We start from the raw sequence: 56691 nt of genomic DNA on the forward strand, positions 1-56691 counted from the left end.
TGCGCCAGATTCGCCAGCCAGTTCATAGCGGAGACGACGTCTCAGCTTGAGATCATCTTGACTGATCTCTATGAGCAGGTTCGCCAACCGCGTAATGCCCAACATCTCCAGATTGGCCGATGTCACACTCTTTTTAGTCACTACACCTTTCTATCATTTTCTATCCCTGAGCGCGCGTTCTTACACCGGCGAGGAACAAGCAGAATGATCTCATCTCGCCCCGCATGGACGTCTCCACAGTAGCTGCCAACAAAGGAAGCACCGGCGAAACGTTCCTGATCGTCTTAGGGACACCGTTGTAGGGCTGAAGCGGAGTAGCGGGCCGTCGACCCAAGTGACAAACGCAGACTTCAGGTGATGACAGAGGATACGGGCGCACTCTATTTCGCCCTCGTGATCGCGCCACATAGCGGTGAAGAAAGCCCGCCACTTAGCTCTGAAGATCACAGAGTTGCTTGTTGCTTTATCGTACAGGTAATGACGAAGGTCAAAGAGCCTATTCGGACACGTCGGCCCGTGCGAACGCGCAAGCCGCCCAAAGGCCAACAGGTCGGCTACCTGCGCGTCAGCTCCCTTGATCAAAACGAGGTTCGCCAGCTCGAAGGGCTGGCCCTGGACAAAACCTTCACGGACAAGGCCTCCGGCAACGATGCGAAGCGACCCCAACTGGGGGCCATGCAGAGCTTCGTCCGGGAGGGAGACACGGTGTTCTGTCACTCGATGGATCGGCTGGCCCGCAACCTCGACGATCTGCGGAAGATCGCTGGGCCTTACTGAGCGGGGCATCCATATCGTCTTTGTGAAGGAAAACCTGACCTTCACCGGCGAGGATTCGCCCATGTCGAATCTGTTGCTGAGTGTCATGGGGGCGTTTGCTCAGTTCGAAAGAGAATTGATCCGGGAGCGCCAGCGTGAGGGAATTGCGATCGCAAAGAGGGAAGGGAAGTACAGCGGCAGGAAGCCATCTCTGACACCCGCGCGGGCGGCCGAGTTGCGGCGGCGAGTTGCCCAGGGCGGCTCGAAGGCTGCGCTTGCTCGTGAGTTCAGCATCAGCCGGGATACGCTATATCGGTACGCGCCGGTCAAAAAGCGCCGGGCCGGGAAGCTTGCAAAATGAATCGTGAGCAGGGAAGGGAAACAGGATGCGGAGGGCACATGCTGAATCCAGAGAACAACGCGAGTAGGAATTTTGTGAGTCCTGAGCTGAAGGAATGGGTTCCTGCTGAGTATGAAGCCGGCTACGCAGTCGGACGGGTTATCCCGTACTCCCGGCAAAGCACGCTCAGAGACTCCGACGACTCACCCGAACCACAAACTCCACTCGCTGATCCAGCACACCAACTCAATTGCGGCCAATCGGAACCCTCAGACGCCGAACTGTCGTAGGTGATGGTCGACATGTTTGTACATGAGAACGGCCCACTGCTGCGGTTTGAGCGGCCCAAAGAAGGGATGTGGGTGCTGGGAGCACCGAGCCGAACCCTTAGTGACAAAACTATCGATCGTTGCGATGAGCTGGGTCCGTTCGTGTTCGAAGTCGCACTGTGTGGGGTCCACTGAGAAGAGTTCCGGTGCGGAGGGTGAGTTGCGGCGCATGGGCTTGTCGTCGCGGAAAACAAGCGGCTTGATAACCAGGCCAATGACGTTAGCGGGAAAGGATGCACGCTTGGGGTAGATGACGCCAGTCGCCATCTGTATGCCAGACGTACAGTGAGCCAAGGTCTGGGCAAGCGTCATGTTGCCCCACCGCCGCGCACACTCAGGATGGAGGCGCATGACTCGCTGCTTTATGTCATCTGCCAGAGTGGGGTCAAAGAGATCTTTCATCGTAGCTGCTCTCCGTCTTTGGCTGGATGATCTGCTACTGTTTTGCGCGCGCGGCCTCGATCGCGGCGATGTCGATCTTTCGCATCGTCATCATCGCGTTCATCGCGCGCTTGGCTGCAGCGCGATCCGGGTCTGTCGTAGCCGCCAGCAGCGCGCGCGGAGTGGATCTGCCATGAAAAGCCCCAGCGATCCTTGCACCAGCCGCACATGCTTTCCTGGCCGCCGTTGCTGACGATGGCGTTCCACAGTCGATCCGTCTCAGCCTGATCGTCGGTAAGAATCACAAAGCTTACCGTTTCGTTGGGGACGAATTTCGGCCCGCCGTTGAGGCCCATGAAATTGCGGCCACAGACGGTGAACTCAACGATGAGTTCCTGGCCTTCGGGACCGGATGGCGTATCTATGGGCGAGGCGCTTATCTTCCCGACGTGGCTGTCGGGAAAGGTAACGGCATAGAATTCGGCTGCTTCGCGTGCTTTCCCGTGATCGAACCACAGGCAGGTGACCATCTTCTCGGACATATTGCTCTCTCCTGTCAGTTTTTCAAGACTCACCGTAAGTTCGACAGCGGTTCTCCTGTGAGCGAAGAGCGGCTGCACCGGGCATGAAGTACATCGCGGTTACGATTTTGGTCCCTGCATCAAAGCAAAATGGCCGTTCTGGTCGTCTGTGGCTTGCAGGATGCGTGAGCCTCCGGGTACGTCCATCGGAGGCAGAAGCACTTTACCGCAAGCCTCGATCACACGCTTCTGCGCAGATTCGATGTCGTCGACCGTGAAATAGTACTGCCAGTGCGGCGGAATACCTTCGGGCATGCCGGGACCCTTACGAGCCATCATTCCGCCGGTATAGAGGGGCTTGTCGGTCCGGAAGGTTTGGTAGATGCCCATGGCTCCCATGTCGTGCGCATGATCTTTCTCCCAGCCGTAGTGCCTGGAATAGTAATCAAAGGCTTTTGCAGGATCATCGGTGAGCAGTTCGTGCCAGCCCACATTGGCGACTGCCATTTGATCCAGACGTGGCGGAACATCTTGCTTGCCGGGTTCGAAGAGCAGGTATTTCACCTTTTGAGGGTCCAGTACGACAGCGAAACGGCCGACGCCGGGTATGTCCTGAGCGGGCTTTATGATAGTGCCGCCATCGGCTGTCACGGCCTTCAGCTCTTCATCAAGCTTTGCTGAGTGGATATGTCCCATCCACTCAGGAGGGAGCTCAGGCATGCCTGCGCCAGCCCAGGTCATCATGCCGCCGACGTCTTTGCCGTCTTTACCAAAGATCATGTAGGTGAAGCCAGGCATACCGGCGTCTTTGACATCCCACCCGACTACCTTCTTGTAGAAGTTGACTGCCTTGTCCATGTCGTTGGTTACGAGTTCGTACCAGATGAATCCGTCTGCCATGTTGCACCTCCCTTTTAGAGATGTGTCGCTATGAAGTAAACATCGTCCACATAATCTATCATCGAAAAGTGGATGCTGTCCACAATCATCCCTCTCCACGGTACACTCTACTTTGAACAAACAATGAAAAAGAACGTCTCTATTGAGAAGCGCAAGACCTTTCGCCACGGTGATCTGCGCAACGCGCTCGTGACGGCCGGCCTCGAGATGGCCCGTGCTGGAGGACCCAATGCAGTCATTCTGCGGGAGGCAACACGGCAGGCGGGTGTCTCTCCGAATGCGGCATACAGGCACTTTGCTGGCCAGGCTGAGCTACTGGATGCGGTGCGGTCGGCATGCCTGTCGCGGGTCGCCGCGTCAATTGAAGATGAGATGAAGAAGCACAAGGCGGGGCGCGATCCGCAAGCATTTGCGCGAAAGAGTCTGCGCGCGGTGGGCATGGGCTATCTGGGATTCGCGGTGAGGGAGCCGGGGATGTTTCGCACGGCCTTCTCGGTTCCACCGCCGGTTCATTCTCCTGACCCGGCGAATACGGCTTCTATGGGCCTAAACCCGTTTCAGCTGCTTTCGCTAGCACTCGATCGAATGCTGGATAGCGGCCTGCTGGGCAAGAAGGATCGCCAAGACGCGGAGTATCTTGCATGGTCGACCGTTCACGGGCTGGCACTTCTGGCATTAGAAGGACCGCTGCATAAAATGCCACGAGAGATGGTGCTGGCTCTGGGCGAGCGGCTAGTCGTGATGGTGGAACGCGGTCTGGGCTAACCCAACCGCTATCGCCGCGTGCCCGATTCGTTAGCCAAGTCAACAGAAGCTACTCCTTCTACATGGTTGGGGTGCTACCGCCGTTGATCGTGTAGTTGACCCTGCTAACGAATCGGGCACGCGGCGATGCTCCAGGAGCCCGGCTACTTCTTTGGTTAGTACCGACAATCGCGCTTAGCGGAAGTAATCAGCTTCCGTTTCCCGGCTCGATGAGTGCATTTGCCTGTGGGTGTTGAAAAACTCATCCTCTGAGAACTCGCGGAAAATTCATCGCGTCAGGATGCCCTACAAGCCGCTGTCTCGGACCGGATAGACATTTTCTATCCCCGAATTTGAGGCCGTTTGTGCAGAAAACGAGTTTTTCAACACCCACGCCTGTTCTCAACAGTTGAGTCAACTTCCGGAAAGCCAGTGACACGGGAGTTAGCGACTGTCTGCTTCGTTGTTACCGGGTTGCCCCTAACGTGACCACCTCAGCGATTCCAAGCACAAGCGCATATGTAGCAAATAGAAAAGCGCCGTAGCGGCCGCCCGATGAGGCGTGAATCCTTGGCATGAATGTCGATAGATGAGAGAGAACGACTGCTTCTCCAATCATCCCAGGAATAGCGAGCAAGAGCATTCCGGACGCCCAGGTGGTGGGTGGGACCTGACGCAGTTTAAGAATAGTGATGCAGAGGACCGCGCTCACAAGAGGCGAGACGCAGAAGCTGATCCAGTAACGCAGGCTCGTAGTCTCGAGAACGGAAGGGCCGCGATACGCGTAGTAGACCGAACCAAGAATCCAAATGATAAAGCCGAGGATGAACAGGAAGATAGAGTCTGGCGTTTTCACGGCTGGCCTTTTCCAGATAGGATTAGATGTACCACACGGTACATCTGTACAGAATGTACCACATGGTACATCGGGGAGATCAAGTGTCGAACAGAGAGACCACTGACCTTACCGACCTTGCCGAGAGCTGTCTCGGCGCTTTCGTTCGGTCTGGAACGCTCGACCTGAGCATGGATCAGTTGGCGAGAGAAGTTGGAATTAGCAAGCGCATGTTGGTTCACTACTTCGGGGGACGAGACGCCATCGAAGAGCGAGCGATGACGCTTTTGGAGAACAGACTTCGTGCGCAGTTCGCTCCTGAGAATTTCCCGGCTGGAGTCGGCATACAGGTGGTCATCCATGCGCTGTGGGATCGTACGACGAATTCTCAGTCCAAGGGAGTTCTGTTGCTGGTGATGGATGTCTCACGACGAGCATGGAACGGGTCTCCGAGGGCAACGTCGTTCTACCGGGAGCAACAGCGGCTATGGGTCGAACTCCTCTTGAGGTATCTACCGGATAAGAACACCGTCGAAGATGTGCTTCAGTCCTTCCAGGGAGCAGTTCTCGCTTATCTCATAACCGGCGACCCAGAGCCGGGGAAAGGGATGCTCAACCGGCTATGCGCGAAGCTAGAGACACGCGGGAAGTCCAGTAGAGAGATAAAACGCCGTCGGACAAGCTGAAGGGGACTCTCATTCCGGCTTGTCGGCTGTTCGGAAGTAATCGCTATTCTGACTCAGTCCATGCCAAATCTCTAGAGCGTGTTTCATAAATAGATTCGGCCTCAAGCCGGGGACTTCTGGATGAGGCGGGTGGTTTGTTTAGCTTTTTGAATGAGCAAGAAGCGTTTTGAGTTGTTGAGCGAGAGGCAGTGGGAGCTGATTGCGCCTCTTCTGCCTGAACCGAAGCAGCGCAAGGACAGACGGGGCCGTCCGTGGGCATCGAACCGGGCCTGCCTCGAAGGCATCCTGTGGGTGCTGCAAACGGGTGCGGCGTGGAGATTCTTACCCGACAAGTATCCCTCTCCCGCGACCTGCTGGCGGCGGTTGAAGCAGTGGGAAGAGCAGGATGTGTGGCTCGATGCCTGGCGAGCGCTGTTGGGTGCGCTCGATGGCGAAGGTCTGTTGAAGTGGGAAGAGACGTTCCTGGACGGCAGCTTCGCTCCGGCCAAAAAGGGGGCTCCGCAGTCGGTAAAACCAAGCGCGGCAAGGGCACGAAGTGGATGGTACTGGTCGACGGTGGCGGTCTTCCGCTGGGAGTTCGGCTGTAAAGTGCCTCTCCGGGAGAAGTTACGCTTGCGGAAGCCACGCTCGCCGAAGTCAAAGTCCCTCGCCCCAAAGGCAGGCCGCGGCAGAAGCCGAAACGGGTGATCGCCGACCGCGCCTACGACTCCGACCCGCTGCGTGAACGGCTGGCAAAACGAGGCATCGACCTCATCGTTCCGTATCGCGAAAACAACAAGAAGAGAAAACATGAAGATGGCAGAAAGCTCAGGCGCTACAAACGCCGATGGATCATCGAACGCACCAACGCCTGGCTTGGTCAGTTCCGCAGACTCCTCGTTCGCCATGAGCACCTCCTCTCGACCTACAGAGCCTTCTTCTATCTCGCTTGCCTCTGGATCACACTGCGCAGGTGTTTATGAAACACGCTCTAGTGCCGTATCGCAGTCAAATATCGGAAAACGATTGATTACAAAGGGCCGCCATTCCCTGATTTCAGTGCAGTCCGACAACCGACTGTGCGAGTTCTTCATGCGCTCAAGTTTGGCGGAGACTATCGTCGGCTGACGCCGAAGACCGGCTATCGGCCATGTGATTTCAGCTAGGACTTCACGAACGTAGAAACGCTGGTGAACGCGCAGATTCCTGTCTACGCCGGCGTGGACAATGCCGAGACCGCCCAGCTTCGGCCAAACTGGCATCTAAATTGCGATGACGTACCCAAACCCTTCCTGATCACGCGGAATCCTAAGGGCCTGGAGACTTGGATGACTCTACTTTTGATGCAGATGACGGTCGTATTGCTGGTTGCGTTGCTGTGCGGCTGGGTGGCCAGGAAGCTGGGGCAGGCGCGGGTGATCGGCGAGATTGTTGTCACGCTGCGACGCGTTGTTCTTCGGGTATTGTGACTATGAAAGAAAAGCTCAACTTTTCAATCCGAGGCACGCGCGAGTTGCGGCTGATATTGCCCTTTATAGCAATTCTTCTTGCGCTGGTGCTAGTTAGCGCCTTCAGCATAGATATACTCTCTGCTGCGCGCGCCTACGTGGGCGGCGAAAGCCTGTGGAGCAAAAGGCAGAAAGATGCCGTAATCCACCTTATGCGCTACGCTGACGGCTATGGCGAGGAAGAATTCAGCGCCTACGAGCGCGCCATCGCTGTGCCTTTGAGCGACCGCAAAGCGAGGCTCGAGTTGACAAGCGCGCGGCCTGATTATGGCAAGGCAGCGGCTGGCCTGCCTGCTGGCGGCAATCATCCGGACGATATTCCCGGGATGATCCGGCTAGTCCGTTATTTCGGGCGCTTACCGGCCGTCGAGCGCGCAGTCGGAATCTGGGCGCGTGCCGATGACGAAGTGGCAACTCTGAACGAGCTCGCAGAGCGACTGCATGTCGCTGTGAGGGATAGCAAAGGTGGTGCCGATAGCGTTGCGCTATTGTTGCATCGCATACAGGACACAAATGCACGGGTTACGCCGCTGGAGGAAGCCTTCTCTTCCTCGCTAGGCCAAATCTCGCGGCAGTTAAGAAGTTTCTTGATACCTGGCATTGGTATCGTGGCGGCCTTGCTGTTCTTCCCTGGAGTTGCGATATCGCTCCGCGATGTACAGCGTGAACGCAGACATACTCTTCACCTGACCCACCAGGCAAGCCACGACGCGCTGACGGGCCTGTTCAATCGCATCGAATTCGAACGCTGTTTGTCCAATGCCATCGACGAGGTGCATGAGGATGGCTCCGCACATGCTCTGATGTACCTCGATCTGGATCAATTCAAACTGGTTAACGACACTTGCGGCCACGCCGGCGGCGACGAGTTGCTTCGCCAGATAGCCGACCTCATGCGGGCGCAACTGCGCCAGACCGATATCATTGCCCGCCTGGGCGGGGACGAATTTGGTATATTGCTCGTGCACTGCGATGCTGACGATGGCTTACGCGTAGCCGAAGCGATCCGCGAAGGGATCTCTCAATACCGATTCGTGTGTAGTCAACGCACCTTTACAGTGGGCGTGAGCATTGGTGTGCTCGATCTGGACCAGAAAGTGTCCCAGCTCGTGGAGGCGCTCAGCGCTGCCGACGCCGCCTGTTATCAGGCAAAACAAAGCGGGCGCAATTGCGTACAGGTCTACCAATAAGAAGCCGATGCAATACGACGGCCTTCGATATCGAGCCGGGTTCCCAGGGCTTACAAGGGTATGGCAACGATTCGAGACAAACTGGGCAGATCGCCTAGTCAACTCTCCAAATCGTCCGTTTTCTCCTTAGTCATCGCCATACCCGAGAAGCATGAGTCGATCCTTCCGGATTCCGTACGGTTATCTGTTCAGCACCAAGCAAGCTGGATTGCAGCAAAGCGCTACAAAGAAAGCTGAGGAAAGATGCGGGGGCAACGCGCGCTGGACAGAGTCTCATTAGCGTTTGATGCTGATTAGAGACGAGAGAGCAATCGGGTGGCTGAGTCCCCAAAAGTCGCCCTTGACGCTGCCGCACTTCTGCAAAAGCTGGCCTGGGGCCTTTGGCGATTTCTGCTCACATTAGCTTCTCTGAAAGGATTTTCCCTTGCCATAGCGCTTATCGAGGCCCCCGAACTATTGAGTCATGCCCAAGAAGGCCAAGGCCGTCGATAGGAGGACAACACGAGAAGTGGCGCTCTGACAGCCGCTCAAGAGCTTCTTTCTTCCTGTTCCACTTGAGATAGCCTGTTGACGTTAACGGGCTGCCTTGTTTCTTGTAACGAGGTGGGCAAGGATTGTTACGATCCATTTGGAGGCTCTCCTTGAGGCCGCCACGCCAAGTAAAGGGTCGGTAGTGGTGCAGCTTCAAATTCCTCTGGGTTGCGATACATTTTGGGGCGGCGTAGTCTCGGAATATGGCAAGTCACCATGAACCCGTAGTGGTTGACAGGATTGAGTGGCGGATCACGGAAGCCGCGTGCTCGTGCGGAGCGAAGCTGGAACTTGGAAAGACTCAGGTTCTCCCAAGAAACAAGCCGAGCAGTTGGCAGCAGCCTTCCAAAAGCATAAGAAAGATAGGTCAATAGGACGAAAGAAGCCTATGCAGGCAATGAGACCCAAGCCTAAAAGGAAAGCGCGTGAAGACCTCAATCTGGCAGCCGCTCGGACCATTTAGGAAGCTACCGAGGGGTAGTTGGCAGCTTTTGGTTGTTTCATTACTTGCCGGATCTGGGGTCTGGGGAGCAATGGAACAGTGAACCCCACACCCCGGATACACCACGGATGCGTTCGTACTTCACGGTGTCGACGAGAACGCGCCATTGTTGCAAAAGCCGTTTTCAGTAGAACAACTGGCAAATAAAGTTCGCGAAGTCCTTGATCAAGGCGACCCAGCGGCAGCAATAGAGCTAGAGGAAGACGTCCACGACGTATATCACTTGGCTAGCCGGACATCGCTAGACCAAGCTCCATCCTGTCATTCCTTCGAAAGCTGTCTTGGTTCAGAAGGGCCTTGAGCCGGCACGTGTTCCAGGCCGCCTAAGCCACACTATTTATTAAATGGCAAAAGCCCGTCACCGGACCCAATGCGGACAACTCAAAGGAAATGGCAGCGGGCTTTTTGGTGTTCATTGTGGAAGCTGTTGTGTTCTCACTCCAACAGTCTACGATTGGGCCCAAGAATTTCCCATCCACCCGAAGTTGCATGATCAATGCCACATTTGACGTCCGGCCACGCGCCTTGTGAATCAGCCCGCCGCCACCGTCGCTCTCATACCGCGCCAGAAGCCGGTACGCCTGGCGCTCGCTGACAGCGAGTACGGCTGCTGCCGCAGCCACAGTACGCCGTCCAGCCCGCACGTCGCTCGACACTTCGATCCGTTTTAAATCTCGTTCGCTCATCGATATCCAACCCATCCTTAGACCCTGACACTTCTAATGGGGGTCGCGTCACTGGAGTCGCAACTCCATAGCTGAGAAGTCGAGAGTGAAGGATTGAGCTTGCTTCAGCAGGTCCATCCCGAGATTTCCCGATGCCCAGGTGCCGTTACCCTGTTCCGTGAAGACATGTGCAGGCTTTAGAACAACGTCCTTACCGCCTAGTTTGAAGGTGACGGACGGAAGAGAGATGGAGGCGTTCTCAACTTTGCCCCCCAGTCCTTCAAGCGACCTTTTTTCTGGCACCCCGTTTTTCATGATGTCAGGGAGGCTCTTTGCAAACTGTGGGTTCAAATCGGTGTCCACGGCACCAGTGTCCAGCGTGAAATCCAGATGCTTATCAGCAACAGAAACGTCGATCACAGGGTTCGAGTTGTGAAAAAGCATATTGCATTCATTTGCCTTGAAAGGCTGCGGAGTAAAGTCGAACTCAAAGGAACCCGTCGGCCTCCAGCGGAGTGTATGCATCGCAAGTAGCACCGGCAGGCCAATTATCCCGTGTTCTGTCTTCGGAGCGTGAATCCAAGGCTCGCCCGAGTCGGCTATTACCAAAAAAGGCACATTGCGGAGGTGGAGCCCACCGATCCGTAGATCCTCTACCATCGCGAGCTGGAGCCCCGACACGCCTTGTCCGCTGGCATCTCCCATCGTTCCTTCCACAGGTTTGGTAATAATGCCCAGCTCTTTGGCTTCAGATTCTCCGATGACTGAGATCCCGGCCCCTGTATCGAAGAAGAACTTCAAGTCATGGCCATTTGCTTTCAATGGCAGTGAGATCGTGCCACGCTCAATCGGAATTACGCTCGGTTCTACCTTGACAGTCATCATTCTTGGTAGTGCATTCAGAGCAGTGAAAATAGAGAGCATGCTCCTGGGGTCTGCAGCATTTGGCCGCGCCTGTAATGCTGCCACGATTTCAGCGTGTCCCTCGCGGTACATCCCATTCCGGAAGTACATGTTTCCAAGGAGATCATGGGCTTCGTAAGCTTCGTCTGAATTTGGGGAATGGCGGATGACAGACCGCAGCTCCGTTTCTGCGGCTCGCACCCTGTTGAAAGATGCATTCACAGCTCCCTTGTAAAAAGCGGAAGCGTTTGAGTCTAAAACCGCGTCCCTAAGCCGGAAGACTTGATTCTTCTCGTAGATAGGTTTCAGAGGGTCGGAAAGCTGAGCCTTCCCTGGCGGTGAAATCAGGAGCGTCATCGTTAAAGCGAACAGATGTTCGAATCGCATTTAGCCACCTCGTTTGGAGCAGTCGTGTCTTGACAGCCACGATACTAGGTTAGCCTTGCCCCGTTCCTTGGAATGCGTCGCGTTCGGGTATACGTCAAAGATACGGGTGAACAGGCTCCGAAAAGCGTCGCAATAGGTTCATTTCTGCATTTCACGACGCTCCCAGAAGAGGGTCTAGACTCTAACGCGACATCTGCTGCCGTCACAGTCTCAAGTAGGGTCCTGTCGGAGAGCACTTAAGGTTCGTCGAACGGTTCAGGGGCTGACCGCATCCAAGCTGTCGGAGCCGAAGAATGAATCGAAGACAATTTGGCGTGGCGATGGCGGGCCTGGGTCTAGGATCAAGTGCTCTCGGAGAACGAACGCCTGAGATCGAGAAACTGCTGCTGTCTCGAAACGGCTGGATGCCGAACAACGAACGCTTGCCGGTGTTGGTTTATCGCCGAGCATTCAGCGGTGACGCGCTCGCGGATCGGATGGAAGAAGGTTTCCAGCGCAATCTTTGGCCGGCTCAGTGGAGAAATGGCGTTTACACCTTCCATCACTACCATTCCACTGCTCATGAAGTGCTCGGCTTCGCCGCCGGAAGCGCACGGTTGACCCTTGGTGGCGAGGGTGGCCATGATGTGACGGTCAGTGCCGGAGACGTCCTTGTGCTGCCCGCTGGAACGGGGCATTACCTTGTTCACGCGGACCCTGGCTTTCTCGTCGTGGGGGCCTATCCCGTGGGGCAACACTGGGATATCTGCCGGTCCGCTCCGGACGTGGCAACGACCGAAAGGATGTTGAGTCTTCCGTTCCCGGCAAGTGATCCGATCACAGGAAAGGGAGGAGATATCGTTCGCGTCTGGTCGCCCTCTTAGCGAGCGGAACACTGAAAGACAGCTAGCGATACCCCGAATGCTCCCTTGAGTGAACTATCCTTTTTCTTCGCAATCCGGTATTACGATGAGTGTCATATGCTTCTCCGCGTATCGATTGTGAGTTCGGTCTTACTGCTTGCCTTGGTGTTGACCGCCTCTGCGCAGGAGCACGGACATGCTTCCGACGATGCCGCACAGAGCACAATCGCCGTGCGTTCGGACCTTGTGCTCGTACCAGCTTTCGTGAAGACCCGCCACGGAGAGTTAGTGTTTTCGCTGACCGCAGAGGATTTTGCGCTTACTGATAATGGGGTGCCGCAGAGGCTCCACTTGGAGCCCGACACGGATTCGCAACCCCTCGCCTTGGCGGTAGTCGTGCAGACAGGCGGCTTGGGCGCGTCTCATCTTGGCGACTATCGTGGGCTGGAGGCAGCGCTGGAAGCGCTCATCGGAGCCGTCCCGCATCGTGTCTCAGTTATAAGTTTCGATCGCCGCGCACATCTGGAACAAGCGTTCGATCCCGATACTGACAAAGCCGCTGGGGTGATCTCAGGATTGGAGCCTGGGGACAAAGGAGCCGCAATCCTTGACGGATTAGTCTTCGCAACAGCCCAGTTAGCAAAGCAACCCGCGCGGTACAGGCGTGCCTTAATTCTGTTTAGCGAAACAATTGATTCGGGAAGCCAGGCAAGCCTCGACGAAGCATTGCGAGCGATCGATGACACCAACACAGCCATTTACAGCTTTGCTCTTTCCAGTACAAAGGCAGCCTTGAAGCAGGAAGGGGCCAAACTTCCCAACCCCGTATCCCGAACGAAGTATTCGGCCACGCCATACAAATCGGGCGGCTGCATGAGTCGGGAGCCCGACGCAGATCCAGATTCGCACGGGGACCGGACTGTACAGGCACTGGACTGCGCAAATGATCTTCTGCCGCCATTGCGCATAGCACGATTGGCTTACATTGCAGCCGTGGATGGCATGCAGAAGAATGTTCCAGAGACTGTTGCCAAACTCACTGGCGGGGAGTATTTCGGCTTCAAAGATTCCAGGAGCCTGAGGCAGAGTCTCTCAGCAATTTCAAACGACCTGCCCAACCGTTACGTTTTGAGTTTTCAGCCAAGCTCGCCACATCCGGGACTCCACGCGCTCTCATTGAGCTTGAAAGACCGGCAGGAGTTCGTAATTAAAGCGAGAGGTGCATATTGGTTGGACGCCAGCCGATAGCCTTGAAGTTCTATGTCCTTCGTCCTGGGTAGGCGGCTTGCGTTGCGGCGAGCAACGTATAACCTCTCATTGCGGTAAAATCTCGTTCGTCGTGCCGTTTCCTCGCGCTTCGTTAATTCAATAAGATCTTGCCTGCTTGAACGAACTTGTTGCGCATTAGCTCCTACATCTGCGATTCTTGGTGGAAATTGATCGTGGGGTTTCTCTCTTGGCCGCTATCTTATTTGACAGGCAAGACTTCCTCTACTCCCTCCGCTCCGCCCGTCGCACTCCTCTGCTGACGGGCATCGCTGTCCTTGCGCTATCCGTTGGCATCGGCCTCAACACCGCCGTCTTCACCATCGTCAACATGCTATTGCTGGCACCTCCCGTACGAGAAAATCCCTCAACTTTCGCGCAGATTTATCCTCACTATGAGGGTTGGTACACAGGCTCGTCGCTCTCAAATGATCTCAACAGCGATGACCTGGACGCGGTCCGCTCCCACACCCAGGCACTCAGCGAAGTCGCGGCATGGCAACTCATCGCCGTGACCCAGGAAGAGACGCGCAGGAAAAGCGCCATGCAGCTCGTCACCTGCAACTACCTGCAAGTCATCGATGTGGGCCGTCCATTGATGGGCCGTTTCTTCGACGCTTCAGAATGTGTTCCCGGTTCCAGCGCACGCGTCGTTGTCCTTGGCGAGATCCAGTGGAAGTCCCAGCTAAACTCCGACCCCAACATCGTCGGCAAAACGATCCACTTGAGCGGCCAGACCCTCACCGTCATCGGCGTAGCCTCAGCCGATCACACCAATCATCTGCCGGCCGGCATCTGGGCTCCCTACACGCTGCAGCCGCTCTTCAATCACGGTAACAGTGCCTTCAAAGAACCATGGCCCTGGCTCACCACCATCGGCCGCCTCGGGCACGGCTACACCCGTTCACAGGCCGCGGTTGAAATCCAAACCATCCTGCAAAGCAGAGACGCCCTTTACCGCGGCAATCAATCCAACTTGAACTCCCGCAAGACCTCCGTCATTGCCACCAACGGATCCTTTATCGCGGTTCCCTCGCGGCAGTCGATTGTCTTCGGGTTAATCTTCCTCATACTCGGCCCACTGTCGCTCGTACTTCTCCTTGCCTGCACAAACATCACCATGCTCTTTCTATCGCGCGTGCTGATGCGTCGCGGCGAGCTCGCCGTGCGCCTCGCCCTCGGCGCAGGCCGCGCCCGACTCATGCGTATGCTCGCGCTTGAGAGCGTCCTTGTCGCCACCACATCCGGCCTCATCAGCATCGTTCTCGCTGCCCGCCTGCCCGGAATCATCCTCAAAATCATGGACCCGCTCGAAGCCTCAGACATGCCCGCCGTCCATCCCGACTGGCGCGTCTTCACCTACCTCGGCTTGCTGGTTGTCGTCGCCACCGTAGCCTCGGCCATCGCGCCTCTCGCCGAATCCTTCCGCCTGGATCTTGTCACAGCTCTCAAGGGCCGCGAGGGTGCCGTCACCGCCCGCTCGCGAAGTACCAGCATCCTCATCTTCGCCCAGATAGCCATGAGCTTCGTACTCCTCGCCGCCGCCGTGCTCTTCGTGCGTCTGCCTTCGTCCATCGCCAATGTCGACACTGGCTTCGACATGCGGAGCCTTATCACCGTCCCTCTGCAAGTGGAGCTGCCGCCCTACACCCAAGCTTCTGCGCAGGAGTTCTATCGCGATCTCGAAGCACGCATCGAGCGAATCCCGGGCGTCCGATCCATCGCTTACGCCAGCGTGCCCATCTTCAGCACGCCCGCACAGCAGGAGCTGCGTATGCCCCAGCAGCCCAAAGGGCAGGGCCTCCAGGCCGGTGTCGACGAGGTCTCCTCAGCTTTTTTCATGACCTACGGCATCCCACTGCTCCGCGGCCGTACTTTTGCCTCCTCTGACCTCCCCGCCACCGGAGACACCACCGTCGCCATCGTCACCCGCGCCTTTGCGCGAGAGCTCTTTGGCGACACCGATCCAATTGGCAAGCTTGTTGTGACCAACGATAACCGCACCCTCACCATCGTCGGTGTCGTTCAGGATGTTCGCTCTGAGCACTTCGGCTCCCTCGACGGCCCGCGCCTCTACACCCTGCGCAACGCGAACTCCATTCAGGGCGGCCTCTATGTCCGCTTCGCCGGCGACCCCACGCCCATCATCGAGTCCATCCGTCAGACAGTCCGCAACCTCGATCCCACCCAGCCCGACATCCCCATATCCATCAAGAAGTCTCTTGAAGAAGACGCCTCGCAGATGGCTGCCGTGGCCAACATCATCGTCGGAATGGCGACCGTTGCCGTCATCCTGGCGATGACTGGTCTCTTCGCTGTTCTGAACTTCGTCGTCCAGCGGCGCACACGCGAGTTCGGGATCCAGATGGTGCTGGGTGCCAGCCGAGGAGTCATCTTCCGCGGCGTTCTCCACCGTGGAATCCTTCAGATCGCCGCAGGCCTCGTCGGCGGACTCGTTCTCGCCGCCCCCGCTGCCTGGTGGTTCGGCCGCATGACTCAGCGCTCGCTGATACCGGTACACCCTATGGACGCAACCATCTACGTCATCTCCGCGCTCCTGCTCACCGCGGTCTCACTCTGCGCCATGAGTCTCCCCGCCCTGCGCGCCACCCGCGTTGATCCTATGCAGTCGCTGCGCAACGAGTAGCATCAGCGTCAAAGCCTCGATTGCCTGGTCTGCCGTATCATTGGCACCAATGGCTCCGAGGACATCATCCCTGAAGGTTTGTTTTGCTGCCGTCCTGATGCTCCCCGCCACGCTTTATGCGCAGCAAGCACCGTCACCCACACTCAACGAGATCCTCCAACGCTTGGAAGCAAACCTGAATCGTTTCGACACTCGGGTGCCCAGCTTATTCTGCGATGAACATGTCGTTTCATCTCAGATGGCACCCAAGACACCCCCGCAAAACACGGTGACGGACTCCGTATTTCGGCTTAGCCGAACGCAAAGTCCTGAGAACACGAAGACTCTCGTTGAATCCCGTGAGGTCAAGACAGTTAACGGCAAGCCAGCCACCTCGGAAGATGTGGACGGTCCCACAGTATTGAGCGGATTGTTTGAAGGGGCCCTTGCCGTGGTATCTCTTGATCAGGCAGCCTGCACGAACTACACCTTGCAGAAGATCAACTCCAAACGTCCCGGCGATTCCTACTCCATTCACTTCGCCACGGTCCTCACGCCGAAGAACGCCGACGCCTGCTTCCTTCAAGAGGAGAGTAGTGGACGAGCCGTGATCGATTCCGCAACCATGCAACTCAAGCATTTGGAGATCACGACGCCACATCACATCATCACGGACGGTGATTCTTCCACGCTCCGCCTCGTTGGAAAACGGAAACTCACTATCGAGTATGCACCCGTCCTCCTCGGAGGAGAGAGCTTCTGGATGCCCTCCTTGATCACCATGCTCAATACCGGCGGCTCGGGCTTCCACACCACTTCATGGTCGTTCCGGGCCACCTATCGCAACTACCATCGGCGAGAAGTCACCTCGCGGCTCCTTCCGGCCGACGCTGCCCCCAAACCGTAACCCAACATCACGGCTCGAAGGTGGCAAGCCATTCATCTCCTCTAAAATGCCTGTATGTTCGTTCGTGCCACGCTGACGTCCCTTGGCATACTTCTGTCCGTGCCGCTAGCGGCGCAGACGCCCCAGCCACCCTTCTCACTATCTGTAACGGTGAACGAAGTGACTCTGGAGTTCCACGCCTCCGACGGCCACGGGCTTCCTCTCAACGACCTTAAACTGGCCGATCTCCATATCCTTGACAACGGCCTTTCCCCGGTGCGGGTCTCACAGTTCCAGATACTTCGCGACGTCCCCCTTCGGGTCGCATTCCTATTCGACACCAGCAACTCGATGGCGGGTTCTCTCACTCACAACCGGGAGATTGCCCTGCAATTTATACAGAACATACTGCGGCAGAGCAGCGATCAAGCTTTCATCGCCAACTTCGGCAGCATCGCGAAGCCGGTTCAACTCTGGACCAACAACGAGAAGGCCCTAGAGACGCGTCTGCGCCACCCAACCGTGTACGGAGAACGCGCACGCCCCGGAACCGCTCTCTACGACGCCGTACACCAGACCTGCCAATACCAGTTCGCCGCTCCGGACAAGGCATCTACCAGCAACCTCATCCTGCTCTTCTCTGATGGCGACGATAACGCAAGCCGTTTCGACCTCTCTGATACTGTTCAGGCCTGCCAACACGCCCACACAGCCATCTACGCCTTCCGCACGGATAGCTCAGGCGGCGCATCGGCTCTCGCTGAGCTAAGTGAGAAGACCGGTGGCCGAGTCTTCTACGATCCCTCAGACTCTCCAACATCGAAGTCAGATAGCTTCGATGATCTAAGTCAGATCGAGGCCACCCAGCGGAACCTGTATCAGCTAACGTATGTTTCCGCCGAGATGCGACACGACGGACGGTTTCATCATGTCGAGCTCAACGCGAACGATCTTCAGGATCACATTGAAGTGCGCTCCGGATACTATGCGCCGCCGCGCTGAGCCAAAAAGCTATTCACAGCCACTGTCTATTTTTCGGATCTTGCAGCGGGCAGGTGTGGTTTCTTGAAGGCAGTTGTTAGATCTGCCCAGCACAGGCTGCCTTGGAGATTAGAAGGCTCATCGCTCATCTGGATGGATCGCAATATGGTCTAAGCTGTCCTGCGCTTGGGCGCTTCCAAAACGACAGATTTTTAACCGGCCAGAGAGCTCTTGGAGCGAATCTGAAAAATAGTCGAGCGGATTCGGAAGTGCCACGTCTATCTGTTTAGAGGCCGACTTTGAGGCTCCCCTGCCAGATCGGGTCTCGCTAATCGAATCAAGCGTAACGACAAGAGTGCGCCGTTCTAAGTAACGGTCAAGGATCAGACAAGGGCGATGGACAGGGACACTACAGAACGATTGCTATCTATGGACAGACACTGCATAGAGCCTCAATCAAAGCCTCCCACCATCCGAATTGGGGACGTGGGATCGGCGCCTACGTACCCGACCTATGCGGGAGCCTTCAGGTGTATCGGCGCTAGCTGTGAAGATGATTGCTGCCATACCTGGACCATACCGCTGGATAAAAACACTTACCGCCTGTATCAAAATTTTCCCGCTGAAAAGCTGGGATCGGTAGTAGCAGAATATGTGTCCGTCAAGACCGCTGAGACCCATGACAATCTCTTCGCTCAGATCACGCGTAATGACTCTGGGGCCTGCCCGTTCTATACTTCCGGCCGCTTGTGCGGCATCCAGGAGGAATATGGCCCGCAGCTCCTGTCGTCAACTTGTTCGATCTACCCTCGCGTGTTGAATCTGGTCGACAGCAGGCTGGAAGGTTCACTTTCGCTTTCTTGCCCGCAAGCGGCTCGTGACGTTTTGCTCTTCCCAAACTCAACGCAAGTCGTATCTGATCTACTATCTGGCGCTTTTCGAACAGACAACTACTTCACTCTGGCAAGCAATGGGGCTGGCCACGTTCACAAGCTTTACGCAGCGTTCCACGATGTGCGCCGGTGCATGATCGCGCTTGTGACAGATCGCTCACGCCCCGTATGGGAACGGCTCTTGCTCATCGGCTCTCTTTGCAAGCAACTCGACGAAATCCCCACCGACGGAGCCATCTCAAAAGTTTTCGCGATTCTGTTGGACTATCACGGTGTTGTCGGAACCGAGCGGGGGCGGTCGGAAATGGAGAACCTGCCGACAGATCTTGCTCTCAAGTTACGGGTTCTATTCAAGTTCGTGTCCGAGCGCGCTCAGGACAAAACATGTGGCACTCGGTTCCTCGACACCTACTGGGACTTTGTTGCAGGCATTGGATCGTCAGAGGGTGCCACCCCAAGTGAAGACGTCGAGCGGATGCGTAGCGCAGAAGAGTTCTACCACCGCCCCTTCTTCGAGGAACGTCCTTACATCTTTGAGAATTACCTCTTGAACTACATGTTTAGAACGCTGTTCCCATTCGGACGTGCAAGGAATGCAGATTTTGTTCCCCGCTCGATCTTCGACGAATACATTCTCATGGCGACTCAGTTCGCGATCATCAATGGCTTGCTTATTGGGGTCGCCGGACACTTCAAAGAAGGGTTCTCAGAGGAGCATGTCGTCAAGACCATCCAGTCGTTCGCAAGAGAGCTTGACCATGACCCGATGGCACTGGACTCGATGGTCGAGTTCATGCAGAAAACCAATCTCGGGAATCTCTTCGGAATATCAATCTTGCTGAAGAACTGACCGCTCTATGACCGGAGACCGAAGTGATCCGAAGATGTCAGGAAGCCGTACTACAAGCCGTCGATGCACAGATAGAGTCTTTGCTTGTCTTTCTGAAGAATGTCCCCATCCCTCATGGAATGAATGAACGAGTGATAGCGCACTGTCAACGCAAGCATCAGTTGTCTCTTCACGCTTTTGGGCTCCGCTTTTCACTACGGCGCTTCATTAATCTTGGCCGCTAAGGAAGCAAATTATCCACTCGATGCTAGACCCTGTTTTTCGTGAGACGACCGAACTGTTGGTTTGAATGATGGAGTTATGAGCAAAAACAAACATCTTTGCCCCTGTGGCAGCGGAAAGCGCGCGAAACTTTGCTGCCGCCCTAATACCACGCTGGTAAAATTTGGCTTTAGCAGTAGCGAAAAGCTGGAGTTGCGTCTGGCTGCGGAAGCGCTCGCTGCCAAGGGCAAGCATCAAGAGGCCAGTGAGATATTGGAACGTCTCGTGAAGATTAGTCCGCATAATCCATTGATATGGAATGATCTCGGTATTCAGTACGAAGCGGCGGGAAGAACGGAAGAGGCGTTCACCGCATTGAGACGAGGACATCACGCGGATTCCACCTATCCCCCCATTTGGTATAACCTCGGCAAGTTCACCCTGGACCGCTTCATCCGGCTCTACCAGAGCGGAGAATTGACCGAAGACCATGCGGAAGAGTTATTGACGAGGGCCATCCAATTTCTCAACGGCAATCTTGACCGAGATCCGGAGAACGCTGACGCTCACTACAACCTCGCGATCGCTTACGCCTTCTGCAAAGATGAGCATCGCGCGAAAGCGCATATGGAGGTGGCGGTCCGGCTGGGAAGTGAATATGAAGCCCCCAGAGGCTGGCTAAATTCCCCGGGACTATAAGGGCCGCTCTGAGCTCCGAGCATCTGCTATTCGAGACGTAGGGCTGTCATCGGATCCACTTTCGTGGCGCGGATGGCCGGAATCCATGTGGCCGCCAACGCAACGACGCCGAGCAATAGCGGCGTAAGGATAAAGGGGTCACCACACCAAGCGTCACAAATCGTACGGTAAGGCCTGTTGCGCATACCTATCGCCACTGACAAGACAATCGCAATAGGCTTTTGCAACCCAGAAATGACGATATTTGGCCACGCGACGCAGGCTTGCGCAAACGTTCGTTTGTGCAAGCCGGATGGGGACCTAAACTCGAATCATGACCTTTGGCATGCGAGGCAAGATGTCGGCGTGGTTTCGGATTGTCTACGTCCTTTGCCTTGCAGCAGGTACCTACACTCACGCATCGATCTTGGTTCGTCATGGATGGCGGTGGGACTATGGAGGCAAACCCATTTCCACGGTCCTGTTTTGGTCGGCGTTAACTCTTCTTGATCCGCTGGTTGCTGTCCTTCTCTTCGTCAGGCCTAGGATAGGGTTCACGTCACTAATGCTGCTCATGTTGAGCGATGTCATTCATAACACTTGGGTCATCCACGTTTACGGCGGCATCGTATGGATGGTCGCGGACCAGTGGTTGTTCTTGATCTTCGTTTTCGCAACGGCGCGAACTTTTTGGAAAGGTGCTCAAAAGCAGACCCAGCCCAGAACTCCTTAGCGTACGATTTGTGGCGTTTGGTGTAGTGACCCCTATATTCATCTGAAACGGTGGGTTCAGACGAGTACAGACTCGAGCATTGAAAGCTCGAATGTTTAAAAAGTGCACGCTTGTGGTCTGCTAAAACGTTTCGCACCAGTTCAGGACATAGTGACGGTAGAGTTCCAGCGGATTGGCTTCCATTGGCCTTCGATAAGGCGGAAGGTATTCCACCTCCACTGGCCACAAAGCCCTCCGCACCAGACGCCAGCATAAACAAGGGCTACGGTGTGGCGGGCGTTGAAGTAGACCTCGGAAAAAGTGTAGAGGCCAGGGGCACCTTTGTACTTTTCGGTTAGGACTTTGTTCTCGGGATCATTGGGGTTTGAGCCGAAGCGAGATCTCTGAAACTCGCCCTGCTGATCCTTATTGAGGAGGTGGATGGGGGCTCTAAACGGCGCGGATAGGGCCCAGGCTGAGGGGTCGAGTTGGGCGCGGTCGTGGCAGTGCTTGTCAAAGTCAGCGAGGATCTCGTTGTAGTCTTCGCGGTCGCCATCTGGAGGGGTCACTGCGTCGTGTGGGTTGAGCATGTTAGTGTAGTCGCGCTTACCGTTGGGATGGTCGGGGATGCAAGGCTTGTCGGAGGGGACCATCTGAACGGTGGTGTCCTCGACGAGGAACTGGCCATGCGGCCACCCCTCGTTAGCAGACTCACCTACAGGGATAAGGCGGGAGTAGAACTGATAGGTATCGATTTTGTCCGGAGGCATCGGAATGGCGGGAGATGGTGTTGCCGCCACAGTCTGGGCACCGACGGTGACAATCTGAGAGCTGACTGCGATGAGACCAATTAGAACGGGTGTGATCTTCAACATGGCCCTCCGAGCAAAGCTGTAGAAGCAATTAAACCATAGCCAAGCGGCGTGAATTCGCCACCAGTGTCAATGTTGGGTTTACCCCAAGGGGAAGGGCAGAGGGAAGTGAAGAAGATCCGGACAGGCGTTCAGCGGGCACTCCATTGCCGCTGCGGACGGTGTAAAGTTCTCGCACTAGGCATGTGCGCTACCTGCTACACGCTCAAGCGGCAAGACGAGGAATATTTTGGCGGTCTCCGTGAACAGGTACTTGCACGAGACGGCTATTGCTGCCGAGTCTGCGGAGCCTCCGGACGCGGGAAACGCTCGATCGTAGTGCATCACCGGATACCAGGCGTTTCGAAGATGGCTCTGATGATCTCACTCTGCCCCGCTTGCCACGCGATCGTGAGCCGAACCCAGGTCATGCGCCGGCCCATGCCGCCGTTGCTCCTGGAGCTCTGGCGAGAACAGCACCCGAGTGGCCATGAACAGACGATCCTGTGCTTTGAGAAGCCTGGTCCGGTGGCCATCGCAGTGCCGCTTTTCACGGACTAAACTTTCTCAAAATCGACTCGAAACCACCCACGTTTACGCATGACAAAGGACATTGTTCTGAGAATAGATAGCTCCTACTCGACCGCAAACGTGTTGTATCCGAGCTTCTTCAAGCAGCGTATGTGGTGCCGGGCGCGTTCGACATTCCTGTCGTCCAGAGTGATCAGAGGTTCTTCTCGGTAGGGCATCTTCGCTGAAAGAACTGCGTGGATTGTCTTGAGCAGCATGTGCCCGAGCGCCACGATGGCGCGTTTGTTTCCACAGCGCGATCTCAGTGCATGGTAACGCGACTGCAGCCGCGATCCCTTTCGGTTGGTGGCTGCCCATGCGCTCTGCGTCAGCGTTGTTTTGAGCCAGACGTTTCCCCGGTTCGTACGGACGCTCTTCTTGACGCCAGCGCTTTCGTGGTTCGCTGGGCACAGGCCAGCCCAGGAACTGAGTTGCGCTGCTGTTGGGAACTGTTCCATGTCCACGCCTATCTCGGCCAGGATGCTGGCGGCGGATTCTTCCTTGATCCCCGGAATGCTCTGCAGCAGATGGAACGCTTCGGCAAGTGCCGAGTCCGCCAGGTGCCGTCGGATCTCGGTGTTGAGCGCTTCTACCTGTTCATCCAGGAACTCAAGATGACGAAGAGCATGTCGGATGAGAAAGCGCTGATGGTCGCTCAAGCGATGATCGGCAACGGAAGCCGCGAGTTGTGGGATCTTTTCTCGGGCCTTCTTCTTGGCCAAATCAGCGATCTGCTCTGCGGTCATTCGGCCGTCGAGAAGCGCTGCCAGCATCAACTTGCCCGACACACAGAAGACGTCTGACAACACGTCACCGAGCTTAATGTTCGCGTCTTCAAGCACCTTCTGAATCCGGTTCCGTTCCCTCGAGTTCTCCCCGATTAGCTGCCTGCGACGACGCGTGAGGTCTCGTAGTTCACGAATCGCCAACGGAGGAATGAAGCTTGGCCGGATCATGCCGTGGCGAAGGAGATGAGCTAGCCAGCGGCTATCGTTTGGATCGGTCTTATGTCCGCGCCTGTTCTGCACGTCCGCAGCGTTCGCCAGGATCACACGGACGTGCGCCTCAAGCAGGTTGAAGACCGGCTTCCAGTAGCTGCCGGTACTCTCCATCACGGCGTGAGTGCAACCTTTCGGCGACCAGCCATTCGGCAAGCCGTTGAAGCTCGCTGACAATCGTGCCGAACTTCTTGATCTGCGTGTGGGGTTCGTCTCTTGCGCCACCGGTCATGACGCAGACCACGACGAACTTCTTGCCAACATCGATGCCGGCGCATCGTTCAAGGATAGCTTCGATCATCTACTTCTCCAGTGCGGACAAGCAGCCGACGGCGGGTTGGGCATATTGTTCTACGGGCTCAGAAGAGGCACCAGTCAGGTGTACGTGAGCCGCCGGCGGGCCAGATTATCATTCGGGGTCGAACCACCAATAAGTCCGCGACCCTTTACCTGTTCGCCCCTGAAGTCTCCACCACCCCACGCTTTAGGTCAACGGAAACCCTTCTCATCCTCAGGTGCGGCCGCATCGCGGCCATCGCTGATTATCATGCGTGAAAACAAGAGCCTACGAGTTAGCAGAATTCGCCGAGTGCCTTGACGATTCAGCGCTCAGGGAGCTCGGAATCCGACGGGAGACCGCCGATGAAGTTGGCAATTTCCCGCAAGACTTCGTTTTCGTTGGAGAGAAAGACCCCGTGATTAGCGTTCGGGATGATGACGACTTTAGCTGAGGGAACTCCTGCCTGGAAAGCATCCGCCTGTTCTTGATTTTGCATGGTCTCTCGATTCACCAGCGCGGTACCCAAGGATGGCGGCAGGCGATCCAGCTGCGTGCCATGCGTTCGGGGAATGGTAAAGAAGGCGAGGATAGGAACTTGCAGCTTAGAAAAGCGTTCTTCTCCCGAAATTATTCCCTGGAACACGGCTGGTCCAGCCTTCATACGGCCAACACCGCCATCTGGCCTCAATAAGTGCTGTTGACGTAACTCCGACTCCGGGATATCTATCCCGTCGAATTTTTTGCTGAACTGGTGAAAGGCATCGAAACTTGCCAGATCAGCGGGTGTGGGACCTAACGATTGAGTGATTTTGGAGGCCAATGCAAGATCGTCCTCTTGCACTCGTAAATCACGCTGAAATCTAGGCAACTCGACCTGGAGGAGATCATCGATGGCATGGACGTCCCCAGAATGTATTTGCAGTTGCTGTAGCGTTCCGAGCAACGCATTGAGATCGACTTGATAGTCGCCACGCTCAGGGTTCAAGTATGCGTACTCATGCGCGGCATCCAGATAAACAAGGCCGGCGATTCGTTTGGGAAAGCGCGTTGCAACGGAGCTCAGTTCTTCACCGGCCATGGAGTGTCCAATGAGCACCGGATGATTGATCTTGAGCGCATCGAGAACGGCAAGAATGTCATCGGCCAAGCGGTCGGCACTGTATCCGACGGCGGGTGCACTGGACGCGCCAAACCCTCTACGAGTAATGCCGTAAACGTGGAAGGATGGCGTAAGCTTGAGAGCAAAATCATCGAAGACATGAGCCGTATCGCTGAGTCCAGCTAAGAGAACCACCGGACGCCCCGTGCCACCCCAGTCGAGCACCTCGAGTTGGACATCTTTGTCGACGGTTACAAACTGGACCGTATGGGGGGAGGGGTCATGCCATATCCCTGTTCCTGCTGATGTTGTGGTCTGTTGCGCGAGCGAGGTAGACGCAAGAAGGAGGCCGAGAGCAGTGGCAAACAGTATTCGCATGAGTGGGGAGATGTCTCCTGTTCTCACTTACGGAAGATAGGTGGAGTTGGTTCCCTTGATTTTCTTCCACGGCAGCGGCGTTAATTGTGCGCCGCACTTCTCTGATTAGGAGACGCTAATAGGCATCGTTAACCCCTGCGCTGGCGATATCATGCCGAGTCACTCGTTGAGCCGCGTTGCCCGCAATTATGGATTCCGAACGGGCTAGGAAGTAATGTTGAGCTGCGCCGAACAGCCGCCCTTTGGGTTCATGAACCAAAGAGAAAGACAGATCTGACAGCATCCGAGCCAAGCCTCTTTGCGCCATTCGCTCGACCCGGTGCCGAAAACAGCACTAGCGCTAAAACCGCAGATGGGGCTAGATGAAATGAGCACAGTCCTCTGCTAATCAAAGTTCGGCGGCGCAATGACCCATCTGAAAGAGAGCCCTCTCCTCCGTTTTCACGGCCTAGATACCTTGCGCGCTGCCGCGATCCTAGTCGTAGTGCTGTACCATCTGCGCATAGGCGGTCTTCTGCCAGAAATCCTGATCCCTGCTGCGTCGGTCGGTTGGATCGGGGTGGACCTGTTCTTTGTTCTAAGCGGTTTTCTTATAGGCTCGCAACTTCTGAAGCCCTACGTGGACGGTGCGCCCCCATCGCTGAGAGACTTTTATGCCCGTCGCGCCTATCGAATCCTCCCTGCTTATTTCACGGTTCTGTGCCTCTATCTGTTGTTTCCGCTATGGCGAGAGGCGCCTGGACCCTACGCACCCTGGCAGTACATCACCTTCACCTGGAATCTGCTTCTCCTTAACTATCCAGAGAGCCGTGCCTTTTCACATGTGTGGTCTCTGTGTGTCGAGGAGCACTTCTACCTCTTATTGCCGCTGCTCGTTCTCGCGTTCATGCGGAGGCCGACTGTATGGAAGACGTTAGCTCTGATCGCTTTCATTGTTTTGGGCGGAATCGCCCTTCGTGCCTGGCTGCTGGGCCATGTCGTCTTGGCGCCTGGTGTTCCAGACGACACGCAGGGACAATTGATGATGAAGTACCTTTACTACCCAACATATTCGCGCTTGGATGGTCTGGTCGTCGGAGTAAGCCTAGCAATCGCTCGTACATTTCGGGCGGCATGGTTCTCACGGATAAGCCACTATGGCAATCTCTTATTCGCGTGTGGCTTGGCGGCGGTCCTCTGGGCCCTTCGCCTCTGTGACTTCGGCTTTCCAGATCCGGATCTTCGTGCGAGCATCCTCTTTGCTTTTCCGATCTTGTCGATCGGATTTGGGCTTTTGGTGACCTCTGCCGTTAGCGGTAGAGGCATTCTGACACGGAGAGTCCCCGGAGCGAAGGCGCTCGCAACACTAGCGTTTAGCCTGTATCTCACGCACAAATCTGTCGCCCATGCCACCCATCAACTATTGCCGTCAGTCACAGAAAAAACGGACTGGCGTTCCACCTGTATCTACTTCGCCGTATGCATTGCCTTCGCAGCGCTCCTCTACTTCGCTGTGGAACGCCCCTTCATGCGCCTGAGACTCCGTCGGGCGAAGAGGCGAATGGCTGGTCTCGTTGAACGTGAAGCACGACTCGATCCGGCAATTTGATCAGTCTTAATTAAATCCAGTATTGGCTCGTGGCTAATCGGAAGCCCCTGAAACGCTCGTTTCAGGGTAAGACGTATTCGTCTGAAACGTCGTTTGAGTGAGTACAAGAAGCTCAAATCGATTCGGATGAGCGAAAGAGTTCAGCCACCGTTCACTCACGATGGGATTCCTAGGCTCGTGTCGTTTCATCGGAACTGGGCAAAACGATGCCGCCCTACTCTCGACGTAAGGTGATGGATGGTTCAAGTAGGCTGGCTCGACGACCGGGCACGGCCACGGCGAGTAGAGCGGGCACTGCGAGTAGCAAAGAGGAGGTAATAAGGACGGGTACAGAGGTAGCACCAGTGTGAAAGAACTGTGCCCGAAGCACGAAACCGACCATTGAGGCTGTGAGAAGTCCGGAGAGGATACCCCCAGCTATCCACCGCGATTCTTGTCGCAGGAGCAGGCTCACAATAGCGGCGCGGGTGGAGCCGAGCGCAAGACGGATGCCCATTTCGCGCTCGCGAAGGGATACCTCATAGGCGAGCAGGCCATAGGTGCCGAAGACGGCAAGAACGAGCGCAAGCGTGCCAAAAGCAAGGGCGATCTGCATCGAGAATCGGCGCAGAGCGACTTGGTGCGCCATCATTTCTGGAATGCTTTGGACATAGTTTGTGGTGATTTGGCTGTTGGTATGCAAAAGACTGCGGATGGTCTCTTGGATCGCTGCGGGATCGCCACCTGTACGCATCATGAGTGTCATGTGGACGTCCGGGCCGTCGGCCTCGGGCAGGTATAGGTTGGGCCTGGGCGCGCGTTCGAGCGAGTAGCTGTGGACATCGTCAACCTCGCCTACTACGGTGGCCCAGCTTTTTAGTTCACCGGTGAAGATACGGTGCCCGATGGGGCTTTCCCCTGGCCACTCCTGATTTGCGAGCGCGCGGTTCACAATCACGACGTGATTGCGCCCGTCGTCGGCGGTGTTGAAATCCCGACCGCGATAGAGCAGCTGGCTCATGGTTTGGAAGTAACCGGGAGTGACCTGAAAGACGTCGGGAGTCTTCAGGTGTGGCTGGTTACAGACTTCGGGGTGCAGATCGCTGCAGAAGTCGTACTGGTTGACGCGGCCCCCCAAGGGCTTGTCGTTCGCGGCCGCCACCGCCTCTATACCTGGAACGGCGCGAAGACTGGCCAGTGTCTCGTTGAGCACGGCAAGGGTCCGGGCGGGGTTGGAATTTGGATCTCGCACTGGACTGCGGAGATCGGTGCTGGCAAAGAGCAAATGGTTGGGGTCAAATCCCAGGGGCTGGTGAAGCAGGATGAAGACCGAGGAGACCATCCACCCGGCACTGGCGACCACAGCGAGCGCGAGCGCGAGTTGAGAGGCGACCAGGAGCCGCCCAGCGCGGCGCAGTCCCTTGGAGCCGGAGGTCCGGGCCGAGCCGTTGCTGAGATCGACGAGGAGAGCGGGCCGGAGACTACGCATCGCGGGCAGGATGGTGAGCAGGATGGCGACCAGCATAGTGACAGCAGCGACAAACGCCAGTGCGGGAAAGTTGAGGCTGGCTTGGCCCAGTCGTGGGAGGTGCACCACCTTGGCGTCCTGCGCAGCCCGGACCAGGAGGTCGGAAAAAAACATGCCGAGGAGGGCGCCGGCGGTGGCCAGCGTGCAGTTTTCGGCCAGGAGCTGCCCCAACAGGTGGCGTGGCCTGGCGCCAAGGGTAGCGCGCACGGCGAACTCGGCGCGTCGGCGGGTGTTTCGGGCGAGCAGAAGGTTGGTAATGTTGGCGCAGGCTATCAGCAGGAGCGTGCCGCATGCAGCGAGCGTGGCGAACAGAGCGGAGCGGGTGCCGGTACCGACCTCGTGATCGGCATAGGGCATCGGCACAGGGGTGTAAGCGTCCGGGTACAGATTAGGAAAGTCGTGACGCATTTGCCCTTGAGCAGTGGCGAGCTCCGCAGCAGCCTTCTCGAGCGAAACGCCAGGCCGCAGACGGCCAATACCCTGAAACGCTGAATCGCCGCGATCGGTAGTTGACTTACCCTGATCGCAGCTGAGCGGTGTGAGAACTGCCGATCCGTCCAGATTGCCCCCGGTCTCGATAGGCGCGAGGACGCCGATAACTGCATAGGTCTTGTGGTCAAGCTGGAGAGTGCGCCCGGTTAATGAATTTCCACCCCCCATGCGGTGCCAGTAGGCGTCAGTCACGATGGCCTGATCAAGGCAGTCCGCCTCATTGCCCGTCTCGGTAAAGTCGTGGCCAAGGCTAAGGCTCGCACCCAAGGTGCTCAGAAAGTTCTTGGAGACGAGCGTGGCTTCGGCATGGCCGACACCGGCAGTGGACTCAATGCGCGGCGACCAACCGGCGTAGGCTGCAATGGACTGAAAGGAGTGAGTGCGACGCTGCCAATCCAGAAGGGTGGGAAAGGAGAAATTGTCCCAGGGCTTGGCCGAAATAGCCACGAGCCGGTCGGGTTCGGGGAATGGCAAGGGTTGCAGAACGACAGCGTACAAGACGCTGTACATCGCCGTGGTGACACCAATGCCTATAGCAAGGATAAGGATGACCGTGAACGAAAACCCGGCTGAACGTTTCAACTGACGAAGAGCGACTTTACACGTGTTGAACATTGCTGGATTCCTTCCCGGGCTTAAGATTCAGATGCAAGCCGTGGGCCATTTCAACCTTAGGGCTGCCGCGCCATGGATCAGGATGGAGTGAGTGGCGTCGGCGTATTAAGACCTCTGTCGGTCCCTAGATACGACTTTTTTCCTGTTCTTCCATTCATCTTCGGCAAAGAGGCGAGGGCCGACTTCAATCAAACGCGGCATCATCTTGAAAACACCGACGCGAGTCCATGGTGAACCATTGCGCATGCGTAAACCTCGCTCGTTAAGGTCACTTACGATACTTGCGTAGGAGAAGTCGTTTCCAAGAAGGTCCATCATTTGCAACAGCACCTTATTCTCAACTGGATCAGCTTCAAGGCGGGTGCAATCAGCGGATAAACGAAGACCATATGGAATTTCGTCAGCGGCTTCGATTTCAGAAGATGGCTCTGACTCCGGACGCTCCCGACGCCATTCGATGGATAGCATCTGCCATCCTGCACGTTGACGTTCAGTGATCAGGTCTGCACTGAAGGGGCCAGAGATAACATCTCGACTGCGTTCAAAGAATGGCATTTCGTCTCCTGCGGATCTCAATGGCAAACCAATTGCATTTACAGGACCATTTCCACAAAGATCCGAAGGTCTTGATTCCCCAGAAAACCGAGCTCTTCTGATCGCATCCATTTGGCCAATAATTGAAGTTTGTCCGCTTTTAGAACGACAGTGTTCGAACATGGACACTGTCGTAAGAGGTCCTGATCCTTGGAGTTGTAAGTTAAATAAGTTTTGACGGTCGATCAATCATTCTTGATGTCACATCAGATCTTCGTGATTTGCTATCACCCACGACAACTCCGGTTGTCAGGGGTGATGGCCGAACGCCGTTTCATACACTGCACAGGCGCCGATCGAGTTTATGTCGGTCGCACGCCTGATCCGACTCTGTCCTCTTCACGTGCAAGAACCAAGGAGCTCTGGATGCTTGAGCATTTGTGACGCGGATGAGTGCATAAAAGGCAGGCTCACACGGATCAAGCACCCTGGCCCGAGACCCTACGTTTCGTCTGCTAACTTTGCGTCGCTTATCTTGATTGGGGCTGGACAAGTATCTTGCGTTTACCGAATTGTGGGGCGTTCGAATCATTTGAAGGTATAACGCTCGGATCTTCGCCTATTTCCTGATGATGCAAGAGAAATGTTGCCCCGGTCACGCGGACGATGGCCCTATGGTCGGGAATGCTTATGTCTATCGAGTGATCGCCCGCTGTCGCGTTCGTTGGACTCACAAACTCCAGAATGTAACGTTTGCGAATGAGGCTGACGGCTCTTATGAAGGTTGAATCGACTGTCTTTGGGGTGTCATAGAAAGCGATCCCGCCAGTTCCACCGCAAAAGATAGCGAATATATCTTCTGCCACCGTCTTGGAGGGCTGCCGCTTATCGGGAGCGAACATCGAGGATGGGGCACCCCCTTGGGTCGGGCGAATACCCATTATGGTGACTCCCGATCGAACCGCATAACGTCTCACTTCTTCCCACGTCAGCTTGCTTCCCCTATCCACACCATCGGAGAGGACCATAAGGACACGGCGTCCCTGCAGAGGCTGCAATTGAGTAATGGTGCTCGCGATGACATCCCATAGGCGGTGCTTTTCTCCGCAGTTCGAGCCTTGATCCGACTGATGCAGAGCCGTGGACGCAAGCACATCCTTGATCCCCGCATGTAACTCCGGGATACTCGCAGGCGTTGCTTCCCTAGAGCGGATGAGAACGCAGTCACTCGCAAATACACTGATCCGATCTCCACCGTTGAACAGCTCGGGCACCAATTGCCCTCGGGCGTTCACAAGGCTCTTTGCAAGCCAACGTCCGTTTTCTTGGCTGACGTCCAAAAGTACGGCGAACTGTAGCGGGTCATCCCCTTCGAGACGAACATGCTCGGGATGCGAGACAGGCCCGCTATCAAAGCTCACTGAGAATGAGTCAACTGAAAGACTGGGATAGCTCGCTCGCATTGGGGTAAGCACCATCGTTGGCACTTGCACCACATCTGTGTAGGCGTGAAAGGTGTACGGTTGGCGCGAATCGACAGACTGGCCGGCACAAACCGCCACGCTAAGAGTCAGGCAACAGGCCCGTACAAAATGCATGACCCGCCTTATCGGTAGGGGGGCCGGAACACGTGGTGTCCTCCAAACACGCATAAGGCATATGTATCGCAACTGTGAACCTAAGGCAACGAGAGAAATCGAAAGGCTTTGCTAGAAAACGCAAACAGAACCTCTGACGGGTTGAGTACGAGTGGCGATAACTTGGGGCGAGCAGATTCACGCAAAGTCGGGCGGTCTCACCGGTCAGCGCAACACTTTTGGCCGGCTATTTCTCGACAGTGTCCCTGGGGTATTATCGCTGCTTTCGGGCAGCAACGAGCGCGGTGCTGTGGTTTGGAAGTTGAAACTTGCCTGTTGCTCCTGGCGTCTACGTTGTAGGCTGTGTTGAAATGGACGACGCTGCACGGGGGTCCAATGTCAATCCGTCGAGCCGCTATCCTTGGATTGCTGGTTGAGGTAATTTTCCCCTTGGCGATTGCTCAGACTCCGCCAGCGGTAACGACGCTTACGACGGGGACGAAGCTTGTGATCGTTGATGTGGTGGTGGCGGATAGCAGGCAGAACCCGATTCACAATCTCACGGCTTCGGACTTCAGCGTCTTTGAGAACGGCGCTCCAGAGCGGATCAAGACCTTCGAGGAGCACTCGGCAAGCACGGCCAAGGCTGAGCCGCCTCTGAATCTACCGCCGGGAACGTTTACCAACTACACAGCAGCCCCCGCGAATGCTGCGCTAAATATCCTTCTTCTGGATACGCTGAATACTCCGCTCACAGATCAGACTTACGTTCACAATCAGCTTCGTCTCTTTCTCAAAAACAATCCACCGAATGCTCCTCTCGCGATCTTCGGGTTGGGTTCACGGCTGTGGCTTCTGCAGCCGTTCACGGCGGACCCTCGGCTGCTCCGTGCTGCCATTGAGGCCAAGTCTCTAAAGAACTCGCCGCTGCTCGAAAACACAGCGAGAGGCGATGGCTCACAGAGCCTCTCGGAACAGATCCAGGAAGTAGAAGGCAACAACCTGACGCAAACCCAGGTCGTTCAGCGCTTGAAACAGTTTGAGGCGGACCACAGCTCAACTGCCTCGCAGCTGCGTGCCCGCTATACCCTCGAAGCGCTTAACCAGATAGCCCGCTATCTCGGGGGCATGCCTGGAAGAAAGAACCTCATCTGGTTCTCCGGTTCGTTCCCAATCAACGTACTTCCTGATAGTTCGCTGCTCGGTCCGTTTACGGATCCCTTCGCGCCGGTTGCGGGGTCGTCAGATCTCTTTCGACAGACGACGCGTCTGCTCGCCCAGAGCCAGGTTGCGGTCTACCCCGTTGGGGCTGGAGGCCTTTCCACATCTTCTGTGTACTCGGTGGAGGAGTCAGGGATGCAGTACGACACCAGGACACATCCGCTCGATACCTTTGCCAATAACGTCAACAGTGCGTCTACGGAGAACGCGGATAACAACATCACCATGCAGCAGATGGCAGAGCAGACGGGAGGGCATGCCTACATCAACACCAATGGTCTCGCGACTGCGGTGACACAGTCGATTGCAGCGGGGTCGAACTACTACACGCTGACTTATTCGCCGACGGACGCGGTAAGTGATGGGAAGTTTCGCAAGATCCAATTGAAGCTTCGGCGTGATGGGTTCACGATGGCGTATCGACGGGGCTACTATGCGGATGCTCCGCCGGCGACGTCTGCTCCCGTTGAAGCCTCGCGTTCTGCTCCGAATCCTGCTCCGGGCAGTCCGGTGACCTTCACGGCGTTAAAGCCCGCGCCTCCAGTGGTCGATGCGATGCATAATGCGATGATCTTCGGCTCGCCTATGCCCACGCAGATCACGCTGAAGGTGATGGTTGTTCCGGCGGCGAAAAAGCCGGAGCAGACGCTGCTGGCAAGCAACTATGCGATCGCGTCGGCGAATATCAGTGGGCCTTATCAGCGTTACGACGTTGTCATCGCGGCAGACCCCAGCGCCATTGAGTTCACACCAACCGCTGACGGGGGGCGTCATGCAAATCTGCAATTTCGCACGTACGTGTATACGCGAGACGGAAAGCTGATAAACACCTCAAGCAGAGTTCGCGAAGAGGATTTCACGGCGGCTCTGTATAACCTCGCTCTTCACAAAGGTCTCTTTCTTCATCAGCAGATCAGTGTGCCTCTCAAGGGTGAGTTTTATCTGCGCATCGGTGTTCACGATGTCACGGCGGATCACGATGGTGTTGTTGAAGTTCCTGTGGATAGTGTGAAAGATCTTCCGGCACTGGCGGTACCGCTCCTGACGCCCCCGTTGCGGCGACGCAGTAAGGAACCGTCTGATGAATCTGGGGTTGTGAATGCGGAGCAGCCTCACTAGTAGTATCTGCAAGCGCCAGCTACGCAGATCGATCTGTTTTTCGAGGCCGACCGTTCCGATAAGGCGCAGCTCCACCGCGCGAGAGACCGGAAACTCAGGCGAAAGACCACGCTCATCGAAGAGAGCTCGTTCAACATCGCGGTTGAAGTTGAGCGTGTGACGCAGCGGGATCTGCGAACGTCCTAACTGCGGCGCGCGATCTACCCAGCGGTAGAGACCACAGCCAGCCGCAGCAGCGATGGCGCCGATGCCGAAGCTGCGCCGTGTATGTTTGTGCGAATCGGCGAGAACGTCTGCATCGCTTTGCTCCCGCTTCAACTCGACCGGCGCTGTTTCGGGCACTTCTTCCGCTGTTTCTTCGGGAACATTTTCATCATTCATGCGCAATTCCTTGGAGGTCGTCATCGTGAGGGCTCTGGCTGTTTGCACCAGAGCCGCACGGGGTAGGCAATGTAGTCCCCTTTACAAACGCATCACAGCGCCACATCAACCCGCCCTACGAAGCCACTCCCACCGACCTGAACCCCAACTCCAGCCGCCGAGCCTCTTTCGCCGCGTACATGTCCATATCCGCATGACGCTGAAGCTCTTCAGGCGTCGTTCCATGCTCCGGCGAGATCGCCAGTCCGGCACTCGCAGACCCGTGCACCACTACTTCCTCCAGCTGAAACACCGGCTCAAAACACCGCTGCAACCGCTGACGGTAGATCTCGGCGTCCTCCACGCTCTTAAGTTCGGCGGTCAACATAAACTCGTCACCGCCAATCCTGGCCAGCAAATCTCCCGCTCGAACCTGTGAACCCAGACGCACCGCGATCTGCTGCAGATACAGATCTCCGGTCTTGTGACCGAACTCGTCGTTCACCTGCTTAAAGTGGTTGACGTCGATGTAAACCACTGCGACCAGGTGCCCGCGCGTGGCGGAGGTGCGCAAAGCCTCCTCCAATCGCAAATCCGAGTACCTCCGATTGGGCAGCCCGGTCAACGGGTCATGCGTAGAATGGAAGTTCAGCCGCTCATACAGCCGCCGTTGATTCAACGCCAGGTTCGAAAGGCTTGCGCCGACAAGCAGAGCACGCTGATCCTCTTCCGTAAGCACCTTATCGCCCTGGCAGCGCGCTCGGAAGTTCCCCAGCGTCGCCCCGGATGCCTCAGTCAACTCCACCGACAATATCTCTTTATTTCGGCTTCCATTCACGCCCCTCGGATTTAGCGCCCCCGCCACACACCGTTCCTCCCCGTTTTGCCAGGAGGCTTTCCTTTGTTTCGAGTCAAAGCGATACGCCTCCAGCACCTCACACGTCACATCCAAGCCGGGAACCAGCCCGCCAATCGAACCGCAGATGTCTTCCAGCAGCTCCGGCAAGGGTGTCGAGGAATTGATCTTCTCCAGCAAGCGGCTCCGTTGCTGCTCCAGCGCCATGGAGCTATGAATCCGCCGCGATTGCGCCGACACTCGCCGCCGCAGCACTAGCGCCCATGCAGTGATCAGCACCGAGACCATCAGCAACCCAAGCAGTAGAAGCAGCAAATGAGTCACCGTCCACCAAGATGCCTTGGCCGCTACCGTCACATCGCCGGGCTCCCGCATCTCCAGCAGGAACGATACCGAAGTGCCCCACGAATCGGTCTTGGTCACGCGGCAAATCCCGGTGACCTGGACCTCAGTCCCCATGGGTAACGTAGGCAGCTGCGGCCGATCGCTTGTCCACAAGAGGACGCTCACTGGATGCCCCTCGACTACCACCACCATCATGTCCGAGATCTCGTTATGCAGCTGCGAAAGTACCTGACCTTCTATTGTCACCAGACCATCGCTGAACTTGCCCCCGATCGCTTCTTCATACTTCACGGGCTGCGGCTTGATCTGCTCAAACCGGCCAGTCGGCAGAATCTGCGCCTCATTCAGCTTCGGCCCTGCGTCGTCTCCATCCGCAAAGCCCGTCAGGTCGACCACCTCACCTAAAGCAACCGGCTTCACCTCGTGGGTCTCCGCCAGCTAGAAGAAACCCGGCTTCTACACCTGGCGGATGAATGCGAACTGCGGAAGCGATCTGAACTGGATGATCTCAAAAATGAGTATGTCGCCATGGTGTCCCATGAGCTCCGGTCGCCCCTGACAAGCGTCCGGGGCGCTGTTGGAATTCTGTCAGCGGGCCTGGCAGGTCCAGTGAACGACAAAGGCGCAAGGCTTTTTCATATTGCTCTGAGCAACCTGGACCGGATGATTCGATTGGTCAACGATGTCTTGAACCTCGAACGGATAGCGTCAGGCGCGACATCGCTCCAGGTGGAAGAATGTTTTATAGAAGATTTGGCAGAACAGGCTATCGAAACAATGATGCCAACGGCTCAAGCCCATGACGTCGAGCTGAATGTCAACGCAGACCTTCAGATACCGGGCCGCAAGCTCCGTTTTCATGGGGATCCCGATAAAATTTTGCAGGTCCTCATCAATTTGCTTTCAAATGCGATCAAGTTTTCCCCGCCCAACGGGAATGTTGTGCTCGATATTCAGGCGTCTATCGACCAACTGACGGTTAAAATCTCAGACGAAGGACGTGGCATTCCAGAGGATCAACTTGAGAAGGTGTTCGAACGCTTTCGGCAACTCGAACATGACGATGCCCGTCGACTCGGAGGAAGCGGCCTCGGCCTTGCAATCTGTCGCGCCATTGTTGAACAGCACGGCGGCGCAATTTGGGCGGAAAGAAATCCGACAAAAGGTACGTCTTTTTTTGTCACCCTGCCTCGCTCCACGCAAAAGCTTCATACAGAGGAACCTGCCGAAAAGGCCTATGCGCGTGCGGCATCGCTTGCAAGGCCGCCAATCATACCATTCGGAACTGATGCGAAGTCAAACCAGGCGACAACCCGGTACCCTTATGAAGCTGACTAAATCGATGGCGTGTGTGAGCCTAGCGAACGAGAAGGCGCAGGTTGTAGGACCTACGACACCCGTTCTTGATGTGATCTGTGTCAGCGAAGAGATCCTGGGGATTGTGGTGCTCACGTTATCTGACGGAACCCTTCACAGTCTGACGTATGAACAGCTGCGTACTCTTCGTGATATTTCTCACTGATTGCTGGTCGGCTCTATTCCTGCCGCAGCCGGGTCGAGTCGCTGCGCAACCGGCTCGCCGAGTTGTGTCCGCGCTGCCGCCTCCAACCCCGTCAACTCAGGATGGGGCGGCGACAGTTAGCTTTGCATAGCTACGACATTATTGCTTTGCGCTTACACGCGATGTTGCAGCTCATTAGAAATGACAGACTGGCTAGCCCATTAGAAGTGTCAGTATAAGTCAACTTGTTGATGTGTTTGTTGAATAATCCATGCCAGTCGTCGTGCGGTGCGTAATGTGGGAACCGCCGTTCTTTGGCGGTTTCCAAGGGCTGTGGGAAGGGTGGGACAGTTTCATCGTTCCACGCTTTCCATCAGGCCATCATTTCCACCGCAGGGTCGCCGTTGGATTTTGGGACATAATCCGGTCCATAGATACCGAACGCGCGTTCTACGATGCGCGCCTCGCCGCGGATGTCCTGCGTGAGGTTGAAGATCGCCGCTTGACCCTTGCGTAGCGCACGCATCACCTCAAAACCCATGATCGTCGCGGTGACGGGCTACCAGGCTTCAACGGAGAACATGTTAGGGTTCACCCGAGGGCCAGGACAGGAGCTGCTAGGCGCCGAACTGACGAAGGTGATGATCGATATGTTTGTACATGAGGATGGCCCACTCTTCCGGCGTGAGCGGGCCAAAGAAGGGGTGTGGCTGGTGGGTGCAGCCGGCGGGTCCCCGTGCGGCGAACCTATGCATTTCCTCGAGCAAGCGGGAACGTTCGTTGATGAAGTGGTACCCAGCAGTGTTTCCGGTAAACAGTTCCGGCGCAGAGGGTGAGTTGCGGCGCATTGGTTTGTTGTCGCGAAAGATGAATGGCTTGATTACCCTGCCAAACAATGTGGCCGGGAAAGGTGCCCGTTTCGTCTTCAAGGCTCCCGTGGCCATCTCGAAACCTAAAGCGCAATGCACAAGTGCCTGAGAAACGTTCAAAGTACCCCAAGACGGCTGGTTCTCAGCAGTGAGCAGCAGGATGCGCGTCTGCGTATCGTCCACCAACGCGGGATCAAAAAGGTTTTTCACCTGGGTCTCCATCGCTTCGTTTCCCCTTGAATAAGGCGTTATGCTTTGGCTGCCATAGCTTCAGCGCGCTTGCGTGCCTGCTCGCTGATGTACGCCCAACCTGTCTCCACATTGAAAGCCATGCCTTGCGGAACCAGACCAAAACCTGTGTGGCGAAAGCGAATTACGGTTTCGCCACCTTCTTCGGTAAGCCTGTACTGGACGTTGTTCGCAACGGGTGCCGACATGAACAGCGGCCCTGCGATCTCCAGTAAAGAAGGGGTCCGAATCGCCTGCACGTTTCCCCAGAAGTGCCCGTCGCCATTACCGAGATCGCGGAACCATCGTCCTCCTGGGAACGCCTCCAAGGTCATCGGCATGGCCGTTCCGTCCGGCTTTTCATTGCTGGGCCCGAGCTGGTCTAACAGTGCTGAGAATGTGACATGGAGAGGAGCTTTCACTCTTGTCTCCTGCACCACGGTCAGGGTGACGTCTTCCATAGTTTGAGCCGTGTTTGTCATTGCTGCTCCTTGTTCTTGCCGTCGTGCTGCTTTGCGACGCCCTCGGCCCGCTGCTTGACTCGGCTCAACTGGTGGCTCCAGTACTGCTCGAAAAGAGCGGTCCAGCTATGCAGGGGACGCAGTGCATCGGAGTGAGTGCGATAGAGCTTCTCACGGCCTCGACAGCGCATGGACACGAGGCCTGTTTCGCGCAAAACACGAAGATGTTTTGACACTGAGGACTGATGGATACGAAGCGAGGCGGAAATGTCTCCGACGTTGCGCTCGGCTGGAGCCAAGTAGACGAGAATAGCGCGCCGACTTGGCTCAGCGACGGCCTGGTAGATGTCAGCGTTTGCGGCCGCTCGTGCCATGCATAAAGAAATACATGACCATATAAGCACATGTCAAGCGAATATGTCCTGACACTACGGTTGAGGCTGTTCACGTTAAGCTTCCTAAGCTCTTCCGAGCTCAGTTGCAGGAGGAGCAACGTTTCTCATACCTTCTTAGAGTTCCTCAACCGTGAAGATGTTGAAGGTACCAACATCGCCGTGCGAAGCTCGTAAACAGTTACGGAGAAACAGGGTTTGAAGAAACACTGACATGCGGAGACCAGAGATGAATGGAGCGCTTGTGGTGGTGAGCCATCCCGATCCAGCCAGCTTGAATCATGCACTTGCGAAGGTAGTAGTTGATGCTTGGGAATCACTTGGCTTCAAGACGCGGTTTGTGGATTTGCACGCACTCGGCTTCGACCCCGTCATGAGTCCAGAAGAGGCACGCGGTTGCGCGACCGACGATGCAAAGGTCCAGGAGCAGATTGCACTTCTTGTCAAAAGCGTGCTGGTCGGCGTTGTTCACCCGAACTGCTGGGGTTCACCGCCGGCAATGATGAAAGGCTGGATGGACCGAGTCTTCGCCCCTGGTGCCGCCTACGCTTTTGCGAAGGGCGAGGACGACGGAAGAGCGCCTAAGGGGCTACTCCGTGACAAGCGGGCGCTGGTGCTCAACACCAGCAACACGACGGGAGCGCGCGAGCAGGAGGCCTTCGGCGACCCTCTGGAACGAATCTGGCGCGATTGCCTTCTCGGTTATTGCGGCTTCGAACGTGTAGACCGCCAAGTCTACCGTGTGGTCGCCAACAGCACCAAAGAGGAGCGCAGAGATTGGCTTGCAGATGCTGGCCTGAGGGCAATCAAGCTGGCTGGGCAACCTATCCGGCCGTGACGAACAGAGCCGCTTACGTCGTTCGAAGTAGCGTCAGATTTGCCGATGCGGTGCTTCGAGCAAACATAGTTGGCGGAAGGGTAGTTCGGACATTTCAACTTTGCAGAAACCGGACATTCCTACTTGGGCGCTACAACTCTGTTGCTGCAAAGCGATAACGTCGCTGTTTCTGCAAAGCGGTTCTGTCATCATAGTGCGTCGTAGTCGTCGTGCGGTGCGTAATGTGGGAATCGACGTTCTTTGTCGATTTCCGAGGACTGTGGGAAGAGTGGGACAGTTTCATCGTTCCACGCTTTCCATCAGGCCGTCATTTCCACCGCAGCCGGCGGCGCGTTTTTTGCTTTGTAATTCACCCCGTAAAGCTGACGTGGATTCTTCTTGTATCCGCCTTTCTCGCTGTTGGTTTGTATCCTTGGAACAAGCGTTGCATCCTGTCTCGCCTTGATGATGGATAGGGCATGGCTCAGTCGTTTGCGCTCAACGATAGCTGCTGGGTTGACGCGCTGGTCCTTGTCGAAGACGCGGTAGGGAAGTACGTGCCCATGCGAGCGCACCTCCAGCCGGCCATCGGGGAAGGTGTAGATTTCGACGTATTTGCCGCCCAACTCTTCGCTGATCTCATTGCGTTCCAGGATGAGCTGCTTACGGTCGTAGCTCAAGGTGAGTTGCTCACTGACATGGCGTTGCTCACGTTGACTTAGCACATCATCGAGTTTGCTTGGGTCGTTCAGCCTGCGATGAAGATTGGCTGTTGCCGCAGGCTTAAGTGCGAACCGTTTGTTGAAGCGTTCCACGAAGCCGGGCAGGAAGGTGTTGCCAGTTTCCAGATCACATACGTTCTCTAGACGTAACTCCTTGACCAGCCGATCCTGCAGGGTGCGGTTAGCTCGTTCGACACGCCCCTTGGCCTGGCTCGAGTTGGCGCAGATGATCTCGATATTAAGCTCAGCCAACGCACGGCCGAACTGAGTCATTCCGCAGCCGTTCTTCGTATCCGGTCTGTTCACTCGGAAGACGGAGTGCTTGTCCGAGTAGAAGGCCAACGGGCAGCCATGCGTCTCCAGATAGCTGCGAAGGACCTCGAAGTAACTCGACGTGCTCTCACTGGCAACGAAGCGCAACTGCATCAAGCTGCTTGTGGCATCGTCGATAAAGACCAGCAACGTACAGGGCTCGCCACGGTCTTCGAACCATCGATGTTCGCTGCCGTCGATCTGGATCAGCTCGCCGTAACTCTCACGTCGGTGCCTTGGCTGATGGAAACTCCTGCGCTGCTTGCGTGACAACCACAGACCGGCCTCGACCATCCACTTGCGCAAGGTCTCGCGTGATACCTCAATACCGTGACGCTCCAGCAGAACCTCCACTGCAAGTGTCGGACCGAAGTCACGGTAACTCTGCCGTACGAGTTCGAGAACCAGCTCACGTGTGCCTGCGCCTAACTTGTTGCTCGCTGGGCGGCCTCGGCTCTTGTGGATCATGGCTCCGCCGCCGCCATCGCGATGCCTGGCCACTAGCCGCTGCGTCTGCCTCAAGCTCACACCCAGCACGCCCGCCGCCGACTCCGTCGTCCGCCGACCTGCCAGCACCTCGGTCAAGACCTCAACCCGTCGTAACTCCTGCTTGCTCATCTGTAGCCAACCCATCTGCCGCCTCCAATCCCTCAACTCAGGATGGGGCAGCGACACTTTGGCTTTGCAGAGCTACGACGTTATTGCTTTGCGCTTACAAACTCGACTATACAAAAGGAACGGTATCGGACCTCAGTCTTTTAGAATCAGATACATATAGCACAGTCTAGCCAGCCGATCTAGCCACATCAAGTGGGACACTGGCTAACCGAGTTCTCCGCAGCCAGGGCAAGATACCAAAGTGTGGCGTCGTCAACCCCGTGCGGTGGGTGATGGAGGGCTGCTCAAGGGAGCGCCGCAGGCGTGGAATTTGAAGATCTTCGGTCGAACTCCAACTCCTGTGCCCTCAGTGCTGGGTCGCGGGCCGAGCCGGACGAAGAACACGTCGAATCCCCCAAAGGACCAGCCTTGGTTCTTCTTCCTGAACATAGTGACCACTTCGTGCCGTCGTAACCAGGGTTCCATCTGGTACCGAACGAGCGAAGCGCCCCAACGACAGGAACCGATAGTTAAGCATGAGCTGCTGGTACTGTGCCTGATCATAAGAAACGGGTAGATGCGGGTCATTCGTGAATGGATATCGGGTTGTGGCAATCACGACAACGGGCACCGGCGGCATCGGTAAATTCTGGAGGTCTCTAAAATCATCTCTTCTTTCATCGCGGGACATCTGGATGTCCGCATCGACTCCAGGATCGAAGTGACCGGCTTGCTGTGCATAGTAAGCATCTACGGCTGCACGAAGTTTCTCTCCGTCTTCGCCGTGCCCCAGAGGTTCATAGATGTAGCGCCTTCTCTCTTCCGCTGTCTCCCCGAAGTCGGTCGTTTCTACCAGTACCAGTCCGGAAACGTCTTTCGGGAACAAGCCAGCGAAGGCCCTCACGAGCGGACCTCCCCAAGAATGTCCGACGAGTAGATATGGCGGCGACGCCACTTGGGCAAGTGCTGCATGTAGCACAGTCGCGATGTGCTCGGGAGACGGCGGTACGCCATCTGGCGCAGAGCCGTTCATTCCAGGTCTTTCGTACGTGATTGCCATAACGCTTTTTGGCAACAGATCGATCACTTTTTTCCAATGATCCTCGCCACCCCCCAGCCCGCTTTCGAACACAATAGTTGAGTGTTTGATTGCCAGACCCTTTACTGCATAGGACGTCATAAGCAAGCGATGGCCAGCATTGCTCACGTCGAGCTTGCGTGCGACCATTTGGCCGCTCAGACATGTTGGTAGCATCATCAATGCGAGAGCCACTAGGGTGCTGCGATAGCCGTTTAGCATCGCCCCGAATCTATCACAGGCGGCCCACGTGCTTTCCCTGAGACGGCTCATCGTACGAGTCCTTCTACAACCCTTCCGAAAATGATTAGCTGCTTGCGGGTCTTTACTCACTGAAACCACCATTTCAACCGAGCTTCCGCCTGCTACTCCTTGCCGGTTTCCCGGCGCGCAAGCTTACATAGGTTTCCCTTTCTTGAGGTGCTCCAGTATTCTCTTGCTTGCACAGGTGTACTGCTGGTATTAATACACCTGTGCTGCCGTTTTCGATAGCTCTGAAACCGGGTCTTCCAATCGCAGACCAGATCGTATACGCCGCGAAGAAAGCGATCGTCGCAGGCGTGATGCGTGCGGGCGACCCTTTTCCTTCCGTGCGTGCACTTTCCAAAGCACTACTAATCAATCCAAACACCGCACATAAGGTCGTCAGTGAGCTCACCATGGCGGGGCTGCTCAGCATTCAGCCTGGAATCGGAACCGTCATCACAGCACCATCCGGCTCTTCATCAAGGGAGCGTACCGCGCTCCTTGGCCCCCGGATAGAGGAATTGATCGTCGAAGCGCGTCGCCTCGGGATTACTCAAGAGGAAGTTCTTCAATCGATCGCTGTGCACTATCAGTCGTTAACTCCCAAGAACCGAGACAAACCTATCCGATGACCGTACCTTCGATTTTCGCCTCTGGGCTCACAAAGACACATGGGCCTCACACTGTTCTGAACCAAGTCTCCTTCTCGGTCAGCCCTGGGTCGGTTTACGCCCTCGTTGGCTCAAATGGAGCCGGGAAGACCACCCTTATCCAATTATTGATGAATCTGCAAAAGGCCACTGCTGGAACAGCGCAGCTCTTGGGAACACCAAGCGAGCAGGTCCGGGGTTCATTTCTCAAGCAGGTCGGCTACATCTCTGAAAATCAGGAGATGCCGGAAAGCATGACAGTAGTTCGTTATTTCAGCTATTTGAAATCGTTCTATCCGGCATGGGACTCCGATCTGGAGCGGCAGCTGCTACGTGAGTTCTCGCTGCCAGGAGACCGAAAGCTCCGTCATTTGTCGCGAGGGATGCGGATGAAAGTGGCATTCGTGGGAGCGTTAAGCTATCGGCCTCCCCTGCTGATTTTAGACGAGCCTTTTTCAGGCCTTGACCCGCTAGTCCGAGACGAACTGGTCCAAGGCCTCCTGGATCGCATTGGCGAATCCACGATCTACTTGTCGTCCCATGATCTTGCTGAGGTAGAGACTTTCGCAACTCACGTGGGGCACTTGGAAAGCGGAAACCTCGTTTTCTCAGATGAAATCGATACTTTGCACGGTCGCTTCAGGGGAGTTGAGTTTCATACATCAACGGATCGACCGTTGCCCGTGGGTCTGCCTAAGACTTGGTTGGAGGTCGAAAGGTCAGGAATCATCGTCCGCTACAAGCACTCTGCTTTCAAGGACGCAGAAGACTCAATGGCTGAGATTCACCGTTTGTTTCCTGACGCGAGCTCTTCTACATTTTCGCCATTGTCGCTCCGTACGATCTTTTTAGCCCATGCTCGAACGGCCCGAGAGGTACGAAACGAGCAGAACACCGGAGAGACACAATGAGCCAGGTAAAGACCATTCTGTTCAAAGACACACGAGAACTTCTTCCCGAACTACTTGTATCTTTCATCATTCTGGGCATCTTCGCAGTCGTCGAGTCATCAGGCTGGGGATCAAATCCGGTCGTCTTGCTATCGGCTTCAATGCTGGCGAAAATCTTTGCGGTTCTTCTTGTTATGTCGTGGGGAGTCGTTGTCATTAGGCTCATACAGACAGAGCGTCTTGTCGGACTCAACCAGTTTTGGACCACGAGACCTTATGAATGGCATAAACTCCTATGCTCCAAGGCTCTGTTCGTCTTTCTGTACGTCGAACTGCCGCTGGCACTCGTGCAGCTTGGGCTGCTGAGGCTAGCCAATCTACCAGTGTGGAACAACATCCATCTGGTCTTGATTAATTTGGCAGTTGTGAGTGTTTTCTTCCTTTTGCCATTCGCGCTAATCGCGGGCCTCACAGCCACTTTCGCCAGAACCGTTCTCATCATGGTCGGAGTCGTTGTATTTGTGATGGCGACTGTGGCTTTGGGGATGGGCGCGAAGAGGTTTGGGTCTGTAGATCTGGCGTGGTCGCAGTTTTTTGTCTTGGGACTTGGGCTGCTTTTTGCTCTAGCGAGTCAGTATCGAAGGCGAGATACAAGAGTGTCCGTTTTGATTCTCATTGCGGCACTGTCCATAGGTGTGATGTCGCAAGCCTTCATTCCTGGGTCAAGTTTGTCAGTTGCGCGATACCATCCAATTAGCCACGGCGGGCCGCAGATTCGTCTGGATAACGACCCCCAGCGAGCCACAGAATCACTGACGGACTCTCAAGTCGGAAGCAGTATAGCGCTCCATCTTCCTTTACTTGTCTCAAATCTCGCCCCCCAAGCGAAATACCGCCGCCAGGCCGCACGCATAACGCTAACAGGGGCGGACGGGTTCACATGGAAGTCTGGTTGGATTTCGGACAGAGGGCTATTCTCGTCGGGCTCACAAACCGAAGTCTCTTCAAGTTCTGCGGACTTTTCGATTCCAGCCAGGGCTTATCGCCGGCTTGGTAGCGGCAATGTCACAGTGTCGTTGGAGTTTGCCGCGCAGCAGTTCCTGATTCTGGAAGAACAGACATATAACGTCTCTCTTTCGGGAGTTCGGGTTCCTCACCTTGGGTCGTGTTCGGTTGACGAAACATTCTCTACTATCCTTTGTCATTCAGCATTTTACGAGTCGAATCAGTTCACCGTCGTGACCAGGCGTTCCAATACCCCGTGTACAGTGGCAAGCGAGGGTCAGAGAGCCTTCGGCGTCATCGGTACTCTTAGTGATCGAATTCCTTTGCCTAAGATCAGTCCCGTGGAGATTGAGTATCTTGAGCACACGTCTTCTCTTCCAGCACCCAACCTTTGTCCAAATACACCAATGACCCTGTCCGAATGGAGGGCAGGATCACGCACCCGATTTGAAGTTGATCCCGCCCCGATGCAGCTAAAAGCTTACGCACGGATGGAAAGGGAATAAGATTCCCCCGACGGGCTTATTCCCCCGTTTTCGTCATGTGATTAGCCTATCCGGGACGTATTAAGCCTTCAGGCTCTTTGGCCTTACGATGCGGTCGATCGTAGAGATGGACACACCGAAGGACTTCGCGAGGTCAACTTTAGTTTCCTTTCGGCCTGCCCACAAAGCTTTGATCTGGCGTATCTGTTGCGACGACATCTTGTGCTTGCGCCCTCCGGTTCGCCCTCGGGCCTTCGCTGCCGACAATCCAATCATCGTGCGCTCTCGAATCAACTCGCGCTCGAACTGTGTCAGCGCTGCGAAGAAGTGGAAGACAAGTCGGCCAGACGCTGTGGTTGTATCGAAGTTTTCCGTCAGCGAGCGAAAGTTAACGCCTTCTTTCTCGAAGCGGGCCACGAGTTCGAGCAAGTTGCGAAGCGACCGCGCGAGCCGGTCAAGACGCCAGACGACAAGCGTATCCCCTGGCCCAAGGTTATCCAAGCACTTCTCCAGCTCGGGGCGATCCATCGTGCGACCACTGCCCTCCTCCTGGTAGATGCGCTTGCACTTCGCGCCTTTCAGTGCGGGTATCTGGGCTTCGGTATTCTGGTCGGCGGTGGACACACGCGCATAGCCAACGATCATGAGAGAAACATACCACAAACGGATGCACCATGATTGTCGTGGCATTATCCTCTCACAAACGGTTGCTATTCATGTATGATTATGACGTCGGGTTGTGACACGTGTTAGCGCGATTCGCTCAATGAATCTGTGCAGATAAAAGACGTGTCACAAACGGTCGTTTGTGACGGGCCGTAATCGGAGCCGAGCGAATCAAAGCTGTTGTACGATCTTCCTTGAAGCAACGTTAGAGTCACGGACAGGAGTGAGGGGATGCAAAAGACATTGAGTACATGTTTGAGAGATGCGGCGATTGCTCTTAGCTTGGCGATTTCGCCCATTCACGGAGCCAACCTTCTCGCGCAAAGTGCGCCGAGTCCCTACCTGGATAGCGGACCGACGACTCCAACGGGTTCAATCGTCAAGTCTCGAGCGGTGGGATTGGACGTACTTACTGATACGCAGGGAGTAGATTTCGCTCCGTATTTTAGAAATGTCATCCAGACGCTGTCGTACGATGCTCGCTCTGCGAAGGCAGTTCCAGCGTCGGCGACTTCACCGTCCACGCTGCTCAGTGTCACGATTGACCACGATGGCCAAGTGATCGCCTTGCATCTCGATGAGAGTAGTCATAACGGTGATCTAGACCGCGCTGCTTGGCGTTCTGTTACGCAACTAAAGTCATTCCCGCCACTCCCAAAAGACTTTACTGGCTCACGCTTAAGCATACGGGTTCGCATACAAGCCTCTTGAAGCCACTCGCAGGCAAACGTTTTGGCAGGCCCCATTTTGGGGCCTGCTTTCGTTCACCCACGGAGTTCACGCGTAAAGGCTAAAGATCCTGAAAGCTAGAATCTGGCAAATTCAACCCATGATGCTGTGTGTTCGCCTATCTCAAGAAGATGGTCGTTTGTGATGGGGGCATATGGAGTGCAGCGATTGCAAGAGCCGAGATTCGCTACCTTTCATGGTCAACGATGATCTCTGGGTATGGCACATCAGCGGCCCCGACCTGCTCTGCTTTGATTGGGCAGAGATAAGGCTTGGACGAGCTTTCACCGTTCACGATCTCAAAAAGGATCTGCCGCTCAATGATTGGGTGGTCGCTGCTTTCAGAGAAGGTCGTTTGTGACGACTGTCTATTTAGCGCAACGTATAACTTGGTCACATCGTTCCACGAAAGGATCGTTACAGGAAGCCGACTGTTCATTTGATCTGCGGACCCGTAGGCTCGGGAAAGACCACGTACTCCAAGAAACTGGCCTTAGAACATGCCGCCGTCGTGTTTTCAATGGATGAGTGGATGCAAACTTTTTTGGGGGCGATCTTCCCAAGGAGGCAAAAATGGCCAAGGTGGACTTGGCGTGGTTTGCGGAGCGGGTTGATCGTTGTGAGAGGCAGGTGTGGTCAGTAGCCGAACAGCTTCTCACGCAGGGACAGAGCGTGGTCCTTAATCTCGGCTTCATAAGAAAAGCTAGACGGGATAAGGCACGGGCAGCCGCTGCGGCGGTCGGATTCGAAACCAAATTGCATGTTGTGGATGCTGACTTGGAGACTCGTCGCACTAGAGTGGCAGATCGAAATAGTAGCCAGGGCAATACGTATGCCTTTGCTGTGACCCCCGCCATGTTCGCCTTTGCCGAGAACATGTACGAAGCTCCAGACATATCCGAACGGGCGACATCACCCGAAACGCTGTCCTAAATCGCCGTTCACGAACACCGAGTTTTATTCAGAGGAGCCCTATGAAGAGAAAAGGCGGCGAGCTGGGGTTGGGCTTCGCACGGTCGTTGTCACTTCGGATCTCGGAAGCGTTGGCTACTACTCTCGAGAAGCAGCGAGTGAAAATATCGAGCGAAGTCGGGACAAGTGTCTCTGCGAGTGATGTGGTCAGACGTGCTGTCGAGACATATTTGGTTGAGGCCGGTCACAAAGTCTCGATCACACCGTGGCCAAGTGCGCCCACCCTGGAGGAAAAGGTGAAGCAGCTGGAAGCGGAGATCGAACGGCTGCGGAAGATGGTGCCTGGTGAAGCCGCTAGAGAACTGGAAACGAAGCACTTTTTCCATTGACGGTCGTTTGGGATATCGCTCGAAGCTAGGCACGGGGAAAGGAAACCAGGGAATGGCGATTCTTCATTTTAGATTACATGGTCCGCGACTTGGCGTTTCGGCTCTTCAGAGGTATGAATACCTGGTCGCCGATTTGCCGCATTTCTCTCGGGGGCAGGTCGAACGCGTAGACTCCGGCAATCTTCCGGATTTCGCTGAGGGCAGGGCTCGTGACTTTTGGTGTGCTGCGGACGGGTACGAACGCGTCAATGGGCGAGTCTTCAGTGAGATTGAAGCAGCTCTTCCGCATGAGTTGACGGGCATCCAAAATGAGGCTCTCGCGGGTGAGGCGGTGCAGGACTTTCTTGGCGGAACATTCCCTCACACGATGGCGATTCATTCGCTCCTGGATGCAGAAGACAGACTGCAACGCCATATGCACATTATGTTTTGTGCACGTCCGGTAACAGCAGCAACAAGCGTCTTGCCGCCCGAACGATTTTTCAAGCGTAATGGTGCAAAGAAGGACAGGGGGTGGAACAACCGCACGAAGCCCTATTCACTGAGGGTTCGTTGGTGCGATCTGCTCAACGGTTCGCTAACAAGGGCGGGCTTCGCTGGTGAACTATCCCCTGGGAAGAAACTGGATGGTTCGGTAGAACCGAAAGTTGTTGGGCTAAGCGGAGAGGTCAATAGCGAGGCAGCGCGGCAAGTCAGAGCGATTCGTAAGGATAGACGGGACATCGCGAGCCTCGTAGAGGAATGCGAGAGGGAAGCAGACATGAAGATCGCTGCACTCGAAGCGAACCTCATAGCGGAACTATTGAGACTTGACGAGCTGGCGGCAACACTATGACTTGCTTCGCATATGGCACGGGTCGGGAAGGGCACACATGAATATCGACGTAGAAATTGCCAACGCTCAACGGGATCAGTTCGCTTATTACATTGTCCGGGTCTCCGTCGCTCTGGGCATCATAGATGGCAAGCAGCCATATAACGGGGAACAAGTGGCGTTTCTGGCAGAAGCGTCGATCAATGCGATCCGCGCCACCTCAGTACGGCACAACAAGGAATACGCAGAGGAGCGACAAGCATTCTTGGATTCCATGCCGCCGCTTCGACGACTTTAGGCTGTTGATGGAGATCTGGTTATAGAGAGGGCGCGGCGATGAGGGTACGTTGGTTTCAGTGCAATCTCGGGCTGAGTGGCTGGCTCGCAGCCGGAGGCATGATTGCCCTATCTGCGGCCTTGGCCCTGGGGCAGGAAGCCGGTTTCCTTGATACGCGCCCTGGATCTCAGCCTGCACCTTCGATCACGGGCGGATCGGCTGATGGCGGCGGCATCGGCTGCGGAGGGTGTGTCGTCATGAACCCGCTAAAGGTTGAGATTGAACGTTTGACACTGATCGATCGGGGACCATCCCCCGGAGTTGAATGGACGATCCGAGTTACCAACCAGACGAAAAACCCAATTCAACTGCCTAGTTCGCTGTCCTGGTCTGGTTCGGCGGTTTCGGGGAGCATGGGTCGAACCAAAGCCCAACGGATTTACTTTGGCGAGACCGCTGACTGTGAAGCAAGCAGCGACAGGGCCGCCTCGAAATACCGCGCCGGGGCATCCATGTATGCTCCACCGGACGGTGCGAGGGATGTAGTGACTCTTGAAGCGGGGCAATGGGTAACTGTCGTGGGCTACGGTGCCGCTTGTGGTTTTCCTCGGGCAGGTTCGGACTCCTACGCGGTGAGCGTGGGGTTGACGCAAGTCGAATGGTATCGGGCAAAGGAAGGGGATCGCGAAGACAGCCGATCCGTCTATTCGATGGTTTCATCGCAGCCGGTCAACTGGGACGGCGCGCATGACTTCGTAAAGGCAAATACTACTAAGGGAGGGAACTGATGCGGGTTTTGGTCGATGGAGTTGATACGGTGATTGAAGGGGAAGTGATCGGCGGGACACCGGTGGGTGGTGTCGATGGGCAGTTCGACCTAGGAGATGAGTTCACCGTGCGTTGCGACGATGGTCAGTGTTTCTTGATTAACGGCTGGATGGTCGAGGTCGAGATCCTGAGCGATGCGCCCCTGTGGGTGATGTAGGAGATGGGACGCCTCGTCCAGCGGTCGATATGCTGTCCTTGTGGGATCGAGAAGCTTCTGGCCCGTGGCCTTTGTGCGACCTGCTACACGTTGAAACGGCAAGACGAAGAATACTTCGGCGGCCATCGGGAAAAGGTCTTGGCGCGAGACGGCTACAGGTGTGCCGTTCCTCGGTGCACAACGCTCAAGCGTGGTAAGCGGTCACTCGCTGTTCATCATCGGGAACCCGGAAACAATGATCCGAAGCGAATGATTACCTTATGTCTTGCGTGCCATGCGAAGGTCACGCGGACGCTATTCCTGGAAGAAAATTGGCCCGAGCTGCTTCGCGTTCTCTGGCGAGAACAACACCCGAAGGCGAAAGAGCAGAAGTTCCTGGATTTCCGGGTGGGATAGGCCGAGATGGAGCGGGCGCTTCGACGACCGTCTCGCAGCGGCCGCAACTGAACTTCGGACGTACATGTCGAACGACCTTGAAGCTCTCCGGGACATACTCCAGGACCTCGGAGACATCTTCACCGAACTCTCGTAAAGTACCGCCGCAGCCGGGACATCCGCTCGTCGCGGGAAGATGCGTCTCGACTTCACGCGGCAGATGCTCGGGAAGAGAACGGCATGACGATCGACCGGAGAGAGGCTCAACGGATGCTTCTTCCTCAGTCAGCAAAGGAGAGGTTACTTCCGCTGCTACATGTGGAGTTCGCAAACCCTATCATGGTGGATGCTGCGGGTTCAGGCAAGCTGTTCGCGGGGACGGCTGTTACTACGCGCAGCTCCGCGATTACAGCAGTGCCCGGCAGTCAAACACTGCCGGACGGCACAGCGGTCTTCGTTCGCTTGTCGCAGCGCAACGAGCGGCAATTCCTGATCGAGGGCGACCACGCTGTGCTGGGCGGAGTCAACCTGCCGTTGCAGACGAATCAGGTGGTACGTGTGGCCATGCCAGCCCGCCCTGAGCCGGGCGTTAGGATTGGCCCTTATCAGCTGCCGCGCATGAACGCCGGTGCGGTTCTTCTGCCGGGCGGAACCATAAATAACCTGCAAGTGCGAAGTAATGTAGCAATGGATGCTGGGCCGAGATAGACCGCGAATGATCTCTTATCTGCTTTAAGAACCACATCTGCGTCTTCCCACACCCGCCCGTATCCGACGAAGTCACCGCGGTTGGCGGCGGCAGAGTCTTCCTGTATGGTTGCGGTACGCGTTCGGGCACGTATTCCCGGCTGCCCACGTTCGACTGGTTGTTCGAGCTTTGCCCTCGCGCCTTACGCAAACAGCACTTCTCCCGGCTCTAATGAGCCGCCATATATCAACTATCCGTAAGGAACGTTATATCTAAACGCCGAATTGCTAATTCTTGACCTTGGATCGAGCGGCTCGCATTGCCTTCTTGGCCTCGACCTCGAGCCTGTGCTGCTCGAGTTTTTCTGCGACCTTACCCGACGGTGTTTCGAGCACTGGTACGACGCGCTCCGTGCAGAAATTAATTACATCGGTATAGGTAAGGTTCCACTTTTGCGCAGCCTTCTTCATTCTTAGATAAGCCGGAAGCGGCATTTTTACAGTGACGCACTGCAGTGGACTCTTCTGCTGGGGTTCATCCATGTCCTCGAGCACGGCTTCCATAAATTGTTCGCTAAGCCCGTCAGGTAGCGCCGTCAGCTGGAAACTTCGATCCGTCGGGTAGCTCATTAGCTTCTCCTTTTGTTCGCTATTAGGAAGGAGATTAACATTCTTTCGCTGCGGACTCAAGCGCTCATATGGACATCACCGACGAAGACTTTCTGCGGTCACCAGGCCGCGCCTGACCTGGAATTTCGTATGTACACACGCAATTCCAGGTCAGAAGTTGTTGATTGACGCGGCTTTTACATACGTCTGGTCCCGACCGTTACGTAAAGCGCTTGATTGTAAGCGCAATCATGTCGTAGGTCTGCAAAGCAAAATTTCGTTGCCACATCAGGAGTCTAGGGTCGGAGACGGCGATTGATTTGGTGATCGGCCTCGGTATTTCTGTACCAGTTGAAATGTTAGTCTTCGAGCAAAACCTGACCTGAAAGGGTGGAGGATTTTGGATGAGGAAGAAGCGTCTTTCTATTGAGCAGATGATTGGAGTGTTGAAGCAGGCGGAGGTGGGTGTACCTGTTGCGGAGTTGATCCGGAAGGCTGGGATCAGTGAGCAGACCTTCTATCGATGGAAGTCGAAATACGCTGGGTTAGAGGTGGACCAGGTTCGGCAGATGGCACAGCTTCAGGAGGAGAACCTGCGGCTGAAGAAGCTGGTAGCGGAGTTGAGTCTGGACAAGACGATGTTGCAGGATGTGCTCTCAAAAAAATGGTGAAGCCTTCGCGGCGTGGACCGATGGTCGATCGGTTGATGAGCAGCTATGGGGCGAGCGAACGGCATGCCTGCCGTGTTCTCTGTGTGACGCGCGGAACGTATCGCTACCGGAGTTGCCTCGATCCACGAACGGAACTGCGGATGCGTATCCGTGAGATCGCTCACGCACGAGTGCGCTACGGATACCGCAAGATCCGCGTTCTGTTGAATCGCGAAGGCTGGGATGTAGGCAAGTATCTGGTGTACCGGTTGTGCAAGGAAGAAGGGCTGATGCTGAAGCGTATGAAGCCGGCTGGCAAGCGCAAGGTCCCTCGTCTGCGCGAAGAGAAGGTTAAGCCAACCGCGCCGGATGAGGCATGGAGTATGGACTTCGTGGCGGACCTACTACAGGACGGCACCCGCTTCCGTTCCCTGACCATCGTCGATGTCTATACGCGGGAAGCGGTGGCGATCGAGGTGGGCCAAAGCTTGAAGGGAGACGATGTGGTGCGCATCCTGAACAAGCTTAAACTCGAGCGTGGTGTGCCTAAGGTGTTGTTCTGTGACAACGGCAGCGAGTTCACCAGTCATGCCATGGATCTATGGGCTTATCAGAACGGAGCAAAGATCGACTTCTCAAGGCCCGGCAAGCCGACTGACAACGCGTTCGTAGAAAGCTTCAACGGGACCTTCCGGGCGGAGTGCCTCAACACCCACTGGTTCATGAATCTCAAGGAGGCAAAGCACCTGATCGAAGCCTGGAGACGCGAATATAATGACAGTCGTCCTCACGCATCTCTCGCGGACAGGACGCCAAGCGAGTTCGCCAGCCAGTACGCGGCTAGCCGCGTACTGGCTGGAACCTAAACCGGTTGAAGACTAACTCTGACCTTGGTATAGAAATGCTGGGCCCTTCAGCCCTGCAAGAAGCTGCCCTACACTAACACCCCCTCGGTACAAAAGATCGGGCAGACCAACAGTCCAAGCAAGCGATCCTCCGACGCTGACACGTTTAACGTCGATATCTTTGAGCTCCACGACAGAAAGAGTCATCCTTCAAACTAGTCCAGCCGTTCCAGTGTGAAGGCAGCTGCCTGGAAGTCGCCACGAAGTTGGAGATCCACCCCGCGATTCATCCAATAGCTGCCGCTGGCAGTTAGGGGAGTGTCAGCGGCGAGCTTGCCAGCGAAGGGCTTGATTGCGTACATTGCGTCGGATTCGAGGCCGCGAAGGTGGATGCGCGGATAAGGATAGAGTTCGGTGCTGGAGTGAAGGAAGGCGAAGGTGACAGCCTGTTTGCCATCGCGCGAGACTGACTCCGTGACGGATTCTTCACTTTGGTGCTCTGGAGAGACGAGGCGATAGAGAGCGCCTCGCTGGATGGTCTCGCGAATCGACTTATATTGCGCAACCAGGGCGCGAGCCGTATCGAAGTCGGTGGGTGTCCAGTGGTTCAGGTTTGCGCCGATGCCCAGCGAACCTTGCATGGATGAAAGGAAGCGGTACTCAAGCGAAAGGGTGCGCTGGTTGACCCAGGTGGGCGAGTCGGTGACCCAGGCCATCATCGTGCCGGGCGTATAGGCGTAGGTGAAGCCATTCTGAATGCTGAGACGATCGAAGGCGTCGGTATTGTCCGAAGGCCACACTTCGTCGGTGAATTGCATGACGCCTAGATCGACACGGCTGCCGCCACCGGAGCAGGATTCGATCTCGACGGATGGGTGTTTGGCGCGAAGCTCGGCAAGGATGCCATAGAAGTTGCGCGTGAAATCGACATAGACCTTCTTTTGGTCTTCGGGCGGAACCGCGGGCCATCCGGGCTCAGACCAGTTGCGGTTATAGTCCCATTTCAAAAATGCTATGTCGTTCTCGCTAAGAAGCTTGTCGAGGACGCCGTAAACGTAGGCGCGAACATCGGGACGGGCTAGATTGAGCATCAACTGATTCCGGCCCTCGCTGCGGGGGCGACCGGTGAAGTTCAAGACCCAGTCTGGATGAGCGCGGTAAAGATCGCTGTCGGGGTTGACCATCTCCGGTTCGACCCAGAGACCGAACTCCATGTTAAGGGAGTGCACTTTGTCGATCAGCGGCTTGAGGCCATGGGGAAACTTCTGCTTGTTGACATACCAGTCGCCGAGACCGGCATGGTCGGAGTTGCGCTGCCCGAACCATCCATCGTCCATGACGAAGCGTTCCACGCCCAGGCTCGCGGCTTTCTCTGCGAGTGCGATCTGACCGGGTTCATCGACCTTGAACTCGGTCGCTTCCCAGGAGTTGTAGAGAACCGGGCGAAGCTTGGGGAGCGCCGAACCGGATGGCCGGGGAAGCAGGGTGTTCACCTCGAGGCGGTGCATCTTGCGTGAAGCCTCACCTATGCCTGTGGAACTGAATCCGCCGTAGAAGTAAGGTGTCGTGAAGCGCTCGCCCTTCTGGAGACGATAAGCAAAGTCGAAGGCGTTAGGCCCTCCGTTGACGCGGACCTGCTGCAGGGTGTCCTGTTCGACCGTGATCTGCCACGAGCCGGACCAGCCGAGAGCGCCGAACCAGACGTCGCCTGAGGTTTCGTTCGCCTCGGCGTGGGAGATAGCGAACCATGGATTGTTTTGCGAACCGGTGCTGCCGCGACGGCTTTCAAGCGTGGTCTTGCCGCCGTGAATCTCCTGCTCCTGCACGTTCCACTCCGCCGCCCATCGGCCTGTAAGATACCGAAGCTTGTAGTCGGTTCCGCGAGGAATGTTCCAGGTGCCGGCGGAGACTTGTTCGATGGTGAAGGGAGCTCCGGTGCGGTTCTCTATCTCGGCGGAGCGGCGGAGGATCCCGGTCTCTGCGTCCATGCGGTAGGCCAGGGTGACATAGACTTCGCGGGAGACATCCTTCAATGAAAGGAAGAGCTGGTCGCCTTCGATGCGCTCCGACTGGTACTTGAGCACAAGGTCGCGATTGCCGTCGGGGAAGGTGACTTTGAGATCGGGCTCGACGTAGAGGACGCCGCCCCAGCCGACGAACTCCTGCGGCGTCGAGCCTTCAGACGGGTCGAAGGCGGAAGTGCCAGGTGATGATTTTGCGCGGGCGAAGTGATCTTTTGCGGAGAGACGCTTTCCCCAGTAGAGGGTTTGGAGCTGGTGATTTTCGTTGACGCCGATCATGTAGGTCGTGTCTGCAGCGTCGACGCGGAAGGTGTTTGTCGCGGCGTCGAAGTGGAACGGGGCAGCGGTCTGAGCAGTTGCGGCCTGAACAGCGGCGAAGACGAGGAGAGCGGCAGCGGATAGGGGACGTGGCAGATATTTCACGGTCATGGGGTTCCTTCAGCGGGGTATGATGTGAGTCGATCTGGATGCGTCCACATGAGACAATCAAGCCTCAGAAACGCAAGATAAGACGGGGTATCGGCGGGATGGACCTGGGAGCCAAGTCGGCTGGCATCAAAGACATCGCGAAAGCGCTGAATGTATCGATCGGCACGGTGGACCGCGCGATTCACGATCGCACCGGCGTCAGTGAGCGCACCAAGAGCAAGGTACTGAAGATGGCCGAGCAGCTGGGGTATAAGCCCAACCTTGCCGCGCAGGCGCTGAAGCTGAACCGGCAGCTTTCGATCGCTGTGGTTTTGCCGAAGCATATCTCCCACTTCTTTGATCCTCTTCGCGCTGGTATTCGCGATGCAGCAGCGGACAACATGGGGATGCAGGTCTCGCTCGAGTTTTTCGAGTATCCGCGATTGGGCGTCGGCGATGTCAAGGCCTTCTCGGGAATGATGGAACGCCACTTCGATGGGGTGATCTTTCTGCCGGGAGACGCGCGCAAATTCGATTCCGTCATTCGCAAACTTTCGAAGGCGGGAACGGCAATGATGTGCGTAGGTAG

Annotated in this window: 56 protein-coding genes and 2 pseudogenes (1 of these 58 only partly in view); 34 read left to right on the forward strand and 24 right to left on the reverse strand. The window is 56.0% G+C overall.

Features of this window, described 5'->3' with window-relative positions:
* Positions 1–141: DUF6880 family protein (locus HDF16_RS32050; RefSeq protein ID WP_432432280.1), on the reverse strand; the 141-nt coding region annotated here is incomplete at its 3' end.
* 375 nt (positions 142–516) lie between these two features.
* Here HDF16_RS32050 and HDF16_RS32055 point away from each other — a divergent pair.
* Positions 517–777 (forward strand): recombinase family protein, encoded by a 261-nt coding sequence (locus HDF16_RS32055; RefSeq protein WP_432432277.1) that lies wholly within the window; start codon positions 517–519, stop codon positions 775–777.
* 22 nt (positions 778–799) lie between these two features.
* Entirely contained in the window at positions 800–1117 is a 318-nt protein-coding gene (locus tag HDF16_RS32060; protein ID WP_432432278.1) for a helix-turn-helix domain-containing protein, read from the forward strand.
* Positions 1118–1365: 248 nt separating this feature from the next.
* Here HDF16_RS32060 and HDF16_RS23995 read toward each other — a convergent pair whose 3' ends face one another.
* The 3 genes from HDF16_RS23995 to HDF16_RS24005 form a co-directional block, all read right to left on the reverse strand.
* Positions 1366–1827 (reverse strand): DUF1569 domain-containing protein, encoded by a 462-nt coding sequence (locus tag HDF16_RS23995; protein ID WP_184222410.1) that lies wholly within the window; start codon positions 1825–1827, stop codon positions 1366–1368.
* The gene (locus HDF16_RS24000; RefSeq protein WP_246409896.1) at positions 1824–2348 is read right to left on the reverse strand and encodes a VOC family protein; all 525 of its coding nucleotides are present in this window, start codon (positions 2346–2348) and stop codon (positions 1824–1826) included. The genes HDF16_RS23995 and HDF16_RS24000 overlap by 4 nt, the downstream gene beginning before the upstream one ends.
* Before the next feature lie 99 nt (positions 2349–2447).
* A complete protein-coding gene (locus HDF16_RS24005; protein WP_184222412.1) occupies positions 2448–3227 on the reverse strand; it encodes a VOC family protein in 780 nt (259 codons plus the stop codon).
* Between the two features lie 123 nt (positions 3228–3350).
* Between HDF16_RS24005 and HDF16_RS24010 the strand changes: the two genes are divergently transcribed.
* The gene (locus HDF16_RS24010; protein ID WP_184222414.1) at positions 3351–3992 is read left to right on the forward strand and encodes a TetR/AcrR family transcriptional regulator; all 642 of its coding nucleotides are present in this window, start codon (positions 3351–3353) and stop codon (positions 3990–3992) included.
* A 445-nt stretch (positions 3993–4437) separates the two neighbouring features.
* On the opposite strand, the gene HDF16_RS30915 is transcribed toward HDF16_RS24010, so the two are convergent.
* On the reverse strand, positions 4438–4827 hold the full coding sequence (locus HDF16_RS30915) for a DUF5367 family protein (RefSeq protein WP_184222416.1): 390 nt from the start codon (positions 4825–4827) through the stop codon (positions 4438–4440).
* 83 nt (positions 4828–4910) lie between these two features.
* Here HDF16_RS30915 and HDF16_RS24020 point away from each other — a divergent pair, with 83 nt between their 5' ends.
* The 5 genes and pseudogenes from HDF16_RS24020 (at position 4911) to HDF16_RS24040 (ending at position 8169) form a co-directional block, all read left to right on the forward strand.
* Positions 4911–5492 (forward strand): TetR/AcrR family transcriptional regulator, encoded by a 582-nt coding sequence (locus HDF16_RS24020; protein ID WP_184222418.1) that lies wholly within the window; start codon positions 4911–4913, stop codon positions 5490–5492.
* A gap of 150 nt (positions 5493–5642) precedes the next feature.
* Positions 5643–6179 (forward strand): transposase, encoded by a 537-nt coding sequence (locus tag HDF16_RS24025; protein ID WP_184222420.1) that lies wholly within the window; start codon positions 5643–5645, stop codon positions 6177–6179.
* Positions 6143–6454: pseudogene (locus tag HDF16_RS24030) on the forward strand (transposase); the annotation flags it as partial. The gene HDF16_RS24025 and the pseudogene HDF16_RS24030, both read left to right, overlap by 37 nt.
* A 207-nt stretch (positions 6455–6661) precedes the next feature.
* Positions 6662–6940 carry a hypothetical protein gene (locus tag HDF16_RS24035; protein ID WP_184222422.1) on the forward strand — a complete coding sequence of 93 codons (279 nt, stop codon included), beginning with the start codon at positions 6662–6664 and terminating at the stop codon, positions 6938–6940.
* A 2-nt stretch (positions 6941–6942) separates the two neighbouring features.
* Complete coding sequence (locus HDF16_RS24040) at positions 6943–8169, forward strand: GGDEF domain-containing protein (RefSeq protein WP_184222424.1); 1227 nt, start codon at positions 6943–6945, stop codon at positions 8167–8169.
* A gap of 1356 nt (positions 8170–9525) precedes the next feature.
* Here HDF16_RS24040 and HDF16_RS30920 read toward each other — a convergent pair.
* Positions 9526–9888: a helix-turn-helix domain-containing protein gene (locus tag HDF16_RS30920; RefSeq protein ID WP_246409899.1), complete on the reverse strand. Its 363-nt coding sequence runs from the start codon at positions 9886–9888 to the stop codon at positions 9526–9528.
* 48 nt (positions 9889–9936) lie between these two features.
* On the reverse strand, positions 9937–11157 hold the full coding sequence (locus tag HDF16_RS24050; protein WP_221313080.1) for an aspartyl protease family protein: 1221 nt from the start codon (positions 11155–11157) through the stop codon (positions 9937–9939).
* Between the two features lie 293 nt (positions 11158–11450).
* Here HDF16_RS24050 and HDF16_RS24055 point away from each other — a divergent pair, with 293 nt between their 5' ends.
* The 7 genes from HDF16_RS24055 to HDF16_RS24085 all read left to right on the forward strand — a co-directional run bounded on the left by HDF16_RS24055 (position 11451) and on the right by HDF16_RS24085 (position 20401).
* The gene (locus HDF16_RS24055) at positions 11451–12020 is read left to right on the forward strand and encodes a cupin domain-containing protein (RefSeq protein ID WP_184222428.1); all 570 of its coding nucleotides are present in this window, start codon (positions 11451–11453) and stop codon (positions 12018–12020) included.
* A gap of 45 nt (positions 12021–12065) precedes the next feature.
* Entirely contained in the window at positions 12066–13247 is a 1182-nt protein-coding gene (locus tag HDF16_RS24060) for a VWA domain-containing protein (protein WP_184222430.1), read from the forward strand.
* 208 nt (positions 13248–13455) lie between these two features.
* Positions 13456–15912, forward strand: a complete 2457-nt coding sequence (locus tag HDF16_RS24065) for an ABC transporter permease (RefSeq protein WP_184222432.1) — start codon at positions 13456–13458, stop codon at positions 15910–15912.
* A gap of 238 nt (positions 15913–16150) precedes the next feature.
* The gene (locus HDF16_RS24070; protein WP_184222434.1) at positions 16151–16798 is read left to right on the forward strand and encodes a hypothetical protein; all 648 of its coding nucleotides are present in this window, start codon (positions 16151–16153) and stop codon (positions 16796–16798) included.
* Between the two features lie 54 nt (positions 16799–16852).
* The gene (locus HDF16_RS24075) at positions 16853–17779 is read left to right on the forward strand and encodes a VWA domain-containing protein (protein WP_184222436.1); all 927 of its coding nucleotides are present in this window, start codon (positions 16853–16855) and stop codon (positions 17777–17779) included.
* 465 nt (positions 17780–18244) lie between these two features.
* Positions 18245–19501 (forward strand): flagellin lysine-N-methylase, encoded by a 1257-nt coding sequence (gene fliB / locus HDF16_RS24080; protein WP_184222438.1) that lies wholly within the window; start codon positions 18245–18247, stop codon positions 19499–19501.
* Positions 19502–19801: 300 nt separating this feature from the next.
* The gene (locus HDF16_RS24085) at positions 19802–20401 is read left to right on the forward strand and encodes a tetratricopeptide repeat protein (protein ID WP_184222440.1); all 600 of its coding nucleotides are present in this window, start codon (positions 19802–19804) and stop codon (positions 20399–20401) included.
* 852 nt (positions 20402–21253) lie between these two features.
* On the opposite strand, the gene HDF16_RS24095 is transcribed toward HDF16_RS24085, so the two are convergent.
* The 4 genes from HDF16_RS24095 to HDF16_RS24110 all read right to left on the reverse strand — a co-directional run bounded on the left by HDF16_RS24095 (position 21254) and on the right by HDF16_RS24110 (position 25268).
* Complete coding sequence (locus HDF16_RS24095; protein ID WP_184222444.1) at positions 21254–21967, reverse strand: hypothetical protein; 714 nt, start codon at positions 21965–21967, stop codon at positions 21254–21256.
* Positions 21968–22578: 611 nt separating this feature from the next.
* Positions 22579–23688, reverse strand: coding sequence for an IS110 family transposase (locus HDF16_RS24100; protein WP_184222446.1), 1110 nt, complete (start codon positions 23686–23688; stop codon positions 22579–22581).
* Complete coding sequence (locus tag HDF16_RS24105; RefSeq protein ID WP_184222448.1) at positions 23579–23812, reverse strand: hypothetical protein; 234 nt, start codon at positions 23810–23812, stop codon at positions 23579–23581. Before HDF16_RS24105 ends, HDF16_RS24100 begins: the two co-directional genes overlap by 110 nt.
* Before the next feature lie 301 nt (positions 23813–24113).
* A complete protein-coding gene (locus HDF16_RS24110) occupies positions 24114–25268 on the reverse strand; it encodes an alpha/beta fold hydrolase (protein WP_184222450.1) in 1155 nt (384 codons plus the stop codon).
* Between the two features lie 406 nt (positions 25269–25674).
* Between HDF16_RS24110 and HDF16_RS24115 the strand changes: the two genes are divergently transcribed.
* Positions 25675–26856 carry an acyltransferase family protein gene (locus HDF16_RS24115; protein WP_184222452.1) on the forward strand — a complete coding sequence of 394 codons (1182 nt, stop codon included), beginning with the start codon at positions 25675–25677 and terminating at the stop codon, positions 26854–26856.
* A gap of 214 nt (positions 26857–27070) precedes the next feature.
* Here the strand turns inward: HDF16_RS24115 and HDF16_RS24120 are convergent, their stop codons facing one another.
* Together HDF16_RS24120 and HDF16_RS24125 are read right to left on the reverse strand one after the other, a co-directional pair.
* Complete coding sequence (locus HDF16_RS24120) at positions 27071–29470, reverse strand: ADOP family duplicated permease (RefSeq protein WP_184222454.1); 2400 nt, start codon at positions 29468–29470, stop codon at positions 27071–27073.
* Positions 29471–29575: 105 nt separating this feature from the next.
* A complete protein-coding gene (locus HDF16_RS24125; protein WP_184222456.1) occupies positions 29576–30025 on the reverse strand; it encodes a recombinase family protein in 450 nt (149 codons plus the stop codon).
* 1952 nt (positions 30026–31977) lie between these two features.
* Here HDF16_RS24125 and HDF16_RS24130 point away from each other — a divergent pair.
* On the forward strand, positions 31978–33921 hold the full coding sequence (locus HDF16_RS24130) for a VWA domain-containing protein (protein ID WP_184222458.1): 1944 nt from the start codon (positions 31978–31980) through the stop codon (positions 33919–33921).
* Positions 33922–34417: 496 nt separating this feature from the next.
* Here the strand turns inward: HDF16_RS24130 and HDF16_RS31655 are convergent, their stop codons facing one another.
* Positions 34418–35902, reverse strand: coding sequence for a diguanylate cyclase domain-containing protein (locus HDF16_RS31655; protein ID WP_184222460.1), 1485 nt, complete (start codon positions 35900–35902; stop codon positions 34418–34420).
* A 3-nt stretch (positions 35903–35905) separates the two neighbouring features.
* Here HDF16_RS31655 and HDF16_RS24140 point away from each other — a divergent pair, with 3 nt between their 5' ends.
* On the forward strand, positions 35906–36820 hold the full coding sequence (locus HDF16_RS24140) for an ATP-binding protein (protein WP_184222462.1): 915 nt from the start codon (positions 35906–35908) through the stop codon (positions 36818–36820).
* A 536-nt stretch (positions 36821–37356) separates the two neighbouring features.
* Here HDF16_RS24140 and HDF16_RS24145 read toward each other — a convergent pair.
* The 4 genes from HDF16_RS24145 to HDF16_RS24160 form a co-directional block, all read right to left on the reverse strand.
* A complete protein-coding gene (locus HDF16_RS24145) occupies positions 37357–37524 on the reverse strand; it encodes a hypothetical protein (protein ID WP_184222464.1) in 168 nt (55 codons plus the stop codon).
* A 76-nt stretch (positions 37525–37600) separates the two neighbouring features.
* Positions 37601–38062: a DUF1569 domain-containing protein gene (locus tag HDF16_RS24150; RefSeq protein WP_221313081.1), complete on the reverse strand. Its 462-nt coding sequence runs from the start codon at positions 38060–38062 to the stop codon at positions 37601–37603.
* Positions 38063–38100: 38 nt separating this feature from the next.
* Positions 38101–38562, reverse strand: a complete 462-nt coding sequence (locus tag HDF16_RS24155; RefSeq protein ID WP_184222468.1) for an SRPBCC family protein — start codon at positions 38560–38562, stop codon at positions 38101–38103.
* Positions 38559–38915, reverse strand: coding sequence for an ArsR/SmtB family transcription factor (locus HDF16_RS24160; protein ID WP_184222470.1), 357 nt, complete (start codon positions 38913–38915; stop codon positions 38559–38561). The genes HDF16_RS24155 and HDF16_RS24160 overlap by 4 nt, the downstream gene beginning before the upstream one ends.
* A 247-nt stretch (positions 38916–39162) precedes the next feature.
* On the opposite strand from HDF16_RS24160, the gene HDF16_RS24165 reads away from it, so the two are divergent.
* A complete protein-coding gene (locus tag HDF16_RS24165) occupies positions 39163–39771 on the forward strand; it encodes an NAD(P)H-dependent oxidoreductase (protein ID WP_184222472.1) in 609 nt (202 codons plus the stop codon).
* 299 nt (positions 39772–40070) lie between these two features.
* Here HDF16_RS24165 and HDF16_RS24170 read toward each other — a convergent pair whose 3' ends face one another.
* Positions 40071–41417, reverse strand: a complete 1347-nt coding sequence (locus tag HDF16_RS24170; RefSeq protein WP_348641416.1) for an ISNCY family transposase — start codon at positions 41415–41417, stop codon at positions 40071–40073.
* 331 nt (positions 41418–41748) lie between these two features.
* Positions 41749–42609 carry an alpha/beta fold hydrolase gene (locus tag HDF16_RS24175; RefSeq protein WP_184222474.1) on the reverse strand — a complete coding sequence of 287 codons (861 nt, stop codon included), beginning with the start codon at positions 42607–42609 and terminating at the stop codon, positions 41749–41751.
* Between the two features lie 323 nt (positions 42610–42932).
* On the opposite strand from HDF16_RS24175, the gene HDF16_RS24180 reads away from it, so the two are divergent.
* From HDF16_RS24180 to HDF16_RS24190, 3 genes are read left to right on the forward strand one after another with little or no spacing between them, the layout of a single operon-like run.
* Positions 42933–43337, forward strand: a complete 405-nt coding sequence (locus HDF16_RS24180) for a GntR family transcriptional regulator (RefSeq protein WP_348641417.1) — start codon at positions 42933–42935, stop codon at positions 43335–43337.
* Complete coding sequence (locus tag HDF16_RS24185; RefSeq protein ID WP_184222476.1) at positions 43334–44266, forward strand: ABC transporter ATP-binding protein; 933 nt, start codon at positions 43334–43336, stop codon at positions 44264–44266. Before HDF16_RS24180 ends, HDF16_RS24185 begins: the two co-directional genes overlap by 4 nt.
* Positions 44263–45756: a hypothetical protein gene (locus tag HDF16_RS24190; RefSeq protein ID WP_184222478.1), complete on the forward strand. Its 1494-nt coding sequence runs from the start codon at positions 44263–44265 to the stop codon at positions 45754–45756. Before HDF16_RS24185 ends, HDF16_RS24190 begins: the two co-directional genes overlap by 4 nt.
* A gap of 60 nt (positions 45757–45816) precedes the next feature.
* Here HDF16_RS24190 and HDF16_RS24195 read toward each other — a convergent pair whose 3' ends face one another.
* The gene (locus HDF16_RS24195; protein WP_246409906.1) at positions 45817–46425 is read right to left on the reverse strand and encodes a recombinase family protein; all 609 of its coding nucleotides are present in this window, start codon (positions 46423–46425) and stop codon (positions 45817–45819) included.
* A gap of 207 nt (positions 46426–46632) precedes the next feature.
* Between HDF16_RS24195 and HDF16_RS32065 the strand changes: the two genes are divergently transcribed.
* The 9 genes from HDF16_RS32065 to HDF16_RS24240 all read left to right on the forward strand — a co-directional run bounded on the left by HDF16_RS32065 (position 46633) and on the right by HDF16_RS24240 (position 50507).
* Entirely contained in the window at positions 46633–47112 is a 480-nt protein-coding gene (locus HDF16_RS32065; RefSeq protein WP_184222482.1) for a TonB family protein, read from the forward strand.
* Between the two features lie 214 nt (positions 47113–47326).
* Positions 47327–47491, forward strand: a complete 165-nt coding sequence (locus tag HDF16_RS24205) for a hypothetical protein (RefSeq protein WP_184222484.1) — start codon at positions 47327–47329, stop codon at positions 47489–47491.
* Between the two features lie 78 nt (positions 47492–47569).
* Positions 47570–47773 (forward strand): AAA family ATPase, encoded by a 204-nt coding sequence (locus HDF16_RS32070; RefSeq protein WP_221313085.1) that lies wholly within the window; start codon positions 47570–47572, stop codon positions 47771–47773.
* Positions 47704–48063, forward strand: a complete 360-nt coding sequence (locus HDF16_RS24215) for an AAA family ATPase (RefSeq protein WP_184222485.1) — start codon at positions 47704–47706, stop codon at positions 48061–48063. The genes HDF16_RS32070 and HDF16_RS24215 overlap by 70 nt, the downstream gene beginning before the upstream one ends.
* 41 nt (positions 48064–48104) lie before the next feature.
* Positions 48105–48431 (forward strand): hypothetical protein, encoded by a 327-nt coding sequence (locus HDF16_RS24220; protein ID WP_184222487.1) that lies wholly within the window; start codon positions 48105–48107, stop codon positions 48429–48431.
* 52 nt (positions 48432–48483) lie between these two features.
* A complete protein-coding gene (locus tag HDF16_RS24225; protein WP_184222489.1) occupies positions 48484–49266 on the forward strand; it encodes a MobA/MobL family protein in 783 nt (260 codons plus the stop codon).
* Positions 49267–49303: 37 nt separating this feature from the next.
* On the forward strand, positions 49304–49543 hold the full coding sequence (locus tag HDF16_RS24230; RefSeq protein ID WP_184222491.1) for a hypothetical protein: 240 nt from the start codon (positions 49304–49306) through the stop codon (positions 49541–49543).
* A gap of 38 nt (positions 49544–49581) precedes the next feature.
* Positions 49582–50310: a hypothetical protein gene (locus tag HDF16_RS24235; RefSeq protein WP_221313087.1), complete on the forward strand. Its 729-nt coding sequence runs from the start codon at positions 49582–49584 to the stop codon at positions 50308–50310.
* Entirely contained in the window at positions 50310–50507 is a 198-nt protein-coding gene (locus HDF16_RS24240; protein ID WP_184222495.1) for a hypothetical protein, read from the forward strand. Before HDF16_RS24235 ends, HDF16_RS24240 begins: the two co-directional genes overlap by 1 nt.
* Positions 50508–50865: 358 nt before the next feature.
* Here the strand turns inward: HDF16_RS24240 and HDF16_RS30930 are convergent.
* Positions 50866–51120, reverse strand: a pseudogene (locus HDF16_RS30930) (IS66 family transposase zinc-finger binding domain-containing protein); the annotation flags it as partial.
* Between the two features lie 2 nt (positions 51121–51122).
* Here HDF16_RS30930 and HDF16_RS24250 point away from each other — a divergent pair.
* A complete protein-coding gene (locus HDF16_RS24250) occupies positions 51123–51590 on the forward strand; it encodes a hypothetical protein (protein WP_184222537.1) in 468 nt (155 codons plus the stop codon).
* Positions 51591–51857: 267 nt separating this feature from the next.
* On the opposite strand, the gene HDF16_RS24255 is transcribed toward HDF16_RS24250, so the two are convergent.
* Positions 51858–52199 (reverse strand): hypothetical protein, encoded by a 342-nt coding sequence (locus tag HDF16_RS24255; protein ID WP_184222497.1) that lies wholly within the window; start codon positions 52197–52199, stop codon positions 51858–51860.
* 383 nt (positions 52200–52582) lie between these two features.
* Here HDF16_RS24255 and HDF16_RS24260 point away from each other — a divergent pair.
* A protein-coding gene (locus HDF16_RS24260) for an IS3 family transposase (protein ID WP_432432279.1) occupies positions 52583–53694 on the forward strand; the annotation gives its coding sequence in 2 pieces (ribosomal slippage) (positions 52583–52829 and positions 52829–53694; 1113 coding nt in all).
* Between the two features lie 194 nt (positions 53695–53888).
* On the opposite strand, the gene HDF16_RS24265 is transcribed toward HDF16_RS24260, so the two are convergent.
* Complete coding sequence (locus tag HDF16_RS24265; protein ID WP_184222501.1) at positions 53889–56123, reverse strand: alpha-galactosidase; 2235 nt, start codon at positions 56121–56123, stop codon at positions 53889–53891.
* A 38-nt stretch (positions 56124–56161) separates the two neighbouring features.
* On the opposite strand from HDF16_RS24265, the gene HDF16_RS24270 reads away from it, so the two are divergent.
* Positions 56162–56691 carry the beginning of a LacI family DNA-binding transcriptional regulator gene (locus tag HDF16_RS24270; RefSeq protein WP_246409909.1) on the forward strand. Its footprint extends 619 nt past the window's final position, so only the first 530 of its 1149 coding nucleotides appear in the window; it begins with the start codon at positions 56162–56164; its stop codon lies off the right edge, out of view.

Origin of the sequence: Granulicella aggregans, assembly GCF_014203275.1 — a bacterium.
Classification (GTDB): Bacteria; Acidobacteriota; Terriglobia; order Terriglobales; family Acidobacteriaceae; genus Edaphobacter.

Excerpts from the sequence above, each read along its gene's own strand:
- HDF16_RS23995 (WP_184222410.1), bottom strand. The coding sequence starts at position 1,827 with ATGAAAGATCTCTTTGACCCCACTCTGGCAGATGACATAAAGCAGCGA.
- HDF16_RS24000 (WP_246409896.1), bottom strand. The coding sequence starts at position 2,348 with ATGTCCGAGAAGATGGTCACCTGCCTGTGGTTCGATCACGGGAAAGCA.
- HDF16_RS24005 (WP_184222412.1), bottom strand. The coding sequence starts at position 3,227 with ATGGCAGACGGATTCATCTGGTACGAACTCGTAACCAACGACATGGAC.
- HDF16_RS24010 (WP_184222414.1), top strand. The coding sequence starts at position 3,351 with ATGAAAAAGAACGTCTCTATTGAGAAGCGCAAGACCTTTCGCCACGGT.
- HDF16_RS24025 (WP_184222420.1), top strand. The coding sequence starts at position 5,643 with ATGAGCAAGAAGCGTTTTGAGTTGTTGAGCGAGAGGCAGTGGGAGCTG.
- HDF16_RS24040 (WP_184222424.1), top strand. The coding sequence starts at position 6,943 with ATGAAAGAAAAGCTCAACTTTTCAATCCGAGGCACGCGCGAGTTGCGG.
- HDF16_RS30920 (WP_246409899.1), bottom strand. The coding sequence starts at position 9,888 with ATGAGCGAACGAGATTTAAAACGGATCGAAGTGTCGAGCGACGTGCGG.
- HDF16_RS24050 (WP_221313080.1), bottom strand. The coding sequence starts at position 11,157 with ATGCGATTCGAACATCTGTTCGCTTTAACGATGACGCTCCTGATTTCA.
- HDF16_RS24055 (WP_184222428.1), top strand. The coding sequence starts at position 11,451 with ATGAATCGAAGACAATTTGGCGTGGCGATGGCGGGCCTGGGTCTAGGA.
- HDF16_RS24070 (WP_184222434.1), top strand. The coding sequence starts at position 16,151 with ATGGCACCCAAGACACCCCCGCAAAACACGGTGACGGACTCCGTATTT.
- HDF16_RS24075 (WP_184222436.1), top strand. The coding sequence starts at position 16,853 with ATGTTCGTTCGTGCCACGCTGACGTCCCTTGGCATACTTCTGTCCGTG.
- HDF16_RS24085 (WP_184222440.1), top strand. The coding sequence starts at position 19,802 with ATGAGCAAAAACAAACATCTTTGCCCCTGTGGCAGCGGAAAGCGCGCG.
- HDF16_RS24095 (WP_184222444.1), bottom strand. The coding sequence starts at position 21,967 with ATGTTGAAGATCACACCCGTTCTAATTGGTCTCATCGCAGTCAGCTCT.
- HDF16_RS24105 (WP_184222448.1), bottom strand. The coding sequence starts at position 23,812 with ATGATCGAAGCTATCCTTGAACGATGCGCCGGCATCGATGTTGGCAAG.
- HDF16_RS24110 (WP_184222450.1), bottom strand. The coding sequence starts at position 25,268 with ATGCGAATACTGTTTGCCACTGCTCTCGGCCTCCTTCTTGCGTCTACC.
- HDF16_RS24115 (WP_184222452.1), top strand. The coding sequence starts at position 25,675 with ATGACCCATCTGAAAGAGAGCCCTCTCCTCCGTTTTCACGGCCTAGAT.
- HDF16_RS24120 (WP_184222454.1), bottom strand. The coding sequence starts at position 29,470 with ATGTTCAACACGTGTAAAGTCGCTCTTCGTCAGTTGAAACGTTCAGCC.
- HDF16_RS24125 (WP_184222456.1), bottom strand. The coding sequence starts at position 30,025 with ATGCCATTCTTTGAACGCAGTCGAGATGTTATCTCTGGCCCCTTCAGT.
- HDF16_RS24130 (WP_184222458.1), top strand. The coding sequence starts at position 31,978 with ATGTCAATCCGTCGAGCCGCTATCCTTGGATTGCTGGTTGAGGTAATT.
- HDF16_RS24145 (WP_184222464.1), bottom strand. The coding sequence starts at position 37,524 with ATGGGTTTTGAGGTGATGCGTGCGCTACGCAAGGGTCAAGCGGCGATC.
- HDF16_RS24155 (WP_184222468.1), bottom strand. The coding sequence starts at position 38,562 with ATGACAAACACGGCTCAAACTATGGAAGACGTCACCCTGACCGTGGTG.
- HDF16_RS24160 (WP_184222470.1), bottom strand. The coding sequence starts at position 38,915 with ATGGCACGAGCGGCCGCAAACGCTGACATCTACCAGGCCGTCGCTGAG.
- HDF16_RS24165 (WP_184222472.1), top strand. The coding sequence starts at position 39,163 with ATGAATGGAGCGCTTGTGGTGGTGAGCCATCCCGATCCAGCCAGCTTG.
- HDF16_RS24170 (WP_348641416.1), bottom strand. The coding sequence starts at position 41,417 with ATGGGTTGGCTACAGATGAGCAAGCAGGAGTTACGACGGGTTGAGGTC.
- HDF16_RS24175 (WP_184222474.1), bottom strand. The coding sequence starts at position 42,609 with ATGGTCGCACGCAAGCTCGACGTGAGCAATGCTGGCCATCGCTTGCTT.
- HDF16_RS24185 (WP_184222476.1), top strand. The coding sequence starts at position 43,334 with ATGACCGTACCTTCGATTTTCGCCTCTGGGCTCACAAAGACACATGGG.
- HDF16_RS24190 (WP_184222478.1), top strand. The coding sequence starts at position 44,263 with ATGAGCCAGGTAAAGACCATTCTGTTCAAAGACACACGAGAACTTCTT.
- HDF16_RS24195 (WP_246409906.1), bottom strand. The coding sequence starts at position 46,425 with ATGCCACGACAATCATGGTGCATCCGTTTGTGGTATGTTTCTCTCATG.
- HDF16_RS32065 (WP_184222482.1), top strand. The coding sequence starts at position 46,633 with ATGCAAAAGACATTGAGTACATGTTTGAGAGATGCGGCGATTGCTCTT.
- HDF16_RS24205 (WP_184222484.1), top strand. The coding sequence starts at position 47,327 with ATGGTCAACGATGATCTCTGGGTATGGCACATCAGCGGCCCCGACCTG.
- HDF16_RS24215 (WP_184222485.1), top strand. The coding sequence starts at position 47,704 with ATGGCCAAGGTGGACTTGGCGTGGTTTGCGGAGCGGGTTGATCGTTGT.
- HDF16_RS24220 (WP_184222487.1), top strand. The coding sequence starts at position 48,105 with ATGAAGAGAAAAGGCGGCGAGCTGGGGTTGGGCTTCGCACGGTCGTTG.
- HDF16_RS24225 (WP_184222489.1), top strand. The coding sequence starts at position 48,484 with ATGGCGATTCTTCATTTTAGATTACATGGTCCGCGACTTGGCGTTTCG.
- HDF16_RS24230 (WP_184222491.1), top strand. The coding sequence starts at position 49,304 with ATGAATATCGACGTAGAAATTGCCAACGCTCAACGGGATCAGTTCGCT.
- HDF16_RS24235 (WP_221313087.1), top strand. The coding sequence starts at position 49,582 with ATGAGGGTACGTTGGTTTCAGTGCAATCTCGGGCTGAGTGGCTGGCTC.
- HDF16_RS24240 (WP_184222495.1), top strand. The coding sequence starts at position 50,310 with ATGCGGGTTTTGGTCGATGGAGTTGATACGGTGATTGAAGGGGAAGTG.
- HDF16_RS24250 (WP_184222537.1), top strand. The coding sequence starts at position 51,123 with ATGACGATCGACCGGAGAGAGGCTCAACGGATGCTTCTTCCTCAGTCA.
- HDF16_RS24255 (WP_184222497.1), bottom strand. The coding sequence starts at position 52,199 with ATGAGCTACCCGACGGATCGAAGTTTCCAGCTGACGGCGCTACCTGAC.
- HDF16_RS24265 (WP_184222501.1), bottom strand. The coding sequence starts at position 56,123 with ATGACCGTGAAATATCTGCCACGTCCCCTATCCGCTGCCGCTCTCCTC.